Below are 56540 nucleotides of genomic sequence, written 5' to 3'. Positions count from 1 at the left end.
CACATGAACGACGCATGACGGAACATCGGGCGGTACGGGAACATCCGCGCACAGCGAAAGGGCCGCGACGGGTGATCCGTCGCGGCCCTCCTACGGGTATGCGGTTGTCGGCTCTCAGCTGCCGACTGTCAGCGGTGGCGCGTTGTCGGCTGTGGTGCCGTTGTCGCCGGGCTCGTGGCGCCGCTCAGGCCAGGGCGAGGAACAGCTGCCAACCGCTTCCCCCGCCGGTTTCCCCCGCGCGAGGTCAGCGGCGGGCCAGCCGGCGCTCGCCACCGGCGCCGGTCGCGTACGGAAGCTCGTAGTGGGCGAACACGGCGGGCTCGTCCTCGGCGGGCAGGACGTCGTCGGTGCCGATCGCCGGAGCATCCTTGACCTGGTTCTTCGCATACGCCACCCGGACGTAGTCCGGCCCGACCACGGCGCCCTCCAGCGGCACGAAGACCAGCCGGCGCCGACCGGCGAAGCCCACCGTGACGGTGGCGAAGAACGGCTCGTCACTGGCCGTCTCGACGTAGACCGACTCCAGCGTGCCGATGCGGTGGCTCTTCTCGTCGACCACGGCATGGCCACGCCACTCGCGGATGTCTGCCATTGCGATCACCACGGCCCGGACCTCCCGCCGCCGGTTGTACCACTGCCCCGGGACTTCCATCCTGCGCCGGGAGGGACCGCGGCGCGCGGCGAGCCTCCGCGCACGCCCGCCGAGACGAAAGGGACAAACGGGGGTGACCCGATCAACCGGCACCAGGGCCGTGCCCTGGGCTGCAGGCTGTGCGCCGGCAAGGCCGCGAGTAGATCATCAGACCCTTGCGGGCAGCGGTTCCGGGCGAGGCTTCCGGGGGCCACCCGCCGAGCTGCAGGCGGCTGCCGCCGGGTGGCGGCCGGAGAGGTGGACGATGCCGTCACGGGCGGGGGCGAGGCACCCGAGGAAATGGCGGGTCTTTCGCCTGCCGGTCGGTGCTCCCGTAGGGTGCGCGGGTCGTGGTCGCGGGGAGGGCGGTTCGGAACGCGGTGGCACCGGGGGCGGTCGGGCGGCAGCGGTTGGCGGGGGCGGCGCGGGCCGCACTGGGTGGCGGGCGGCGGCTGGAGACCGTCGAGCGGCTTGCGGGTGGCAGCAAGAAGGGCGCGTACCGCCTGGTGATGGACGATGCGGCGACGGTGGTCGCCTACCTGTGGGATGACGCCGAGAACTACTGGCCGGCGGCCGAGGGCGACAGCGACCTCACCAACCCGTTCTCCCCCGGCCTCGGGCTCGACCTGTTCGAGGCCGCGCACGCGCGGCTGGACGCGCTCGGCGTCCGGGTCCCGGCGATCCGGCTCCTGGACCGCGACGGCGTCCACGGCCCGTCGGACCTCGCGATCGTCGAGGACCTCCCGGGCGGGAACCTGGAGGACCTGCTCGCGCGCGACCCACGCTCGGCCGCCCCGGTGGTCGCCCGGCTCGGGGAAGCGCTGGAGGCGATGCGAGGTCATCGGGCGTCCGGGTACGGCAAGGTGGCCGTGGTCGACGGAGGGGGAACCTCGCGCGGTACGTCCTGCGAGGCGGTCGTCCTGGACCGTGCGCTGCGCGACCTCGCCGAGGCTGCATCGCGCGACCGGCGGATCGCGCACACCCAAGGTCGGCTGGAGGAACGGCTGCTGGGCCTGACGGCGGCGGTGCGGCCGCGCGCGGAGTACGCGGTCGTGCACGGCGAACTCGGGCCCGACCACGTCCTGGTGGACGCGGACGGGCACCCGGTGCTGATCGACATCGAAGGCACGATGTACTTCGACGTCGAGTGGGAGCACGTCTTCCTGCGGATCCGCTTCCACGACGCCTACCGGCCGCCGGCGGTGGACGGGCTGGACGAGGCCCGGCTCGCCCTCTACACGCTGGCGCAGCGGCTGTCGCTGACGGCGGGCCCGCTGCGGCTGCTCGACGGCGACTTCCCCGACCGGTCGGCCATGGCCGGCATCGCCGAGTACAACCTCCGGCAGGCGCTGGCCCTGCTGTGACGTGGGCTCGGATCGGCTGGACGAGCAGCTCCGAAACCGGTCAGTGGTCGTAGGTGATCAGTGAGGTGATCAGTGAGCGGTCCGGCCCCCTGGTGATCATGTCGCCAGGTTCATCAGGTACGTCACGACCCCAACAGGGCCATCCGGCCCGGGGTGAGGACGGCGTTGTCACCGGGTCCGCCGGGTCCGCCGCGTTCGTCGGGTCCTCCGCGCTCGTCGGCTTCATCGGCTTCATCTGCTCCGTCGAGCAGGAGCGCGGCGACTGCCTGCGGCGCCTCGCGCATCGGGTTGTGGCCGGTCGGCACGTCGTGGACGGTCCATCCCGGGTCGGCGAGCAGCCGGGTGCGCTGGTCGGCAAACGGTGTGCGGTCCTCCCATCCCGAGCAGTAGACGAACTCGCGGCGGGTGACCTCGGCGAGGGCGCCCGTGAGGTGGACCGTCTGCAGGAAGGCGGCGAGCGGGTGCGGGCGGCGGCGCGGGTCGCCGTCCGGCCGCCACGGGGGTTGGACGGCGTAGCCGGTGGTGGCGGCGCCGGCGACGAACGACTGCCGGTAGCCCTCGTTCATGATGGACCAGCACGACTCGCCGTCGCGCGGCACGCAGGCGTCCAGGTACACCAGGCGGGAGACCCGGCCGCCGGCGCGGTCGGCGGCGGCGGTGATCACCATCCCGCCGTAGCTGTGACCGACGAGCGTCACGTCGCCGAGGTGGGCGCGCTCCAGCAGGCGCAGCACGTCCTCGGCGTGGGTGTCGAGGTTGGCGGCGGCGATCGTGGCGGGGTCGTCGTGGGGGCGCAGGCCGGTCAGGGTCAGGGTGTGGACGGTGTGGCCGGCCCGCTCCAGCAGCGGGACCACCGCCTCGAACGCCCAGGAGCCGTGCCAACCGCCGGGTACGAGAACGAACGTCGCCATGGGACTTCCCCTTTTCGTGCTCGGCCGTGGCACCGGGGGCCACGGCTCATGACGGAAAGTCTCGTCGGCGCGCACCGTGGCGTGCCACCGATAGGTTGCCAACCGATGCCCGTTCGCCGCCAAGCCCGCCCCGGACACCGGCACCTCACCGCGACGCTAGAGGCGTTCGTTCAGGAAGTCGTCGACGAGGGCGATGAAGCGCTCGGGCTCCTCGGCCCAGGGCCGGTGGCCGGAGCGATTCGCCGGATCGTGGGCGAATGGAACGACCGGACGGGAAATGCCGCTCCGGGTACACCCGTCGAGTGCGCACGTCGGCGCGTGCACCCGGAGCGGGGTCACCCGAGAGTCAGAGACCGACCTGGATCTCCGCGCGGTGCCGAATGTACTCGTCGGGGTGCGAGCGGGCGATCGCGACCGCCGCCTCGACCAGGCCGTGCAGTTCCGCCGGGTAGGCGCGCGGCACGAGCGGGAGGCCGGGGAGGATGCAGCGGCGGACGTCCAGGTCCTCGTTGGCGACGAACTCCCGCAGCGCGGTCTCGTACCAGGCGTCCCGGACGCTCGCACCCTCGTCGGCGGCGGCGCCGTTGCGCCCGTCCCCGATCGACAGGGCCGTCCAGTACCAGGCCCGCGCGGCGCCCGCCCGCTCCGGGCCGGTGCCGGTGCGCAGGTAGCCGAGCAGGGCGAGGCGGACCCGGCGCTGCCCGAAGGCGAGCAGGGCCGGCTCGACGAAGCGCCGGTTGAAGCTCGGGTTGGGGTCGTGGACCGCCGCCTCCAGCAGCGCCTCGAAGTACTCCTCGGGCAGCTCGGACCTTCCGGCGACCACCTTGTGGACCTCCCACCGGGCCGAACTCTGGTAGTCGGGACCGGGTGCGGCCTCGACCCCGAGCAGGCGGAGCAGTCGCGCGAGCCGAAGGTCGAACGCCTGAGATGCGTCCGCCGTACGCCCGGGCAACGGCTGGAGAATCCGCACCTCGCCGGCCGTGTCCTTGGTTTCCACGAACATCCTCCTCATTCTGAGTCACCGGCAGACTACTCGCTGATACACCAGTTCGGGGGTCGTTTTCGGCCAGGCCGGGAACCTGATCCGCTTCTGCTGCGGAAATTTGACGGAGACTCAGCCCTCAGGCTGCTCGAATGACGCGAGTCGGCCGTGATCAGGACGGCCGGCCGGGCGGGACCAGGCCGGACTGGTAGGCGATCGCGACGAGTTGGGCGCGGTCGCGGGCGTCGAGCTTGGCCATCGCCCGGTGCACGTGGGTGCGGACGGTGAACGGGCTGACGAACATCCGCTCGGCGATCTCCTCGTTGGTGAGGCCGGTGGCGGCCATCGACATCACCTCGCGCTCGCGGGCGGTGAGGACGGCGAGCCGCTCGCTCGCCGGGCCGGCGGCGCCCGGGTCGGGCTGGGCCAGGAACTGGTCGATCACGGCCCGGGTGGCGGCGGGCGAGAGCAGGGCGTCGCCGGCTGCGACGGTACGGACGGCGGCGAGCAGTTCCTTCGGGTCAGCGCCCTTGCCGAGGAAGCCGCCGGCGCCCGCGCGCAGCGCCTGGGCCACGTACTCGTCGATCTCGAAGGTGGTGAGGATGAGCACCCGGGTGCCCGACAGTTCCTCGTCGCCGCAGATCGCGGCGGTGGCGCCGAGGCCGTCGGCGCCGGGCATCCGGATGTCCATCAGGACGATGTCGGGCCTGGTGGCCCGGGCGAGCTCGACGGCCTCGCGCCCGTCGGCGGCCTCGCCGACCACCTCCATGTCCTCCTCCGCGTCGATCAGCATGCGGAAGGCGCCGCGCAGCAGGGCCTGGTCGTCGGCGAGGAGCACCCTGATGGTCATGCGTGGTCCCTGTCCTCTCGGACCGCGCGTGCCGGTCGGGCGGCGCGGTCCTGTCCTTCGGCGTCGTGCGTACGGGCGGCGCGGGCGGTTCGGGGGCTGCAGAGGGGCGCGGCGCCGCCTCCCCGAACGGCGTGATCCTGTCCACCGGCCCCCGGCGAGCCGACCCCGCGGGCACCGGCCCCTGGTGAGCCGGCCCCGTGTGCACCGGCCGGGTGCGGACCGGCCGCACCGGCATGGGCCGGGCCGTCGTCGAGGGCGCCGGTGCGCAGGGGCAGTTCGGCGGTGACCAGGAAGCCCCCGTCGGGCCGTCGGTCGGCGCTGAGCCGACCGCCCACCGCGCCGGCCCGCTCGCGCATGCCGATCAGGCCGAAGCCGCTCTCGCCCGGGGCGGGCTGGGGCAGCAGTGCGGCGCGGGGGCTCCCGGTCGCGGCCGGACGGCCGTTGGCGACGCTGACCGTCACCCGGCTCTCGCTGTAGGCGAGGGTGACCTCGGCGTCGGCGCCGTGGGCGTGCTTGGCGACGTTGGTCAGCGACTCCTGGACGATCCGGAAGGCGGTGAGGTCGACGCCGGGCGACAGCGGCCGGGCGTCACCGCGGACGGTGAGGCGGACCGGCAGCCCGGCCCGCTCGAAGGAGCCGAGCAGCTCGGGCAGCCGGTCCAGGCCCGGGGTGGGTTCGAGCGGGGCGGGCTCCTCGGCGCGGCGCAGCAGGCCGACGGTGGCGCGCAGCTCCTGCAGGGCCGAGCCGGTGGCGTCGGTGATGTGGCTGAGCACCTCGCGGGCCTGCACCGGGTGGTTGTCCATGAGGTGGACGGCGATGCCGGCCTGGGCGTTGGCCAAGGCGATGTGGTGGGCGACCACGTCGTGCAGGTCGCGGGCGATCCGGATCCGCTCGTCGGCGACCCGGCGGCGGGCCTCCTCCTCGCGGGTGCGTTCGGCGCGTTCGGCGCGTTCCTCGATGGCCGCGAGGTGGGCGCGGCGGTTGCGGATGGAGTCGCCGAGGGCGCCGGGCAGCAGGGCCCAGGCCAGGACGCTGATCCGCTCGCCGATCGGGCCGCCGGGGCCGAGCAGCAGGGAGATCCCGGTGAGCAGGACGGCGGTGGCGATCGAGGCGCGCAGGGCGGTGGCGCGGTCGGTGCGGACGGCGAGGAAGTAGAGCGCGAGCAGGAGGGGGGTGGCCAGCATGGGGGTGAGCCGGGGGCTCGTCCCGGCGAGCACCATCGTGCAGAGCAGTGTGACGGCGACGACCGCGCGCGGGAAGCGGCGGTGGGCGAACACGGCGACGGCGGAGACCAGGGCGATCACGCCGGTGGCCGGGTCGGGCATGGTGACGGGCCCGTTGGTCTGGTCGACGGTGGCGCCGAGCGCGGTGACCGTGATCAGGGCGGCTCCGCCGACGGCGTCGAGCAGCCGCGGGTGGTCGCGACGCAGGCGCTGCCAGGTGTCGGTCATGGTCGTGCTCTCCGGGTCGGGGGCCCTGGCCGCAGCCTCGCCGGGCTCGCCAGTTCGTGCCGCGCCGCGTCCGGGTGAGGGCGGCGGGCCGGACCGGGGACCTCCGCGCGGGCGGCGGCCCCCGACAGCAACGGTAACGGTAGGGGCTCGAACCAGTGTCGAGCCGGACGGGGCAAGCAGTGCCGAGCGAGGCGAGCTGTGCCGGCCGGCGCCAGCGGTGCCGACCGGGTCCGGACGGGTCCGGGCGTGTTCCGCCCGGCCCCGTCCTGCCTGCCTGCCTGCCTGCTTGCCTGCTTGCCTGCTTGCCTGCTTGCCTAGACGGTGACCGACTCCGGGGCCGGGGCCGGTTCGGCGGCGGGCGGCTGCAGCTTGCTGCCCTCGACGTCCACGTCCGGTATCAGCCGGTCGAGCCGACGCGGCAGCCACCAGGCACGGCGGCCGAGCAGGGCGAGGACGGCCGGGACGATGGCCATCCGGACCACGAAGGCGTCGAAGGCGACGGCCGCGGCGAGCCCCAGGCCCATCATCTTGATCATCGGCTCGCTCATCCCGATGAAGCCCGAGAAGACGGCGATCATGATGAAGGCGGCGGCGGTGACCACCCGGGCGTTGTGCCGGAAGCCGGTGACGATCGCCTCGCCGGGCTCCTCGCCGTGGACGTAGCCCTCCCGGATCCGGGTGACCAGGAACACCTCGTAGTCCATGGCGAGGCCGAAGACCACGCCGATCATGAAGATCGGCATCATGCTCATCACCGGGCCGGTCTGCTCCACGCCGATCAGGTCGGCCAGCCAGCCCCACTGGAAGACCGCGACCACGGCGCCGAGGGCGGCGGCCACCGAGAGCAGGAAGCCGAGCGCCGCCTTCAGCGGGACGAGCACGGAGCGGAAGACCACCAGCAGCAGGAGGACGGCGAGGCCGACCACCACGGCGAGGTAGGGCACCAGTGCGTCCGTGAGCTTCTGCGAGACGTCGATGTTCATCGCCGTCGTACCGCTGACCAGGACCGTCGCGCCGGTGGCCGACTTCAGGGCGGCCGCGTCGCCGCGGATGGCGTGCACGATGGCCTTGGTCTCGGCCTCGCTCGGGCCGGTCGCCGGTATCGCGTTGAGCAGGGCCGTGTCGCCGGCCTGGTTGAACATCGGCGGTGTCACGGTGACGACGCCCGGCAGGCCGGAGACCTTCTGGGAGACCTCGTTCGCCGCGGCCTTCGGGTCGGCGACGCCCTTGGCGTCCACCAGGACGGTCAGCGGGCCGTTGAAGCCCGGGCCGAAGCCCTCGGAGAGCAGGTCGTAGGCGCGGCGCTGGGTGGTGGAGGTGGGCTTGGCCTCGTCGCCCGGCAGGCCGAGCCGTAGGTCGAGCGCGGGGGCCGCGAGCACGCCGAGTCCGATCACGCCGCCGAGCAGCACCGCGAGCGGGCGGCGCAGCACGAACCGGGCCCAGCGGGCGCCGCCGTTCTCCTTGGTCGCCTCCCGGGCGGCGTCGCCGCGGGCCTTGCGGACCTTGCGCGGCAGCACCTTGCGGCCGAGGAAGCCGAGCAGCGCCGGGACCAGGGTGAGCGCGACCAGCACGGCGATGACGACCGTCCCGGCGGCGGCCATGCCCATCTTGGCGAGGATCGGGATGCCGACCACGGACAGCCCGGCGAGGGCGATCACCACGGTGAGGCCGGCGAACACCACGGCGGACCCGGCGGTGCCGACGGCCCGGCCGGCCGCCTCCTGGGGGGTCCGGCCCTCGGTGAGTTCGGCCCGGTAGCGGGAGACGATGAACACCGCGTAGTCGATGCCGACCGCGAGGCCGAGCATCATGGCGAGCGTGCCGGTGGTGCTGGACAGGCCGAGGGTGCTGCCGAGCGCGGTGATCAGCGCCATGCCGAGGCCGACGCCGACGACCGCCGTGAGCAGCGGCAGGCCGGCCGCGACCAGCGAGCCGAAGGTGATCACCAGCACGACGGCGGACAGTGCCATGCCGATCGTCTCGCTGCTGCCGCCCGCGCCGGGTTTGGCCGTCAGCGCGTTGCCGCCGATCTCGACCTTGAGCCCGGCGTCCCGGCCGTGCTGGGCGGCCTGCTCCAGGGCGTGGGTGGCGCCCTGGGACAGCTCGCCCGCCTTGACGGAGTAGTTCACGGTCGCGTACGCGGTGCTGCCGTCCTTGGAGACGGCGCCCGCCTTGAAGGGGCTGACCGCCCCGGTGACCTGCTCGGCGTGGGCGAGCTCGTCGACCGTCCGCTCCACCGCCTGCTGGTGGGGCGCGGCGGTGATCTTCTGCCCGGAGGGCGCGACGAACACCAACCTGGCCGAGGCGCCGTCGGCGTGACCGCCGGGGAAGCGCTCGTTCATCAGGTCGAAGGCCTTCTGCGCTTCCGTGCCGGGCATCGCGAAGCCGTCGTCGGGTGCGGCGGGCGCCTTGGCCGCCAGGACTCCGCCGACCGCCAGCACGGCGACCCAGAGCAAGGTCACCAGCCGGCGCCGGACGAAGGCCCATCGGCCCAGGCGGTAGAGGAACGTGGCCACGGGAGAGCGGACTCCTTCGGATGCGGCGTCTCGGTACAGGGCGCGCCGCGGGCGGGCCGTACGCCCCTGAGGACGCGGTCCGCCGCAGCGTGACCAATCCTTGATCGCCGACCCCTGCTCCGTCGTCGTCCCTGCGCAGGCCGTTTGCGTACTGCGGACGCAGTACGGCCGTCCCCCGGACGGAGGAGCGCACGCCCTGCGTCGGGAGTAGCCCTCCTACCTGCGGAGGAAGCAGCCGGGTCACCCGTGCGGGGGGCGACGACAGGCCGTGACCCGGCCGGGCGAAGTAGCGTGATGTGCCTGACCCGACCGCTTTTGTGCGGTTCGGGAGGATCCGACCCGATCGGTGCTGCGTCGGCAGCCCGCCGCCGGAGGTGCCCCATGGGCGTGCCAGCCGCCCGCATCGTGTTCGACGAGAGCGACCGCGCGGCCGTCGCCGAGGCGGTGACCGAGATGCTCACCACCGGTGCCCTGACCCTCGGTCCCTGGACCGAGCGCTTCGAGCAGGGCTTCGCCGCCGAGCACGGCGCCTCCCACGCCGTCGCGGTGAGCAGTGGCACGGCGGCGCTGGAGATGATCCTGCGCACCGTCGATGTCCGGGGCCGCGACGTGGTCGTCCCCGCCGTCACCTTCTACGCGACCGCCGGCGCGGTGCTCCACGCGGGCGGGCGCCCGGTGTTCGCCGACGTCGACCCGGCCACCCTCGCGCTCTCCCCCGAAACCCTCGAGGAGGCCCTCACCCCGGACACCGCCGCCGTCGTGCTGGTGCACATCGGCGGGCTGGTCACCCCGCAGGTCGACGCCCTGCGGGCACTCTGCGACCAACGCGGCATCCCGCTGGTCGAGGACGCCGCGCACGCCCACGGCAGCAGCGTCAACGGGCGCGCCGCCGGGACCTTCGGGCTGGCCGGAGCCTTCTCCTTCTACCCGACCAAGGTCACCACCAGCGGTGAGGGCGGCATGATCCTCACCGAGTCGCCGGAGCTGCGCGACGAGGCCCGGATCTACCGTGACCAGGGCAAGGGCTCCTTCACCACCAACCACCACGTGCTGCTCGGCTACTCCTGGCGGATGAGCGAGCTCCACGCGGCGGTCGGCGCCGTGCACCTGCGCCGGCTCAAGGAGTTCATCGAGGCCCGCCGGGCCGTCGCCCGTCGCTACGACGCGGCGCTGGCCGGGCCGGACGGCCTGCAGCCGGTGCTCGAACCGCCCGGCTGCCGTGGCAACTACTACAAGTACGTGGCGCTGCTGCCGCCCGGCACGGACCGTGCGGCGTTCAAGCGGGCGGTCGCCGAGGAGCACGGCGTGCGGCTGTCCGGCGAGGTCTACGACCTGCCGCTGCACCTGCAGCCCGTGCTCGCCCCGTACCGGCGCGGGCCCCTGCCCGTGGCCGAGGACCTCTGCGCACGGCAGGTCTGCCTGCCGGTGCACTCCGACATGACGGAGGACGAGACGGAGCAGGTCATCGAAGCCGTCTCGGCGGTGTACCGGCGGTCGGCCGGTTAGCCGGCCGGCCGGAGCGAAGGGAGCAAGAACGTGCGGATAGCCGTCACCGGGGGCTGCGGATTCATCGGCTCACACGTCGTGGACCACCTGATCGCGGCCGGCCACGACGTCCTCGCGGTGGACACCACCGACCAGTACCTCAACCCCGACGCCGAACACGCGCGGATCGACGTCCTCGACCTGAAGGCCCTCACCTCCGCACTGGCGGGCAGCGAAGTGGTCTACCACCTCGCCGCGATGGCCGACGTCGAACAGGTCTCCGCCGACCCGGTCCGCGCCGTGCGGACCAACATCGACGGCACCGAGGCCGTCCTGGAAGCCGCGCGGCGCAGCGGCCTCAGCCGCACCGTGCTCGCGAGTACCGTCTGGGTCTACGGCGCCGCCCTCGGCGGCGAGCAACTCGGCGGCGAAGAAGAGGAATTGGACGAGCACGTCCCGATCGAGCTGGAGCACAGCGGCCACCTCTACGTGGCCACCAAGCTCGCCGCCGAAATGCTGGTGCACAGCTACCGCGAGCTGTACGGGCAGCACTTCACCATCCTGCGCTACGGCATCCCGTACGGACCCCGGATGCGCGACGAACTGGTCGTCGCACGGTTCGTCCAGGCCGCGCTGGCCGGGCGGCCGATCACCATCGCCGGCGACGGACGCCAGAGCCGCAACTTCGTCTACGTCGAGGACCTCGCCGACGCCCACGTCCGGGCCCTGTCCCCCGCCGCCGAGGACCAGACCTTCGCCCTCGAAGGCTCCACCGCCGTCTCCGTACGCGACATCGCCGACACCGTCGACGAACTGCTCGGACCCGTCAGCATCGAACACATCGGGGGCCGGAAAGCCGACTACACGGGCCGTCGGATCTCGTCCGCTCAAGCGAAGCGACTGCTCGGCTGGTCTCCGCGGACCAACTTCGCGGACGGCGTGCGACGGTACGCCGACTGGTACCGGGCCGCCACCGCCGCGTCCACCACCACCTGACCGGGACCACCCGATGCCGCACGCCCTGCTGATCTCCGGCTCGCTCGGCCAGGGCCACGACGTGATGGCCCAGGCCTGCGCCGACACCCTGCGGGACCGCGGCTGGACCACCGACACCGTCGACGCCATGGCCCTGCTCGGCGAACGCTCGGGCGCCGCCGGGGAGGCGGTCTTCCGCCACCTGCTCGGCCTCCCCGGGGTGTACGACGCCTTCCACTTCTCGGCGCTGCGGCCGGGCACCCGGATCGCCCGGCTCACCGACGCGGCGGCCCGCACCCGGCTCGTCCCGGCACTGCGGAAACTGGTCGAGACCCAGCGGCCGCAGCTCGTGGTCTCGGTGTTCGCCACCGCGACCTCGGCGGTCAACCGGCTGCAGGGGTGGGGACAGGGACGGGAGTTCCGGCACTTCGTGTTCTGCACCGACGTGACGCCGCACCGGCTCTGGGTACAGGAGGGGACGGACCTGTTCCTGGTCACCTCCGAGGTCGCCGCCTGCGCGGTGCGGCGGTACCGCCCGGACGCCGACATCGCCGTCGTGCCCGCGCCGCTGCGGCAGCCGTTCTACCACCCGCCGGGACGCGCCGAAGCACGGAACGAGCTGGGCGTACCGGCGGACGCCCCCTGCGTCCTGCTGATGTCCGGCTCCTGGGGGCTCGGCCCGCTCGCCCGCACCGCCGCCTCACTCGCCGCCACCGGGCCGCACGTGCTCGCGGTCGCCGGACGCAACCGCGCACTCCAGCACCGCCTCCGAGCCGCCGCCCACCGGCAGCCCCGGCTGCACCCGTTCGGCTACACCGACCGGATCCCCGCGCTGATGACCGCCGCCGACCTCGTCGTCACCAGCTCCGGCGACACCTGCAGCGAAGCCCGCGCACTCGGCCGACGGCTGCTGCTCCTCGACGTCGTCCAGGGCCACGGGCGCGACAACCTCCAGCACGAACTCGAACTCGGCCACGCCGACGTCACCTCCGCCCGCCCGGCCGACGTCGTCCGCAACGCCCTCGCGGCCCTGAAACGGCCCTCCCCCGCGCCCTCGCCCGGCGCCACCCCGACGGGATGGCAGGCAGGGTTCGCGGAGGCACTGCGGCGGGTGGGGCTGGGGTAGGTCACGCGCACCGTGCCGACACGGGCGCGAGCCCGGCTAGCGGGGCGGCACCGCGTGGTCGCGGAGCGGGCCGAGGGTGAGGTGGCGGGTGCGGCAGTGGCCGGCGATCAGGGGTAGGGCGGCGAGGGTGGCGCGCCAGGAGTCGGGGGCGGAGGTGCAGTCGGAGTCGTGGAGGAGGAGGGTCGCGCCGCCGGTCAGGCCGGGGCGGGCGGTCGCGTAGACGGAGGCGCCGGTGGCCTCCGCCGTCCAGTCGCGGCCCCAGGCGGTCCACAGCACGCTGCGCAGGCCCAGGCGGCGGGCGGCCAGGGCCGGGCCGGCGGTCAGGACGCCGTACGGCGGGCGGTACCAGAGCGGGCGGGCGCCGCAGAGGTCGGTCACCGCCTCGCTGGCGCGGCGCAGTTCGCGCAGGTCGCGGGCGGGGGCCGGGTACCACTGCTGCCGGTGGTGCCAGCCGTGGACGGCGACCTCGTGGCCGCGCCGCACCAGCTCGCGGCCGAGCGCGGGGGCCCGTTCCAGCATCGCGCCCAGCAGGAAGAAGGTGGCACGGACGCCGAGTTCGTCCAGCGCGTCGAGGATGTACGGAGTGCTACGCGGGTCGGGGCCGTCGTCGAAGGTCAGGGCGATGTGGCCGGGGGCGGTGCCGTGGCCGGCCGTGCGGCGGGCCAGGGTGCGGCGCAGCGGCGGGAGGCGGACGGCGGCCGGGGCGAGGTGCAGCAACTCCACCCCGGCCACGGCGGCCCCGGTGAAGACGGCCTTCGTGATGACCGCCTCGGTGCTGACGGCCCCGGTGCTGACGGCCTCGGTGGCGACGCCCATCCGGCGCTCACCCGAAGCGGGAGGCCATCCGGCGGAACACGCCCGGCGCGACGCCGTGGATGCGGGCCGGGAAGCCGAGCCAGTGCGGCACGTACAGACGGTCGCGTTCGGTGCTGATGGTCGCGACCACGGTGTCCGCGACCCGCTCCGCCGAGACGGGGCGCGGCCGCTCCCGCTGGTACGGCGTGCCGCGCCGGTCGAAGAACGGGGTGTCCACCGCCCCCGGGAGTACCAGGCGCACCCCCACGCCCGTACCGCGCAGCTCGTACCAGAGGCTCTCCGCGAACATGGTCAGGCCGCCCTTGGTGGCCGAGTAGCCCGATTCGTCGCGCACGCCGACCTGGCCGGCCATCGAGCCGAGCAGCACGATCCGGCCGTGGCGGCGCTCCAGCATGCCGGGCAGGAGCAGGCGGACCAGGCGCAGCGGGGCGGCGAAGTTGACCTCGAACATCCGGTCCAGGGTGTCGAGGGGGGTGTCCGCGAACGGGCCGCGCCAGCCGAGGCCGGCGCTCGCGACCAGGGCGTCCACCCGGCCGGCCTCGGTCAGGGCGGCGTCGGCGAGGCGGCGCGGGCCGTCCGGCTTGCTCAGGTCCTCGGGCAGGGCCAGGCCGCCGGTGCGGTCGGCGACCTCGTCGAGGCGGGCCCGGTCGGTGCCGGAGAGCAGGGTGTGCCAGCCGGCCTCGGCCAACCGGATGGCGGTGGCGAGGCCGATCCCGGAGGAGGCGCCGGTGATCAGCGCGACGGGACGCTCGGTCGGTACCGACCGCCGAGATCCGGGGTGGGGTTCCGATCGGGGTTCCTCCGCCATCGCGCACCTGCCGCTCTGAGGCCGTGTCGCCGTCCGATTTGTCCGGCAAGTCACCTTCGCACGGCGGAGTCGTCCGGGCTACCGGGGCGGGACGGCCGGCTCCGCCTCGGCGCCCGGGTACGGCATCGACAGCTCGGCCGACCCGCCCTCGAGTTCACCGAAACGGGACAGCAGGAAAGTGCCGCCCACCGCCACCGCGAAGCCCGTCAGCGCGCACCACTCGAACCCGGGGCGCGCGGCGTCGCCGAGCGCCGCCACGCCGACCAGGGCCGGGCCGAAGGTCTCGGCCACCGTCCCGGCGGCGGTCGCGGCCGTCACCGTGCCGCGCTGCAGGGCCAGTGCGTACGCGAGATAGCCGCCGAGGCCGCCGACGGCCAAGGCGTAGGCGGCCGGGTCGGAGAGGACCGCGAGCGGGCCGGAGGCATCCAGGACGCGCACCGCGAGGCTGGTCACCCCGAAACCGACCCCGGCCAGCAGGCCCAACCCGGCGGCCGCCACGGTGCCGTCCCGGCGCACCAGCACGAGGGTGGCCAGCAGCATGACGGCGGTGGTGGCGAGCAGCGACCAGTGGAACGCCGCCGGGGCGTCGTTCCGGCCCTCCTTGCCCGAGCCGAGCGCCAGCAGGGTGAGGCCGACGACGACGACAACGATGCCCGCGACGTCCCCCCGGCGCAGGCGCGCTCCCAGCAGCCAGACGGCGGCCAGGGCGGTGACGGCCAGGCTGGCGTTGGTGACGGCCTGCACCAGGAAGAGCGGAAGGCTGCGCAGGGCCACGATGCTCAGCACGAAGCCGGCGATGTCCAGCACCGTCCCGACCAGGAACTGCCACGACCGCACCAGCGCGGCCAGCAGCCCCGCCCGCACCCGGTCGGCACGCGGGGCCGACCGCGCCCCGCGCGCCTGGAAGACCGCCCCGAAGCCGAAGCAGACGGTCGCGACCAGCGCGGTGGTGAGTCCCAGCAGCATGCGTCTCCCAGCCTCGCGGGACAGCATCGGTCCACCACCAGTCTGTCCCCGGGGCGGCGCGGGCGCACAGGTGAGTAAGGGGCGTCAGCGAGTGGCAGCGGGTGGACCGCGCACGGGCGGGACGGGCGGTGCTGCGGGTCGGGGCACGGGAGAGCAGCCGCGGCCGCCGAGGGCGAGGCCGGGCGGCGACGGCGCGCAGCGCGTGGTGCGGGCCGTCGCCCGGCCGGTGCGGGGGTGGCACGTCGGGTGCGGGGTTACCCGAGGACGGGGGCGAGCAGGGCGGCGGTCTTCGCGACGAGGGGTTCGTCCTTGGGGGCGGCGGCGTCCGCGGGCTTGGTGGTGAGGACGGCGAGGAGGACGGGGGCTCCGGTCGGGGTCCAGGCGATGCCGACGTCGTTGGTGGTGCCGTAGCTGCCGGTGCCGGTCTTGTCGGCGAGGGTCCAGTCCTGCGGCAGGCCCTCGCGGAAGCGGTGGGTGCTGGTGGTGTTGGCCCGCAGCCAGGCGGTGAGCCGGTCGCGCTTGGCCGGTGGGAGCGTGCGGCCGAGGGCGAGGCGGCCGTAGGTGCGGCCGATGGCGTGCGGGCTGGTGGTGTCGGTGATGCGATCGGGCTCGGCCGTGTTGAGTTCGGGCTCCCAGCGGTCCAGCCGGGTGACGCGGTCACCGATCGAGCGGCAGAAGCGGGTGACGGCCGTCGGTCCGCCGAGTTCGCGGAGCAGCAGGTTGCCGGCGGTGTTGTCGCTGTGGTCGAGGGCGGCCGCGCAGAGTTCGGCGACGGTCATGCCGTTCGCCAGGTTGCCGGGCTCGCCGGTGATCGGTGCGCCGCCGGCCCGGTCGACGTCGGCCTGGGTGTACCGGATCCGCCGGGCGAGGAACTCGCCGTCGCGGTCGAGGTCGCGCAGGACGGCGGCGACGGCGACGGTCTTGAAGACCGAGCAGATCGGGAACAGTTCGTCGGCGCGGTAGTGGACGGTCCGGCCGGTGGTCAGGTTCCGGGCGTAGACGCCGAGCCGGGCGGAGTGCTCCTGTTCGAGGGCGGCGAGCCGGCGGTGGAGATCGGAGCCGTCGGGCGTACCCGGGGCGGATGCGGCGTAGGCCGGTCCGCCGCTGGTGGACGCGGCGCGGGCCGGTCCGCCGGTCGCGGCCGTGACGGCGACGGCCGCCCCGAGGCCGAGGACCGCGCGGCGGCTGTGACGGCGGTGGCGGGCTTCCGAAGGCTGCGAGTACATGGTGCCCCTCTGGTCGAGTGTCGCGGCGCGAACCGCCTTCTCGATCACAGGACGCTACGGGGGCCCGGGTGGTTCGTCGACCATGGGTCAGGGCCGGAGGGCCACCGCCGCGTACGCCGAGGCCTCCGGGGCGGAGACCGGGGGTTCGTCCGCCGAGGGCCGCCACTGGGGGGTGGGGACGACGCCCGGGGCGAGGAGGGTCCAGCCGTCGAAGAAGCGGGCGACCTCGGCGCGGGTGCGGGCCTGGACGGCGGTGCCGCCGGACCCGTAGATGCGGACCAGGTTGGCGATGTCCTCGGGGGCGAAGTCGGGGGTGGTGTGGGTCACCACCAGGGCGCTGCCGGGGGCCAGGACGGATTTGAGGTGCTCGATGATCTCGTACGCACCGCGGGCGTCGGGGACGAAGTGGAGCAGGGCGTTGAGGGAGAGCGCGACGGGGCGGTCCAGGTCGATGGTGTCGCGCAGCCCGGGGGCGGCGAGCAGCCGGGTGACGTCGGTGACGTCGGCCTCGACGTAGGCGGTGCGGCCCTCGGGGGTGCCGGTGAGCAGGGCCTGGGCGTGCGAGAGGACGATCGGGTCGTTGTCGGCGTAGACGACGCGGGCGTCCGGCCGGACGCGTTGGGCGACCTCGTGGAGGTTGGGCGAGGTGGGGATTCCGGTGCCGATGTCGAGGAACTGGTCGAGGCCGGCCTCGGCGAGGGCGCGGGTCGAGCGGTGCATGAAGGAGCGGTTGGCGCGGGCGCCGGTGCGCAGCCAGGGCGCGACGGCGAGGGCGTGTCCGGCGGCCTCGCGGTCGGCGGCGAAGTTGGTGAAACCGCCCAGGAAGTAGTCGTACATCCGGGCCGAGTGCGGCACGTTCAGCCGCAGGTCCACCCCGTCGTAGAGACCCATCGTTTCCCCCTCGGTACCTCGATCGCAACCGACCGATTGCTGCCCACGGTATCCGGGGACCAATCCCTGCGGGGCCAATCCCGGCGGGACCGATTCAACCAGTCGCCAGATCCCATGAGATGACAATCTGTATTCACTTTGCAGCCTGGAGTAACAGGCCTGATGGAATGAGGATGGGCACGGACAGCCCGACCCTCGGGTGGCCGGGTGAGCAGCCGACGGCCACGGAAAGCAGGATCGATGACGATCGACAGGGGTGCCCCGGTGCGCGGGTACCGGGGCGGGGCGGCAGTGGACTGCGCCGGCGGGAACGGGCCGGAGCGAGGGGTCGGCGGGGACCTCGGCCTCAGCCTGGACCTCACCTACGCCGCGTTCTGCGAGACGCATGAACCCGCTTGGCACGCCCTCGCGTTGACCAGGATAGGCAGCCAGGCCGACGCCGCGCTGGTGGTCAAGGTGGTGAAGGCCGACCTGGCCCGCTGCTGGCCACAGGTGCTGCGGTTCGAGGAACCGGCCGCGTACGCCTGGCGGTTGGCCAACCGGCAGGTCTCGGACTGGGTCGCCGCCGAGGAGCCGGTGGAGGTGGAGGCGGTCACCTTCGCGGCGGTGATCAATGCGTTCAAACAGGTGGCCAACGGGCTGCTGCACAGCGAGGCGGACGAGGTGCGGCTGTACGCGGCGATCCTCGAACTGCCGGACCGACAAAGGGATGTGGTGATCCTGCGCTACCTGCTGGGTCTGCACGTGAAGGTGATCGCGGCGTACCTGGGAGGGCCCGTGGCGACGGTGCACTCCAACCTGCGGCATGCCCGAGAACGGCTGGCGCGCCGGCTCGGGGTGGGCGAACTCCCGGACCGTGGCGACGAACTGTGACGGGCCGACGGACGACCGCGTCGCCGGGCGGGGCGTGCACCACGGGCGGGGGGCGTGCGGTCCTCCGCGTGCCACGGCCCCAACGCGCCCACGCCGAGCGGATCGCCGAGGTCCGCCAGGCCCGGCTGACGGCCGCGCCGACCCACCTGCCGTCAGAGCACGAGCAGGCCGCCTTCGAGCTGGGCCTGGTGGTGGCCCTGCTCCTGGGCGCGCCGGACGCCTCGCGCGGACTCGACCTGCTGGTGAACGCGCGCCGGATCCAGCCGGAGGGGGCGGAGGTGTTCGGCGCACTGCTGTACGCCACCGGCAAGGAGGAGGGCGCCGAGTTCTGGTGGCGCTTCGCGGCGGGCTCGGGCAGCGGGACGGCCGCGTACTGCCTGCACCTGCACCACCTGATGCTCGGCGAGACCGACGACGCGGACTACTGGCGGGCCTGGTCGGACCAGCTGTCCACGGCCGAACGCCCACCCGGGCCAAGGCCGTTGCGGATGAGCCGACCGCTACTGCCGGAGGACGTACGGCGCGACATCCTGTCCCGGGTGCACCGGGGGCTGGCGCCGCAGCTGCCGCCCGCCCTGGTCGCGGTGATCGACCGGCTGCCACTGCAGGGCGACGACGACGCGGAGGAGGTCCCGAGCCCGTGGGGGCTCACCTCGGGGGCGACCTCCGCATGTTCGTGGGACCTCCCGCGGGGGCTCGGCGACGACGGCGAGGGTTCGCCGAGGCACTCGCCGGAGTGAACGACGCGGCACTCGCGAGAGTGAGCGCCGACGATTCGCGAGAGTGAGCGGCGAAGACTCGTGAGGATGAGCGGCCCGTGGCTGCCCGCGATCATCCCTTCAGGTGAGTGCGGACAACCGGGCGACGATCTCCGGGTCGCGTCCGCTTCCGGCGTGGACCTCCTCGCCGTCCGGCGTCACCCGCCGGATGACGTAGTGGTGCGGCGCCATCGCGGTGTCGCGGCCGGGCAGGGCGGCGACGACGGCCGCGAGCACCGCGAGCAGCGCCCGGGCGAAGCCCTCCGCCTCCTCCGCGTCGAGCACCTGGGGGCAGGCGACGAGGACGAAGTCCAGGCTGCCGGTGACCCGCAGGACGGCGAGCATCAGCCGGACCGGCAGCGGCGGGCTGGGCAGCGCGGTCAGCTCGGGGTCGCCGGACGGGGGCGGCTGGGCGTCGGCAACGGCAGCCGGGACGGCGAGGCTCAGGTCGTTGACGACCACTTGGCGGGCGAACCGGGAGCCGCGCCGGTGGGCGACGTCCTCGACCAGCTGCCAGACCTGCCCGGCGTCCAGGATGCTGTTCCAATAGGCTTTCAGCGAAGCCGACTTGGCTCGGCCGATCAGCTGGTCGAGGTCGGCCGCGTCGGTGTCCAGCAGGATCAGCGCGTCCTGCGCGAGGGTGCCGACGTGGTCGATCAGCTCGGCCTGGTGGCGGTTGGCGGAGAGCGCCGACAGCACCAGTTCCCCCCGCCGGCCGGCGCGGTGGGCGACCAGCGCGGCGAAGGCGGCGAGCAGGACGACGGACGGGGCCGGCGCCGACGCGGCGGCAGACGGCGGCGAGCTGGTCGGCCGCCGAGCACGAGCGCACCATCAGCGCGGTGTGGTCGCGGGGCGGGCCGGTGACCCGCGCGTCGGCGAAGACGGTCTGCGGGCCGCTGCCCAGGACCCGGGCCCAGTGCCGCAGGCCGGCGGCCGCCTTGCGACGACCGCGGGCGCTCTGCTCCGCGACCGCGAGTTGCAGCGGCGTCGGGGCGGTGACCGGGGGCAGCTCCTTCCCGGCGGCGAGGGCGTGCCAGTCCTGGATCAGTACGGCGGTGGCGGCGCCGTCGGCGCCCGCATGGCAGACCACGGCGACCAGACGGAGCAGCCGCTCGCCGCGGGCGACCAGGGTGAACCGGATCCGCGACGGCAGCGCGAGATCCAGCGGGACGGCGAGATCTCTCCGCCCCAACTCGGCTGCCAGGGCGTCCAGTCGACTGTCCTCACGACCGTCCGCCTCGACCACCGTCACAGCGAAGCGCCCGCTCGGGTGCACCACCTGGCGGTCCGGGAAGCCGTCCGGTCCGGGGCCGGCCGGGAAGGAGGTCCGCAGCGACTCGTGCCGCTCGACCAGCAGTCGCAGGGCCACCAGGCCGGCCGGGACCGAGGTGCCGGCGGGCACCGGCCAGACGGAGTCCTTGTTGATCTGCTCGGGGCTTCGCTCCGGATGCAGCGGATCATGTTGTCCTGGCCGCGGGTGAGCGGACCGGAGCCGCTGCCGGCGGCGGCGAACCGGACGGTGACCAGCCTGGCGGCCGGTCGCGTGTCGTGCGGGGGCAGCTCGGGCGTTGTCGCATCGTGCGGAGCCGCCTCGCGCGGCGTCGTCTCGTGCGGCGTCGTCTCGTGCGGCGTCGTCTCGTGCGCGGTCGCCTTGGATGGAGCCGCCTCGCGGGAAATCAGGTCGTGCGGAGTCACGTCGTACGCGCCTTTCGGCTCGCCGGGAGGGGCTCAGCGGGGGGTGTGATCGGGACGCTACCAGCGGGGCCGCCGACTGGTCCAGACCAAAGTAGGCCGGATCCGACGAGGCATCAATCAGGCCGCCATACAAGCAAGTTGGCATGTAACGGCGGTTCGCCGAGCGCGGCCACGGCAGCCCGATGCCCCCGTTGACCGGACACGTAAACCCGGCCGCGGGCATCGCCGCCGAACTGACCGCGCGCGGCCACGAGGTCGCCTGGACCGGTACGGAGTCGGTGCTGCGGCCGCTGCTCGGCGGCGACGCCCGCGTGCTCGGCACCGGCACCCGGGCGTTCCGGGCACAGGGCGGGCACGGGCTGGCCGCGCTGCGCTCGCTCTGGGAGGGCTTCATCGTCCCGTACGCGCGGTTCACCGCGAAGCCGCTGGACGCGATCGTGCGGGAGTACCGGCCGGCCGTGCTGCTGGTCGACCAGCACACCCCGGCGGGCGCGCTGGTCGCGCACCGGCACGGCCTGCCGTGGGCGAGCTTCGCGCCCGGGGCGATGGAGCTGGGCCGGCCGTACCGCGCGTTGCCGCAGGTCGAGGCGTGGATGACGGGGCTGCTGCGCGGGTTGTGGGAGCGCGCCCGGCTGCCCGAGGCGGAGTACGTCGACCCGCGCTTCTCCCCCGCCCTGATGCCGGCCACCACCGGTCCGGCGCTGACCGGCTGCACTGCGCCGCCGCACTGCGCGACGGTCGGTCCGGTGCTCGCGGCGCGGCCGCACGCTCCGGGGTTCCCGTGGGAGCGGCTGCTGCCGGGCCGGCGGCGGGTACTCGTGACCATGGGGACGCTGGCCGGCGAGCTGGGCACGGACTTCCTCGCCCGGGCTGTGCGGGCGCTGGAGCTGTGCGGCGAGGACGTGCAGCCGGTGTTCGCGGCGCCGCGCGAGCTGCTGCCCGAACTCCCGGTGCGAGCGGTCGCGGTGGACCGCGCGCCGGTGCTGGAGCTGATGGCGCGCGGCGAGCTGGACGCGGTGCTGTGCCACGGCGGGATGAACACCGTCGGCGAGGCGCTCGCGCCCGGCCCGCCGCCCCGCGGACCCGGGCGGCGAGCCTGGCCGGCAGCACCACCGTGCTCAGGTACCCCTCGCCGCGGAACCCCTCGACCGTCCAGCACACCCACGGCAGCGGATAGTTGGCGGCCGGGCTGAAGAACACCGGGCGGCGCCCCTGGAAGCTCACCCGGTAGGCGCCGAAGCGGCTCCAGTTGGAGAAGCTGAACCGGCGCGCCCGCGGATCGAAGCCCAGCGGTACGCACTCGCGCAGCCGCGAACGGCCGAGCGCGGCCAGGACGCCCAGGTTGGACCGGAGGTTGAGGTGCGCGGTCGGGAACTCCTCTGCCGCCGTCCGCAGCGCCCGCGAGCGCCGCCGGGCCGTCCTCGGGCCGGTGCGGTACGTGGACCTCGCTCAGCAGGTTGCCGACCAGGGCGGGTGAGAGGCCGAGCGGGCGGCGCACGTTGACCGGGACGGTCAGCATCCGCTCGGCGTCGTCGCCGTCCAACTCCCGCAGGGTGCCGAGGAGATGGGCGCAGAGCACGTCGCCACAGGAGAGCCGGCGTCCGGTCGTCGCACCGAACTCCTCGCACATCCGCGCCACTTCGGCATCGGTGAAGGCGATCTGGACCGTCCGGTTGGCGCGCGGCCCGGCCGCCACCTCGCAGGCCAGCAGCTCCGCCTCCTCCGCCGAGGGCACCCGGAAGCCGGGGCGCCCGCAGTCCTCGGCGGGGAGCGTATCGTCCAGCAACTCGTCATGGTCGCCGATGAGTTCGGCCTCCGGGAGCGGCTCTCCCTCGACCGCCGCCGACCAGATCCGCAGCAGCAGCATGAAGCTGTGCAGGTCGCCGATCGCGTGGTGCCAGGAGCAGCCGAGCACCGTCCCGCCGTCGGCGGTGCGGGTGATCCGGACGGTGACCAGCGGGGCGCCGCCGGCGCGTGCGGCCGGGGCGTCCACCCGGTCGACCAGTTCGGAGCCGGCCGCCGTCACCCGGCCCATCGCCTCGGCGAGCGTGCCGTCCACGGTGTAGACGTCGAGCGGTACGCCGGAGTCGTCGCAGACCGCCTCCAGGACGCCGTCGACGGTGCGCGGCCGTCCGGCGAAAACCGGTACCCGTTCCAGGGCGCGGGCCAGCCCGGCGGCGAGCCGGTCGTCGTCCAGCGGCCGCTCGAAGCAGAGCACGAGCGAGACGGCGAGGTCGGCGAGCATGGTGTCCATCAGGCCGCAGCGCAGCACCCGCCCAGTGGCGGTCCCGGCTCGGACCGTCCGGGACCGGCGCAACTGGGGCCAGAGGCTCATGGGTTCCGTTCCGAAGCACTCGATGACGCTCGGCGACGCCCGACGCTCGGCGGCGCCCGACGCTCGGCGGCGCCCGACGCTCGGCGGCGCGCGCGGGCACGCCGAACGATAGTGCCGCCTCGGCACAGTGGTCCAGTCCAATCCCGCAATCCGGAAAGGCCCTTCGCGGCCTCCGGCGATAGAATTCGCAGCATGGGAGAGCGCCCCGGCGCAACCATCGCGCCACCCCTCGTCCTGGTCACCGACACCGACTCCCAGCTGATCGACCCGGCCCGGGCCTACCACGTCGGCCGCGACCCGACCAGCGAGATCGTGCTGGACGACCCCCGGGTCTCCTGGCACCACGCGATCCTGCGCGCCACCGACGGCCACTGGCTGCTGGAGGACGTCGGCAGCACCAACGGCACCTACGACCAGGGCCACCGGGTCAGCCGCGAGGACGTCGGCCCGGGCACCCGGCTGCGCTTCGGCGATCCGGCCGACGGCCCGTCCGCGACCTTCGCCGGCGTGCCCGCCCCCGGGCCGCACGAGCGCCCGTCCCTGGTCGCCCCGCAGAGCTCCGGCACCTTCCGCAGCCCGAGCGCCGTCCTCCAGCTGCCCGGGCACACGGTGCGGATCGGCCGCTCGGACGACAACGACCTGGTACTGGACGACCTGGTGGTCTCCCGGCACCACGCCGAGCTGCGCGAACTGCCCGACGGCGGCCACGAGATCGTCGACCTGGGCAGCCACAACGGCACCTACCTCAACGGCCGCCCGGTCCAGCGGGCCCCGGTCGGCCCGGCCGACATCGTCGGCATCGGCCACTCCGCGCTCTGTCTCTCCGACGGCCACCTGGTCGAGTACACCGACACCGGCGAGATCTCCCTGGACGTCCAGCAACTGGTGGTCCGGGTCGGCCGCGACCGGCGGGTGCTGCTGGACGGCGTCGGCTTCCCGCTCGCCCAGAAGGCCCTGCTCGCGGTGGCCGGCCCGAGCGGCGCGGGCAAGTCCACCCTGCTCAACGCGCTCACCGGGCTGCGCCCCGCCGACGAGGGCACGGTGCTGTACGACGGACGCGACCTGTACCGCGACTACGCCGAGCTGCGCAGCCGGATCGGCCTGGTGCCGCAGGACGACATCCTGCACACCCAGCTCACCGTCCGCCGCGCGCTGTCCTACGCGGCCGAGCTGCGCTTCCCCGGTGACACGGCCCCGCACGAGCGGGAGGCCCGGGTCCTGGAGGTGATCCACGAACTGGGCCTGGACAACCGGGCCGACCAGATGATCGCCAGCCTCTCCGGCGGCCAGCGCAAGCGGGTCAGCGTCGCCCTGGAGCTGCTCACCAAGCCGTCCCTGCTCTTCCTCGACGAGCCGACGTCCGGTCTGGACCCGGGCATGGAGCGCTCGGTGATGCACATGCTGCGCGGGCTGGCCGACGACGGCCGCACGGTGGTCGTGGTGACGCACAGTGTGCTCAGCCTGAACGTCTGCGACCGTCTGCTGGTGCTGGCCCCGGGCGGTCGGACGGCGTACTACGGGCCGCCCGGCGAGGCGCTCGGCTACTTCGGCTACGAGGAGTGGCCGGAGGCCTTCGAGGCCTTCGAGAACGAGGACCACGCCGCCTGGCAGACCCGCTTCCGCGCCTCCCCGGAGTACCGGCGGTACGTGGCGGCCGAGGCCGTCCCGTCGGTGCCCCTGCCCGCACTGACACCCGCACCGGAGCGGGCACCGGCGATCGGCCGGGAGAAGCCACAGGGCTGGTTCTCCCAGCTGGGCACCCTGGTGCGCCGGTACGCCGCCGTGCTGGCCGCCGACCGGCTGTTCCTCACCATCATGGTGGTGCTGCCGTTCGTCATCGGCCTGATGTGCCGGGCGATGGCCGGCTCCCGCCTCACCCCCGTCAACGCCGTCAACTGCCTGCTCACCCTCTGCATCGGCGGCCTGCTGACCGGCTCCGCCAACTCGGTGCGCGAACTGGTCAAGGAACGCGCGATCTACCAGCGGGAACGGGTGGTCGGGCTGTCCAGATCGGCCTACCTGGTCTCCAAGGTGGTGATCCTCGGTATCGTCACGGTCGGTCAGGCCGCGGTGCTCACCGTGGTCGGCCTGGCCGGAGTGGACCTCTCCTCGGCGGTGCCGACCGGCATCGTGATGCCCCAGCTCCCCGAACTGATCATCGCCGTCGCGCTGCTCGCGTTCTCCGCGATGATGCTCGGCCTGGTGGTCTCCGCGCTCGTGGACAAGGAGGAGGCCACCATGCCGCTGCTGGTGCTCCTCTCCGTCGTCCAGATCGTCTTCAGCGGCCTGATGCTCAAGCTCTACGGCGTCCCCGGGCTGGAGCAGTTCGCCTGGCTGATCCCGTCCCGCTGGGGCATGTCCGCGATGGCCCGCACGGTGGAACTGCACACGCTCTTCCCGAACGAGATCACCAAGGACCCGATGTTCCGCCACGAACGGCCCGGATGGGAGCTGAGCATGATCATGCTGCCGCTGCTCTCGGCCGCATACGGGCTGGTGGTGCTGGGCCTGCTGCGGCGCCACGAGCCCGCGATCATGCGCAAGTAGCACCCGGATCGCGCACGGCGCACGGCGATCGCCTAGGTAGCATCCGATCGCATGCGTAGCACCCCGAGCCCGCACGTCGCACACCCCGCTCAGGCAGGGAGCACCGTGATGGCGCGAGGGTCCCGGTGATCATGCGCCGGTCGCGACGCCGGGTCGGTCCGGGCCGTCGCCGGTAGAGTGGGAACAGCCCTGTGGTGCGAGTCGTGCCGCGCGCGGCGGGGGTCGCGCGGCGGAGGAAATGTAGCCGCCCATGGACGAGTTCGCGTTCCACCCCACCCACGTCGCCCCGCCGGGCGGGATGGCCTCCTGGACGGCCCCGGACCCGGCACGGCCCACCGCCCGGCTCGACCCGCTGCTCCCCGTGCAGCTGCTCGGCCACCAGGGCGACTGGGCCCAGGTCCTCTGCTCCAACGGCTGGACCACCTGGGTCGACGGCCGTCTGCTGGTCGCCCTCCCGCAGCCGCCGCCCGCCGCCGGGGGACCGCCCGCCCGGACCGCCGACCCGCGCCCGGCGCTCGCCGAGGCCGAGACCGCGCTGGCCCGCTACCGCGCCCTGCTCGAGGACCTCGCGGCGGGCACGCTCGACCTGGAGGCCTTCCGGGAGCACACGCGCGGCCTGCGGGTGGGTCTGGTGGTGGACGGCGAGGCGCTCTGGGTGTTCGATCCGGTGCACGACCGCTGGTGCTACTGCGACGGGCTGCAGCTCCAGACGTACGCGGCCACCGACCGGCCCCCGCCGCACTCGACGCCGAAGCCCGCCTCGACACCGACGCCGACACCGAAGCCGACGCCCACACCCGGGGCCTCGCCGTCGCCCGCGCACAGCCCGTACGCCCCGACCCAGGCCGGCGAGCCGTGACCTCGGCCGGACAGCCGTCCGCCCCCAGCCTGCCCGCCGGCCTGGTCGGGCGGAAGGTCGCGGGCTACCGGCTGGAGAGCGAGATCGGGCGCGGCGGCATGGCCGTGGTCTACCGGGCCAAGGACCTGCGGCTCGGCCGGACCGTCGCGGTCAAGCTGCTGGCCCCCGAACTGGCCCGCAACGAGGTGTTCCGGCAGCGCTTCATGCACGAGTCCGAGGCCGCCGCCGCGATCGACCACCCGCACATCATCCCGGTGTTCGAGGCGGGCGAGCAGGACGGCATCCTGTTCATCGCGATGCGCTACGTCGAGGGCGGCGACCTGCGGGCCCTGCTCAACCGCAGCGGCCCCTTCGCGGTCGAGCGGACCACCCGGCTGGCCCTGCAGATCGCCTCCGCGCTGGACGCCGCGCACGACCGCGACCTGGTGCACCGGGACGTCAAGCCGGGCAACGTGCTGGTCGCCGCCGGAACGGACAGCGAGCACCCCGAGCACCTGTACCTGGCGGACTTCGGGCTCACCAAGAAGTCCCTCTCGCTCAGCGGGCTGACCAGCGTCGGCCAGATCGTCGGCACGCTCGACTACGCGGCGCCCGAACAGATCTCCGGAAGGCCGCTGGACGGGCGCTGCGACCAGTACAGCCTCGGCTGCGTGGTCTTCGAGATGCTCGCGGGCGCCCCGCCGTTCCGCCGGGAGAGCGACCTCGCGCTGCTCTGGGCCCACCTCAACGACCCGCCGCCCGCGCTGGACGAGCACCGGCCCGACCTGCCCGCCGCCCTGGCGGCGGTGGTCGCCCGGTCGCTCGCCAAGACGCCCGAGGAGCGGTACGCGAGCTGCCTGCAGTTCGTCGCCGAGCTGCGCGCGGCGACCACCGCCGCCGGCGCTCCCGCCCCGGGCCGGTGGGGCGGGGCGGGGCCGCCCACCCAGGTCGTCCCGGCGGTCTCCGCGGGCGGGCCCCACGCGGTGCCGGAGCCGCCCGTCTGGGCCGCGCCGGTCGTCCACCCGCCGTCCGCACCCCTGTCACCGTCCGCGCCGCTGTCACCGTCCGCGCCAGGAGGGAGCCGCCCGCCATGAACGCCGTGAGCCAGGTCTTCGCCATGATCGCCGCCGCGATCCACCTCGTCGTGTGGCCACTGGAGAGCTTCCTGTACGGACACCCCCGGGTGCGCTACCTGCTCACCGGCAACACGGCGGACGCCCCGGAGGTCCGGCTCTGGCGCTTCAACGTGGGCTTCTACAACCTGTTCCTGGCACTCGGCCTGGTCACGGGCCTGGTCCTGCTGCACACCGGGCACAGCAGCTCGGGCCGGCCGGTGATCCTCTACATCGCCGCGTTCATGGTCGCGGGCGGCATCACCCTCGCCGTCTCGGAGCCCAGGCTGTGGCGCGGCGCGCTCGGCCAGGCGGTCCCGGCGGCGGTGATTCTTCTCGCCGAAGCCTTTTGACCGACAGTCATCTGTTCGACCGCCCCCGACGGGAATACAATCCGCCTACCCCGCGACGGTCGCGGCGGCGTCCAGGGGGTGGCAGGGTGGCGCGGTCCTCGATCGGTGACCGGTACGTCGTGAGCATCGGCTGCAGAGCGGGCGTGGAACACGGGCTCACCACGACGACGGTCAAGTGGAGCATCTCCCACCTGCCGCCCGGCGGCTCGCCCCGGCCGGCGAGCGGCGACCAGGAGATCGCCCTCATCTGCCCGCGCTGCACCCTGGCGTTCGCGGTCCGGGTGGAGAGCGCCACCCGGGCGCGGGCCAAGCAGCTGCTGCACCGGAGCCTGGGCTGGCTGCTGCTGCTCTCGCTCCTGGTCACCGTCCCGATGCTGATCCACCTGGGCGGCCAGACCGTCGAGGAGGGCGACCAGCAAAGCACCGACAACATCGGCATGCTCGTCGCCCTGGCCGCCGTGGGCGTGATCGTCGGCCCGTCGCTGCTGGTCAGCGCGAAGATGCACAGCGGCGTCAAGAAGCTCCGGCTCGTCCGGGACGACGGCACCAAGACCGCCCTGGTCCAGGGCCACCGGCTGTTCTGAGCTTCCGAGCCCCCGGCCGCGCCGCCCGTCACCCCGCACCGCCTGTCACCCCTCTTCGCCCGCGTCTGCCGACACCTCGCCCCGGTGCCGCACCCGGGTGGCGAGCAGTGCGCCGAGCGTGCCGGTGAGCAGGCCCCAGCCCGCCGCGAGCGGAACGGCCATCCAGAGCACCGGACGCAGCGTGAGGCTGCCCCCGGCGAGGCCGGCCAACGGGTTCGAGCCGCCGAGGACGGAGCCGAGCAGGTCACCGAGGCCGCCCTGACCGAGACCGACACCGAGGACGGACAGCCCGTAGGCGGCGTCCATCCGGGTCCACAGGCCCACCAGCAGCACGGTGACGGCGGTGGCCAGCGCGAACCGTACGGCGTGCTGCCAGAGCCGGACGGTACGGGGCGAGCGGCGGGCCGCCAGGAAGGCGGCCGCGAGCAGCAGGACGGCGGCCAGCGGCAGCAGCAGCCAGGCGCGCGCGTCCTGGTCGGCCAGGGTGCCGAGGTCGACCGTCGCCGACTGCCCGTGCGGCGCGCGCAGCACGTCGGCGAGCGGCTTGGGCACGGGCAGGCCGAGCCCGCCGACCAACCGGCCCTGCCACTCGGCGCCGAGGCCGACACCGAAGGCCAGCCAGACCAGGTCGGGCAGCGCGAGCAGCACCACGGCCAGGGTCTGCCGGGCGTTGCCGTGCACGATCGCGGTCAGCACCCCGGCCACCGCGCCGAGCGCCAGGTACGCCAGCAGCACCAGCCAGAGCGCGAACGCGGCAGGTCGGACCGCGAGTTGGTAGCGCACCAGGGCGGGCGGCAGCGGCGCCCGCCGGGACACCGCGAAAGTCGCCGCGAGCACCAGCAGCAGCCAGGCCAGGCCGATGCCGACGGTGCTCGGGCCGTCCGCGTGGAAGCCCACCTCCGGGGTCAGCCCGAGTGCGCCACCGATCGACTGCACGAGGTCGCCGCCGAGCGGGACGCCGAAGCTGTGCCGGGCGCCGAGGGTCAGCAGGACGAGCGCGAGCAGCCAGACCACGACCGTCCGGGCGATCCGGCCGAGCAGTTCGCCCCCGCCGGCCACCGCGCGGAAGCGCAGCTGACGCAGGAACACCTCGGCCATCGCGACCGCGCCGACCAGCGAGACGGTCAGCGGCATCGCGCTGATCCCGGCGTCCAGGGCGGCGAAGTTGCCCGCACCGCCGTCGAGTTGGACGGATCCGCCGACGGCGAGCGCCAGCGTCGCGGCGAGCACCGAGGGGAAGCCGCCGTCCGGGAGGTCGTCGGCACCGGCCAGCCAGAGGCCCAACGCGGCCACCGCCGCCATCGCGGCCACTCCGGCCAGCACGACGGCGAGCGCGTCCAGCCAGCCGCGGACGGCGCCGGGCGGGCCCACGGCCCGGGTCGTGGGCTGCTGCATGCCGCCTCCTGGTCGCTCGATGGGGCCCGCCCGCTCTCCGGGCCCGGCCGGTTTCCAGGGTGGCCGACGGGCGCTGCGCACGCTCGGCGACGGCCGGGGCACCTGCTGTTGCGGAGGACGGGGCACCGGGGGAGAAAGGAACCAATGGCAGGAGCTTCCTGTGCCGGCCGTGATCGCCGGCCGCCTGCGAAACGGAGCCTCGATGACCCCCCAACCGCCTCCGTCCGGCCCGCCGAGCGAGCCGCCGTACGGCCCTCCCTCCGGTCCCCCGTCCGGCCCGTTGGCCGGTCGGCCGTCCGGTGGGGGAACGGCCGGACCGCCGTCCGTCCCCCCACCGCCCTCGGGCCCGCCCGGGGCCTCCGGGCCGCCCTCCGACGGTCGCGGCGGATCCAGTGGATCCAGCGGCAGGCCGCGCACGCCGTGGTGGCGCTCCGGCAAGGGGCTGGCCCTGGCGGCGGGCACCCTGGTGGTGGCCGTCGTGGCCACCGTGCTGATCGTCAACAACCAGGGCAGTCACACCGAGGCCGTCCCGGCCGCGAACGAGGTCGCGCTGCAGGCGCCGGCCGACCCCGGGCCGGACCCGTTCACCCCATCGGTGGAAACCCAGGGCATGACCGCCTCCGCTCCCGCCACCTCGGCGGCGGCGCAGCAGCCGGGCGGCGCGACCTCCCACCCCGGCGGCGCAACGTCCAAGAGCAGCTCACCGGCCGCCCTCCACAGCGTCGAGGGCAGCTCCACCGGGCTGTACGCCGGGACGATGGGCAAGTCCAGCTGCGACACCGAGCGCCTGATCGGCATGGTGTCGGCCGGGGACACCGGCCGCGCCTGGGCCTCCGCCGTGGGCATCGCGCAGGCCGACATCCCCGGCTACCTGCGCTCGCTGACCCCGACGTACCTGCGGGTGGACGCCCGGGTGACCAACCACAACTACAAGAGCGGCGCCGTGGTCGAGTACCAGTCCGCGCTGCAGGCGGGCACCGCCGTCCTGGTGGACTCCCAGGGCGTGCCCCGGGTGCGCTGCGCCTGCGGCAACCCGCTGAAGCCGCCGAAACTGGTGAGCAACGCCAAGTACACCGGGAAGGCCTGGGCCGGCTTCCAGCCGACCACGCTGATCGTGGTGGTGCCGGCGCCGCAGCCGGTGACCGAGATCATCCTGGTGAACGTCGAGACCGGCGGTTGGTTCTCCCGGCTGACCGGGCGGATCGAGATCGTGGACAAGCCCGTCGAGCCGCCGAAGGGCCCACTGGTGCCGGGCGTCCCGCCGCCGGGGCCGTGGACGCCGTCCACGCCGTCGGGCACGGCGACCACGTCGACCAAGGGGGCCACGACGTCCGGTCCGACGACCTCGGGCTCGACCACCTCCGGTTCGACGACGTCAGGCTCCACGACGTCCGGTTCGACCACGTCGGGTTCCACGACCTCGGGCTCGACCACGTCGTCGGGCGGGCCGTCGTCCTCCTCGGCGACCTCCTCCACCTCCTCCGGCACTCCGTCCGAGACGAAGGCGACGTCGAGCACCTCGGCCTCGACCGCCACCGGCACGACGACGAGCGCCGGCAGCACCACGAGCACCAGTAAGCCGACCGTCACCAGCACCTCGGCCGCGAGCACCACCACCGTCCCGAAGACGCCGGCCGCGACCTGCGCGACCACGCCGCCGTCGACCCTGCCACCCTGCCCGACCACGCTGACCGCCACGCCGAGCTGACCCGGCGTCCGGCCTCGTCCCGCTGCCACCGCCCGCACCCCCGGCCGGTGGCAGCGGCACGCCCCAGGGGCGCAGCACCGTCGGCGCTCTGGCCGATGCCTTACGTACCCATGCCGATCCCCTCGTGTTCCCCGACGCCTTTCGTGTTCGTGTACGACGGATACTTGCACACGCCACTGACAATCACGCCACTGACAGTCACGCCACCGGCAGTCCACCGAGCGGACGGATATTCGCTGGTCAGCGGGGTACCGGTGGGGCAGAGTGCCCCCATGACCACCACTCAGGGACTGGACGCCGACGGGTTCATCGCACGGGAGGGCTCGCTCGCCCGCGTGCCGGCGGAGTTCGCGCCGGTAGTGGACGCCGCCCGTGAGCGGATCGCCGGTGCCTTCGGCCCCGCCCGGCTGCACAGTGCCTACCTCTACGGCAGCATCCCGCGCGGCACCGCGGTCCCCGGGGTCTCCGACCTGGACCTGCTCGTGGCCCTGCGCCACGAGCCCACGGCGGCGGACCGGGCGGAAGCGGACGCCCTCGAGGCCGCGCTCGACGCCGAGTTCGCGCAGGTCGACGGGGTCGGTGTGCTGCTCTTCAGCACCGGCACGCTGCTCAGCGAGCTCGAACTCCACGACCTGGGCTGGTTCGTGGCCTGCCTCTGCACCCCGCTGCTCGGCGAGGACCTCGCCGCCCGGCTCCCCCGCTACCGCCCCACCTCCCTGCTCGCCCGGGAGACCAACGGCGACCTGGCCCTGGCCCTCCCGGGCTGGCGCGCACGCGCGGCCGCCGCCACCAGTGACGCCGACCTGCGCGCCCTCAGCCGCGCGGTCACCCGCCGCATCGTCCGCACCGGCTTCACCCTGGTCATGCCCCGCTGGGGCGGCTGGACCAGCGACCTCACCGCCTCCGCCAAGGCCTTCGCCGACCACTACCCCGAGCGTGCCGCCCAGATGCACCTGGCCGCCGCCACCGCCCGCACGCCCGCCACGGATCGGACCGTCCTCGCCCTGCTCATCGACGACCTGGGCCCGTGGCTCGCCGCGGAGTACGCCGCCGTCCACGGCGAGAAGGCCCCGCGCCCCTGAGCAGCCGAGGTCCTCGACCGGCGCCCCTTCGGGACGCGCGCCTCAGTCCACGCAGGGGATCCCGCCCGCCTTCACCGCGGGTCCCTGCATGGGCAGGCCCGCCGCCGGGTCGGCGGACGGGTCGCCCGATGCGGCGGTGCCGGAGGGCGCGGCGGTGGGGGTCGGGGTGCGGGTGGCGGCGAGGGTGAGCAGGACGTGGCCCGGTGGAACGGCACCGGAGGGCGCGGCGGTGACGCCGTAGCGGCCGGCGAGCTGCTGGGCGTCGGCCTTGGCCCCGGTGCCGTAGGCCACGGTGGTCATCCGGGTCCTGGCGGGGGCGTCGCCGATCTTCCCCGCCTGGTAACCGAGTTCGGCCAGCGCCTTGGACTCGGTGGAGGCGGCACCGGCGCCGGCCGCCGCGTTGATGTCGACCACCGCCTTGGCCGACCCGCTCGGCGAGGCCGGGGCGGAGCCGGCGGAGGCCAGGGGTGAAGCGGCCGTATCGCCCGCCGTGTCGCCGGGGGCCGGGGCCGGAGCGGCCGGCGCCGTCTCGTGGTTGAACAGCTGTCGGACGATCTTCTTGATCAGGTCCGGGTTGACGGTGTTGACCTCCTGTCCGCCGACCGTCTTGAACCCCGAGATCGGCAGGGTGTTGAACTCGACGTTGCCGCCCGTCAGGTTGGGCGCCTGCTGGGCGAAGTCGAGGATGTTCCACTCGTTGTCGATGACGACGTCCTTCTTCACCACCCCGAACAGCTTCTGCATCTGCCCGAAGTCGTTCAGGATCCCCTGCTGTTTGAGCTTGTACTCGACGGAGGAGATGAACGCCTGCTGCCGGTGGGTGCGGTCGAGGTCGCCGTTGGTGAGGTGGTGGCGCTGGCGGACGAAGGAGAGCGCCTGGGCGGCGTCGAGGGAGCTGATCCCGGCCGGGAGCTTGAGGCCGGTGCCGCCGCCCTCGTGGGTGGCGGTCCGGGCGGTGATCGGATCGTCCACGGGGTGGTTGAGGCAGACCTGGATCGGCTCGACCGCCTTGGCGATGTCGTAGAAACCGATCAGGTTCACCTCCGCGAAGTGGTCGATCGGAACGTCCAGGAAGCTCTGCACGGTCTGGATGGTGGCCGAGCGGCCGGCCTCCCGGCTCTGCCGCTCCAGCTCCGCTTTGGAGAGCCCCTTGCCGCCCAGCTTCAGCTCGGCGGCGTCCTTGGCGATGCCGTACGCCTCCTTGATCTTGTGCATCTTGCCGTCGGCGCCGACGGTCTGCACGTAGTCGTCGCGCGGGACGGACAGCGCGGTGACCTTGCCGCCGTTGGCCGGGATGTGCAGCACGATCAGCGCGTTGGTGTTGTAGCCGCCGATCTCGCTGGAGCCGGCGTGCAGTTCGTCCTCGACGAACTGCTTGGGCAGGTCGTTGCCGTCCATGTCCTTGCGACTGTCCAGGCCGATCAGCAGCAGGTTGACGGACTTGTCGAGGTGCGGCGGGGCGTTCTTCTTGGCCTCGCTCAGCGCGGTGGACTTGATCATGCCGTCGTCCAGGCTTCGGTACTCGTACCAGGTGAAGCCGCTGGCCCCGAGCACGACGACGGAGACGGTGCAGGCCAGCGTGCGCCCGGCGACGGTCAGCGGGGCGGCGCCGCGCCGCGGGGCGCGGCCGCGCGGACTGCCGGTACGGCCGGTACGACCAGCGGCGCCGCCGCCGTCGGTACGGCTCCGGCTCCGGCTCCGGTTGCGCTCAGCCACGGCGGCTCCCTCCGGTCGGGACGCCCGAACTGTCGGGTCGTCGGCCGTCGGCCACCGCCCGGCGGCGGTCGGCCACTGCCCGGCGGCGGTCGGCCACTGCCCGGCCGACGACCACCGCCAGCGCCACGCCCACCGCGGCGGCCATCACCGGGAACGCCCCGACCACCCAGCGCAGCGCGCCGGTGCCGAGGTTCTTGCCCTGGTACCTGTCGGGATGCGCCACGTACTCCACGCCCGACGCGGCGAGCAGCACCACGATCGGAGCCGCCGTCACCACCCACCACCGGCCCGGCCGGCTGCACAGCGCCGCCGCGATGCCCGGTCCGAGCACCGAGCCCACCGCGAACAGGAGTCCGACGCCGGGCCCGCCCAACTCGTCCGCCACACCGCCCAGCACGGGCAGTCCGACCGCCGAGAGCGCGGCCACCAGCCCGCCGCGCCACCGCGCCTGCTGCCGACGGCGCGCCACTCCCGCCCGCTGCGCCCGCGCCGACCGCTCCGCGCCGGCGCCCCCTGCGTCCGCCGCGCCCCCCTCACCGGCCGCGCCCCCGGCCGGGTGGGAGCGCTGGGCGGGGAAAGCACGGTCCTCGGTGCGCGGTCCCGCGTCCTGGTACGGCGTTCTCGCCCGCTGGCCGGCCATGCGCACTTCCCTCGATCGTTGCGGCTGCGGCGGCGCGGTCGCACCGGCGCGGATGCCGGGACGCCTTCGGTCCTGGCGGCGGCCCCGCCCTCTACATCTCTGTAGAAGTCGGGCTGGAGCATACAAACCCGTGTCACCGAAAGTCACCCGCTGCCGACCGACAGCAGGCGAACCGTTCGGTGGGCCGTCGTTAGGATGGCCATGATCCCCGCCACGTCGGCACACCATCAGGAACGCATCGGAGGAGCAGAGCGTCACCATGTCTGAGAGTCTGAAGGACCTCGCGGACAAGGCCACCGACCTCGCCCGCGAGCACGGCGACGTGATCGGACAGGGCCTGGACAAGGTCGGCGACGCGATCGACGATCGCACGGACGGCAAGTACAGCGGGCAGATCGACACCGGCGTCGAGAAGGCGAAGGACCTCTTCCGCAACCTCGACGGCGACCGGAAGCCCGCCGAGTAACCTGCCGCCGGACACGATCGACCGTACGGCGGTCGAACGAGCGCACGGACGAACGGGGAGGGCCGGCAGCGGTGAGCGAGGAACAGAAGGGGCCGAGTTGGGGACGCCGGCTGGTGATCGGCGTCGTGGTCGTGGCCGTACTGGGCCTCATCCGCGGCAACGGCCACGACGGCGCGACCTCCGCCGACCCCGCCCCGTCCGCCACCGCGTCGGCCCACTCGTCCGGGGCCCCGTCGTCCGGCGCCACACCGTCGGCCGGCCCCTCGGCCGCGCCGTCGAAGCCCTCCGCCGGGTACGACCCCGCCGACTACGCGGCGCCGGTCCGCCAGTACGCCGCCGAGGCCGGGGTCAACCCGCAGCTGCTGATGGCGATCCTCTACAACGAGTCGTACAAGCCGCACGACCCCGAGCTGGAACGGGCCTGGCAGCGCAGCAAACCGGACGCCTCCTTCGGCATCGCCAACATGCACCGCGCCGCGTTCGACGACACCAAGCCGGGCCGCCCGTTCGCCTCCCGCCAGTGGGAGGAGCTCCCGGACGACCGCAACCTCGCCGTCCAGGCGGCCGCGTGGCACCTGCACGACCTCGCCGCGCAGCTCCCGGCCCACCCGAGCGTGTCGCTGAGCCGCGACGAACTCGTCGCCCTCGGCTACAACGCGGGCGCGGGCAACATGCTGGCCTTCGCCCGGGGCGTCAAGATCGGTTCCCAGGCGCAGTCCTACCTGGACCGGCTGCGCGACAACTGGACGAAGTCCGGCGAGGCCGTGAAGTGAGACCGTGACATGAGGCCGTGCCGCGAGGCCGAGACGTGGCCGTGAGGAAGGGCCTGCCCGCGAACCGCCGCCGCCGGGCGCCGGCCGGGCGGACTGACGGGCCGCCGGAGGACTGACGGGCGGCCGGAGGGACTGACCAGCAGTCGGAGGCAGGCCCCGGACTCCCGAAGGATCAGACGCCCAGGCGGGCAGCCCACTTGGCGCGCCAGGCGAGCGCGTCGGTGACCCCCTCCGCGATGCCGCGCCGGGGCTGCCAGTCCAGCAGCTCGCGGGCGGTGTCGACGGCGGCGTAGCAGCCGATCACGTCGCCGGGGCGCGGGTCCGCCTCCCGGACGTCGAGCCGGGCGCCGACGGCCTGGTCGAAGGCGGCGATCAACTCGCGGACGGTGGTGCCGTCGCCCGTCCCGACGTTGATCACGCGGTAGCGGTCCGCCGCGCCCGGGGCGATCACCTCGTCGAAGCGGAGCAGCGCCGCGACGTGTGCCTCGGCGAGGTCCTGGACGTGGACGTAGTCGCGGATGCCGGAGCCGTCGCGGGTCCCCCACTCGACGCCGGTCACGGTGAACGGCGCGCCGGTGGTGTGCGCCTCGATCAGCTTGCCGAGGGCGTGGGTCGGGTTGAGGTCCTGCAGTCCGGTGCGCAGCTGCGGGTCGGCGCCGATCGGGTTGAAGTAGCGCAGGGTGATGACGCGCTGCCGCTCGGCCCCCTCGCCCCGGGTCCAGTCCTGGAGTACCTGCTCCATCATCTGCTTGGTGCGCGCGTACGGGCTGTTGGCGTCGACCGGGCTGCTCTCGTCGACCCGGGCGTCGGGGGTGGGCGCGTAGATGGAGGCGGAGCTGCTGAAGACGATGCGGGTGCAGCCGTGTCGCTGGAGGGAGTCCAGGAGTTCGACCGTCTTGGCGACGTTCTCCCGGTAGTAGTACAGCGGTTTGGCTACCGACTCCGGTACGACGATCTTCGCGGCGCAGTGCACGGTGGCGTCGATGTCAGGGTGGTCGGCGAAGATCCGGTCGAGCACGGCGGCGTCGGCGATGTCGCCCTGGTAGAAGATCCGGTCCTCGACGAACTCGGCCCGGCCCTTCGACAGGTCGTCCAGCACGACCGGGGTGATCCCCCGGTCGAGCAGGGCGGACGCCACCGTGCTGCCGATGAACCCCGCTCCGCCGGTGATCAGGACCTTCTTCATCCGCGAATGCTCCCTTGCGATCGGCCGGGCACCCGGCGGCACCCGATGATCGGAGAGGACGCCGGTTCGTGCCCTGCCGGTTCCCGGGTCGGCAGTACCGGCAGCTCAGGGGCGGTGAGGCGGGCTCGGCGGCTCGGGTACTGCGGCTCAGGGGGTGGTGGCCACCGGACCCGGCCGCTCAGGCCCGGCGACGACGGAGCCAGAGGCCGGCGACGGTCAGCAGGACGGCTGCGGCGGCGGTGCCGATGGCGGCCCAGGTGGTGCTGTCGGTGGTGGTCTCGTCGGCGGGTGCGGCGGTGGTCTCGCGGACGGGCCCGGCGGTGGCCGCCTGCGCGGGGGCGGGGGCGGGTGCGGACGCCGTCCCTGCGGTGGCCTCGGCCGACGGCGGTGAGGCCGCCGTGCCCGCGGGCACCGGGTCGTTGATGACGGCGGCCTCGACGTCGAGCTCGCGCTGGGCGTGGCCCAGCGAGGGGAAGGCGCAGTCGACGGTCACCTGCCAGTGCCCGGCGGGGAGGATCTCCCGGGTGGTGTACGTCCCCGGGTGGCCGGGGACGGTGATCAGGCGCCAGGGGCCGACCGCGCGGCCGTCCGCGGCGGTGGCGGAGAGCGTGCCGGCGAACTCCTCGGTGACCGGATCGTGGTCGTTCTCCCAGGTGGCGACGGCGCTGACGTGGCCGTTCTGCTGGCCGGTGACGTCGAGGTGGACGCTGTCGCCGTGGGCGGCCGCGGGCGCGGCGGCGGGCAGGACGGCCGCCGCGACGAGGGCGGCGACGGCGAGGATCGGGCGGGCAGCGAGGATCGGGCGGGTTCGCATGACGGGCATTCCTCGTGGCGGTGTGGGGGACGGGCGCGGGAAGCGGGTGCGCCGGGCGCGGCCGCCTCAGGGGGCGGCCACGCCCGGCGAACGGGGCGAAACGACTGACGTGCTTCGCGACTTACGGGCTTCGCGACGTGCGGGCTTGTGGAGGGACCGACCTACGAGGTCTTCAGCAGCGACCAGTTCTGGTACGGCCGGCCGTTCGCCTGCTGCAGTTCCAGCAGCCAACCACCGTAGTACCAACGGTCGCTGAGCCCCAGCACCAGCGAACCACCGTCCGCCGTGATGGTGAACCCGCCGTCGGCGGCGGCGAGTTGCCACTTCTGCGCGGGTGCGTCGGAGCACGGCTGCTGGGCGACGTACTGACCGGCGACCGGGGTGCCGCCGAGCTGCAGGCACTTGCCGGAGCGCGCGGACTTGATCCGCACCGCGCCGTTCCCGGCGTCATCGAACTGCCACTTCTGGTTGGCGTAGCCGGTGCGCTGGTAGGCGATGGCCACGGTGCCGTCGTTCATCGAGCTGCCCCACAGGTCGGCCGCCTGGCCGGTGAGGCCGTTGACCATGGTGTAGTTCGCGCTCGGCTGCGGGCGTCCGCTGTCGGAGACCGTACGGAAGGTGGCGGCCCGGCCGGGCTTGCCGACCGCACCGGCGGCGTCGCGGACGGCGACGGCCACGGTGTAGGAGGTGCCGGGGGCGAGGCGGACCACGCCGACCACGGTCGAACGGACGGTACCGATCGTCTGGCCGTTCAGCAGGACGTCGTAGCCGGCCGCCGCGGGGGCCGCCTTCCAGCTCAGCATCACGGAATTCTGGGTGATCTGGCTGGTGCTCACATCAGGTCCGGCGTTGCCCGGAGTCGGGGTCGCGGTCGGCGACGGGGAGCCGGTCGGCGTGGCGGTGGGGCTGCCGGTGGGCGTCGGGGACGGCGAGGGCGTGCGGGTCGGGGAAGCCGTCGCAGTCGGGGTCGGGGTCGGTGTGGGCGTCGGGGTCGGCGTGGGCGTGGGGTTCGGGCCGCTGCCGCCGCCGGCGATGAGGAACCGGTTGTTGGCGACGTTCCAGTGCGTGGTGAGGTAACTTCCGGGCGCGGGCGCGGTGTTGTAGTAGTCGTCGTGGTTGCAGTCGAGCCGGTCGTCATGGGCGCGGTCCGGGCAGACGGTCCGCATCTGCGGGTAGTTGGGGGCGTCCGAGTAGCACATGATGTCCCACTCGTCGACGCAGTGCCCGGCCTTGCTGGAGTTCGGCGCGCTGTTGTTCACCGCGCCCAGGTTGTGGCCGAGCTCGTGCGCGGCGGTGCTGCCGCTCCAGCAGCCGGAGTCGGTCCGGCCGTACGAGGGACCGAAGTTGCTGAGGTTGTCCTGGCTGGGGCGCTCGTCCCCGGCGAAGGTGCCGATCCCGCAGTACACCTTGGCGTCGGTGAACATCATGTACTTGCGGTCCTTGCGGTTGAACCCCTGCGCGGCGAGGGCCCGGTTGGTCGCGTTGAAGTCCTGGATCTCGGCGTCGGAGATCTGCACGTTCAGCACCGAGGCGGTGCAGTCGGCTTCGGTGACGAAGCGGACGTGCCGCTCGCCGCCGGTCTCGCCGGCGCTGGCGTTGTAGATGACGTCGACGTCCGCGGCCCACTTCTTGAACGAGGGCAGGTACTGGGCGAAGCGGTCGTTGCCCGGGCTGTGCACGTACACCACCTGGACGCGGTTGCCGCTGCTGCCGTCGCCCTCGCAGACCAGCTTCGATCCGGCGGGCGCGGCCGCCGCCGCGCCCGGGGCGGGCTCCGCGGCGGCGCTGCCGGAGCCGCCGAGCAGCGCCTTCTGCGTGGCGTCCAGGACGGGCGCGGCGCCCTTCAGCAGGTCGGCGGCGGCGGGCGGCTGAGCCCCGGCCGCGGGGGTGAGCGCGGGCGCCTGGGCGGCCGGTGCCGCGACCGGCGCGACGTCCTGGTGGATGTCCACGCCCTTGGGCGGCACGTCCGGACCGTGGCTGCACTGGGTGCTACCGGTGACCTCCAGCGTGCCGCCGCAGCGGTCGCTGCCCGGCAGGCTCAATCCCGCGTAGACCAGGCCGCGGTCGGGCTGGTCCTTGGGTATCGCCTTGAGCGGCACGGCCTTCTCGTCCCGCTTCGGGGCGGGTGCCTGGGTGGCCCCCTCGGCGGTGCCGGTCTCGCCCGGTCCGCCGTCGTCGCCGACCAGTCCGGCCTGCGACCCCGAATTGTCGACCACGTCCGCCGCGGCCGTGACGGCGCTGTGCATGGCCGCCGGCTCCAGCGCGGTGCGGATGCCGAGCGTCCCCGCCACCAACCCTGCCGCCACCGCTGCGGCGACCAGGGCGCTCCTGCGGGTGAGCCTGCGGCGCTTGCGCCGACGAAGCTCGCTGCTCCGGTGTCCCATCGCGTTCCTTTCCTCGTGCGACGACCCGTGCCCTGTGGTGAAAGGGGGCTCGGGCCTTCCGACACTCCGGAGAGCGGACGGGACGGCCGGGAATAACAGAAACCTTTTACGAATTTCTTCGACCCGTTCGATCGGGCGGTCACGGTCGCCGACTCGCTCGGCCGGATCGAGCTCTCGCGGTGTCCGACTCGCTCGGCCGGATCGGGCGGTCGCGGCGGGCGAAGCCGCGGAACGGTTCGGGACAGGAAGAACGGTCCGGAACAGGAAGAGCCGGGGAGCGCACTCGGGGGGTGCGCGCTCCCCGGCATGGGGTGGTGGCGGCCACCCGGCCGGAGTCGCGGGGCCTTGCGACTCCGTCGGCCGTGACGGAATGCTAGACCCGTCGAGGGGTGCTGACCAGAGCCCTGGGAAGGTCGCTTTCCATCCCAAACAGGCCATCTCCGCCAGGCATATGACGGCTCATCAGCAAAGTGCGGCGGTCAGGCCGCCGAGCAGCGGCAGCAGGTCCGCGACCGCGGCGGGCAGCCACCGGGCGAAGGGGGTGGGCCGGGCCAGGACGCGCAGCAGCGCCCGCTCGGCCGCGGTGATCCGTGCGGTCAGCATGACCTCGTCGCAGTCCGTGGTCCATGCTCCCGGTCGGCACAAACGGGTCATCAGGCTCCTCCTTCTCCGCCACCATTGCCGGCCCTCGCACGGCTCTGCGGCGAGGGTCCGAAGACCCTCCGGCCCGGCCCTGCCGCGGACCTTTCAGCCCGGGACATCCGCGCAGGTCACCCCGGCTCTCGGGGCGGGCACGGGAGGGCCGGGGAGATCCGCCGTTGGAGTGATCCCCGCGTGTTCGGCGCAACGCCCGTGGGAACGGCGCGTTTGCCATGGCATGCGCCCTCCGGTGGGGGTGCGCGCGGGTCCGCGCTGGCCCGTCCCCCGACTCGCGGCCGGTGTGCCGGTGCCCGCCCGGCACCGCCCGCACCGGCCCTCCCGTGAGAGGTAATGTCATGAACCTGCAGACCGAGACCCGGAAACGGATCGTCGCCCCGAGATCCGCGGCGCACCCGTCCCCCCTGACCCGTGCGGCCGTGCCCCCGCTCGCCCCCGGCGCGCTCCCCGGCCTCGGGCACGCCGCCGCCCTGCTGCGCGACCCGCTCGGCTTCCTCGGCTCCCTCTCCCGCCACGGCGGCGTGGTGCGCATCCGCCTCGGGCCGCGCACCGTCTGCGTCGTCACCGATGCCCGGCTGGTCCACACCCTGCTCGTCGCGCTCGCCTACGACTGCCCGCGCGGCGCCGTCCAGGACACCCTCAAGACGGCGTTCGGCGACGGCCTACTGATGTCCGAGGGGCAGGCCCACCGCGACCGGCGCCGGATCATCCAGCCCGCGTTCGGCCCGGACCGGATGGGCGAATACCTGGCCGTGATGCACCAGGTCACCGAGGAGCGCGCCGGGCGCTGGCGCCCCGGTCAGGTCCTCGACGTCGCCAAGGAGATGAACCACCTGGCACTGGAGATCGTCACCCGCTCACTGTTCGACGCCCGGCTCAGCGAGGACGCCACCCTCGCCTTCCAGCAGGCGCTGCCGGACATGGTGAAGGGCCAGATCGTCCAGTCCCTCTACCCGCACCCGGCGCTCGCCCGGCTGCCGCTGCCCGTCAACCGGCGCTTCGACGCCGCCGTGCGGGTGCTCAACCGGGTCGTCGACCAGGCCGTCAACGGCCGTACCGCGAACACCCGTTCCGACCAGAGTCAGGGTCGGGGCCGGGGCCGGGGCCGGGGCCGGGGCACCCTGCCCGGCCTGCTGCGCGCCGCGACCGACCCGGGCACCGGCCGCCCGCTCACCGAAGCCGACGTCCGGTCCGAGGCCATCACCATGTTCGGCGCGGGCACCGAGACCGTCTCCACCACACTGACCTGGCTGCTCGACGAACTGCTGCGCCACCCCGAGGTGGAGGCCCGCGTCCTGGCCGAACTGGACGAGCACCTGCCCGCCGGCACCATCCCCACCCCCGAGGCACTGGCCCGGCTCACGTACACCCGCAACGTCGCCCAGGAGGTGGTGCGCCTGCACGCGCCCAACGCCTTCCTGATGCGCACCGCCCAGGTCCCGGTCGACCTCGGCCCGTACCGGATCCCGGCCGGCACCGAACTGCTGTACAGCCTCACCGCGCTGCACCGCGACCCGGTCCGCTACCCCGAGCCGCTCGGCTTCCGCCCCGAGCGCTGGCAGGACGGCGGCGGCACCGGGCGGCCGTCCTTCCTGCCCTTCGGAGCGGGCAAGCACAAGTGCATCGGGGAGGCCTTCGCCTGGGCCGAGCTGACGGTCGCGGCAGCCGCGATCCTGCGCCGCTGGCGCCCTGAGGCCGTGCCCGGAGCGCGGGCCCGGGAGGTGGTCTGGACGACGGTCCAGGCGCAGGGGCTGCGCGTCCGGCTGGCGCCGCGCGAGCAGCGGTCGACCGACGCGGGGCCGGCGGGCGGCGCGGGCCGGGCCGCGCGCAGCGAACGGACCGCGCGGGCGAGCGGTGCGGCGCCCTCGCGCGACGAACCGGCGGTACCAGGCGGCTGCCCGTTCACCGGCACCCCCACGGCCGCCCTGCCGGCACGCCCGCCCGGCGAGCTGCGCGCCGCCGCGGACCGGCACACCGACTGGGCGGTCCACCACGGCCTGCTCACCCCCGCGGAGCTGCCCGGCTACCGGGCCTACGCCCTGCACGAGCTGATCGGCCACGCCTTCCCCACCGCCCGCGGCACCGAACTCGACCTGCTGGTGGACATGCTGGGCTGGTTCACCATCCTGGACGACCGCTTCGACGGCACGCCCGGACGCCGCCCGGCCGAGGCACACGCCCTGGTCGACCCGCTGATCGCCGTCCTCGACGGCAGAAGCACCCCTCCGGACTGCCAACTCCTGGGCTCCTGGCGGGAACTGTGGAAACGTCAGACGGCGTCGATGTCCCCCGCCTGGCGCGCCCGCGCCGCCCGCGAATGGCAGGCCTGCCTGGCCACCTTCCCCGCCGAAGCCGACCACCGCGCCCGCGGCACCGTGCCCGCCCTCGGCCTGGCGGACACCATGCGGCTGCGCCGACACGGCAGCTGCCTCTACCCGTTCATGAACATACTGGAACGGGTCCACGGCGCCGACGCCCCCGCCGCCCTCCACGCGGAGCCCGCGCTGCACCGCCTGCGCGCCAACACCGCCGACACCGCCACGCTGATCAACGACCTCTACTCGCTGGAGCGGGAGGAACGGCAGACCGCGGCCGCCTTCAACACCGTGCTCACCCTGCAACGGGCCCGCCGCTGCACCCGGAGCCGCGCCGTCCGCGCCGTCCGCGACCGGGTGGCGCGACTGCGGCAGGAGAGCGAGGACCTGCGCCGCGACCTGCAGCGCCGCCACCCGGCGGGGCGCTGGTACCTGGACGGCACCCGGGAGCTCGTCGCCGGCGTACAGGCCTGGACCAGCACCAGCGACCGCTACCTGGTGCCGGACGGCGGGCGGCAGCGCTGAACGGAGAACAACCTTGAACGGAGGGCAGCGCTGAACGGAGAGCAGCCTTGAACGGAGGGCAGCGCTGAGCCGGCGCACCGATGAGCGGGGGCACCGGACAGCCGCCCGCTCGCGCCCCGCTACTTCCGGCCGCCGAGCGCGAACAGCAGCAGCACGAAGCCGGCGAACAGGTGCGTGGCGAAGATGTAGATGCCCGCGCGGATCAGCATCGCCTTGCGGCGCCTCTTCTCCTCGCTCGTGCCGTCGTTCATGGTGGGTGGTGCTCCTCGGGTCGGGCGGACGGGCCGGGCGCGGCTCAGCGGGACCGCCGGCCGCCGGACACACGCAGCTCGGTGAGCAGCGCGCCCTGGTCGGTGATCAGCTCGGTCAGGATCCGGCGCGCCGCGCGCAGCAGCTCGGCCACGTCCGGGGTGCTGAGCGCGTACACCACCGTGTTGCCCTCACGGGTGGCCGTGACCAGCTGGGTGCGGCGTAGCACCGCGAGCTGCTGGGAGAGGTTGGACGGTTCGACCTCGATCTCCGCCAGCAGCTCGCGCACCGGCCTGGGTCCGTCCTGGAGCAGCTCCAGGACCCGGATCCGCACGGGGTGGCCGAGGGTGCGGAAGAACTCCGCCTTGGCCTGGTACAGCGGGACCGGCATCGTCCGCGCGCCTCCCTCGAATCCGGCTCGGTGGTCGTCCCGGCCGGGCGGGTGCGCGCCACGGCCGGTAGGCATCATCGCGGACAGATGAAGATTTCTTCAAGTCGTCACAGCTCGACGACTCCCGGGCGACGCGCGCAGGTGACCCACCTCACACCGGCGCGCCGCGCCCGGACATGCGAACGCCGAGCCCGGGACGCTGCCAACTCCCGGGCTCGGCGGTCACGGTGATGAGCCGTCAGCAGGCTACAGGCACATCGACCGTCACCGGGGACGGCCCCCACCACATCGTCTCGACCGAGAAGGATGCGTGCACGGTCGAACCGCACGGCGCGGTCGCCGTGATCCCGTCGACCCGCACGGTGCTGACCGTGAACACGGTGCGACCGTTCACCGCGCCGAGCGAGTTACCGCCGGTCACGTCGGCCGACACCCGGGTGAGCAGCTCCTGCGGCGCCGGCGGCCACGGGGTGCCCGGCGACGGCGGGCCGGCCAGCCCGATCTGCCCGTACAGCACGACGCTGTTGCCGGTGACGTCGGCGCAGACCTTGGTGGACAGCCCGGCCTGCAGGCCGGACCACCCGCAGGTGGTGACGGTGGTGGCAGCGGCAGCCGTCGGGGCCGAGGCGAACGCCGGTACGGGCACCGCGAACAGGGCGACGGCGCCGGCGGCGCCGGCCGCGATCTTGGCGATGCGGTTCATGAGTTCCTCCTGGGAGGGTACGAGGACGGTCAGAGACAGGTGGCGTGGCACATATGACATTTCATAGGCCCACAGACAGATACTTTGTCATGCGATTCCTATGCGACGAGCCAGTTTTACCCTTGGAACTACCGGCTCGACCGAAACCAGACCTTCGATGGCGCAATCACCCTTGAGTGACCCAACCCGCGCAAGCCCCCAGGCAACGCCCACGTTGCCCCCAGGTGAACCGCCTCCGCACCGCCTCCGCGACCGGTCAGCCGAGGGAGGCGCGCAGGGCGTCGACCCGGGCGACGGCGGCGGCGAAGGCGTCGCGATCGAGCCGACCGGAGTCGAGGGCATCGGCCAGGGCCTCGGTGGCGTCCTCGGCCTGCTGCGGGTCGCGGACGGAGCAGAGCAGCAGGTCCATGCCGGCCTCGGCGGCGGCCACCGCGCGGTCGCCGGTGTCGCCGTACGGAGCGAGCGCGCCGGCCTCCATCGCGTCGGTGACGGTCACGCCGTCGAAGCCCAGCCGGCCGCGGAGCTCGCCCTGGATGACAGTGGGCGACAGTCCGGCCGGGCGCTCCGGGTCCAGTGCCGGGTAGACCGCCCAGGAGGCCATCACCAGCCGGACACCCGCCGCGATCGCGGACCGGTAGGGCGCCTCGCCGCGGGTCCGCAGCTGCTCCAGCGGGACGGTGAGGGTGACCGGGCGGTCGTCGGTGTTCTCCTCGCGGGCGGCGGCGCCGAGGCCCGGGAAGTGCTTGGCGGTCGCGGCCACGCCGAGGCTCTGCTGGGCGGCGAGGAAGGCGCTGCCCAACCTCCCGACCGTGGCGGGGTCCTGGCTGTAGGAACGCTCGAAGTGGTCGATGAAGTTGTCCGGGGTGTCGTAGACGTCGAGCACCGGGGCGAGGTTGACGTTCAGCCCGGCGTCCGTGAGGGTCCGGGCGGCGCCGGTGCCGGAGTCCACCGCGGCGGCCGCCGGGTTCGGAGCCGACCCGGTGCGGCGGGCGGAGAGTTCGGGCGCACCGGGCAGCCGGCGGATCCTGCCGCCCTCCTGGTCGGTCATCAGCAGCAGCGCGCGCGGGTTCGGCGCCTCGGCGGCCGCCTGCTTCAACTCGGCGACGGCCTCGGCGAGCTGCTCCGGGCCGGTGACGTTCTCGCCGAACAGGATCACCCCGGCCGCCCGGCCCTCCCGGATCGTCCGCAGCACCCCGGGCGGCGGCGTCGGGCCCGCGTACGAGAGGACGATCCGCCGTCCGGCGAGCAAGCGCGACTCCTCCTGGTCCTGGGCGGCCATCGCTACGGTCCTCTCCGGGTGGGTGCTGCGGGGCGCGGACGCCGACCCGATCGGGGCGGGCCCGAACGCGGCCCCCAGGACCGTCAGCACCGCCCCGAACCGGGCGACTCGCCGGAGCGGGGCCATCACGCCTCCTGGGTCAGCAGCGGTCTACGGCCCGTCAGCGTACCCAGGACCCCGATCCGCCATTCCACCCCACACCGGGTCCAGCCGATATTCCGACAGACGATGCCCCGCAGGGCCCTAGGCTGGCCGGATGTTCGATCGACTGGAGATCAGGATCCTGCCGCCCGGCCCGCGCCTCCCCGCCGAGGTGCGGGTCTGGGTCAACGGCGAGGACCTGGTGGCCCAGGCGGCCGGGGCCGCCGGCCAGGGCCGGTGGGCCGGCCTGCTGCTCCCTCGCGACCGCCCGAGCCCGCTGCAGGCGACCGCCGAGCCGCACCGCGTGGAGCTGGGCGAGCCCGACTGCACCGGCGGCTGCTGCGGCTACCTCTCCGCCGACGTGCAGCGCTTCGGGAACGTCATCCGCTGGTCGGACTGGGAGGTGCCATATCTGGAGGCCCGCCCGCCGGAGTTCGACTTCGAAGCCGAGCAGTACGACGCCGAACTCGCCCGCGCCGCGGCCGACCCCTGGTGGCACGGCGCTCTGTAACGGAAGCCGACTCCGGCGCTCGGGCCCGGCACACAGGCTCGGCGCTCGGGCCCGGCGCTCGCGCCCGGCCTGGCTTCGGCGGCGCCCGCCCTCACCCCGCGTGGCGGACCAACTGCCCGAGGACGGCGATGCCTTCGGTGATCTCGGGCGGTGAGCCCGCCGCGTAGCCGAGGACCAGGCCGGGTGGGTACGGGAGGCGGGCGTGCCAGGAGAGGGGCTGGACCTTCACGCCCCGGGCCAGTGCGGCGGTGGCCAACTCGGTGTCGGTGCAGCCGAGTTCCGGCGGCAGGGTGAGCATCAGGTGGAGGCCTGCCGCCGCGCCGTGGACGGTGGCGCCGGGGAGGTGGGTGCGGATGGCGGTGATCATGGCATCCCGGCGGCGGCGGTGGCGGCGGCGCAGCAGCCGTAGGTGGCGGTCGAGTTCGCCGGACTCCATCAGGTGGGCGAGGACGAGCTGGGGCAGGACCGGGTTGCCGAGGTCGGCGAAGCGTTTGGCGTCGAGGACGGCGCCGCGGAGGCGGGCGGGTACCAGCAGCCAGCCGGTTCGCAGGGCCGGGGCGAGCAGCTTGGAGATGCTGCCCGCGTAGCAGACCCGGTCCGGCAGGGTGGCGCGCAGCGCCGCGACGGGCGGGCGGTCGTAGCGGTGCTCGGCGTCGTAGTCGTCCTCGATGACCAGGCCGCCCTCCGCCGCCCAGCGCAGCACGTCGCGTCGGCGGTCGCCGCCGAGGACGACGCCGGTCGGGTACTGGTGGGCGGGGGTGAGCAGCACGGCCTGCGCGCCGGTGGCACGCAGGGCGTCGACCCGGATGCCGTCGGCATCGACCGGGACGGGCGGGGTGGCGGCGAGCCAGTGGGCGAGGTGCTGGCGGGCGCCGAGGGAGCCGGGGTCCTCGACCGCGACCTCGGTGATGCCCGTCCGTTCGAGGGCGCGGCCGAGCAGGGCGAGGGCCTGAGCCGTCCCGGCGACGATCAGCACCTCGTCGGGGTCGGCGCGGATGCCCCGGTTGCGGGCGAGCCAGTGGGCGACGGCCCGGCGCAGGGCCGGGGTGCCGCGGACGTCGCCGTAGCCGAGGTCGTGTGCGGCGAGGCCGTCGAGGACGGCGCGTTCGGCGCGCAGCCAGGCGGTGCGGGGGAAGGCGGCGAGGTCGGGTACGCCGGGGGTGAGGTCGATCCGGGCGGGGGTGCCGCGCAGCAGGTCGAACACCTCGGAGTCGGGGTCGTCCCGGAAGAGGGCGGGCGCCGCCGACCGGGGGCGGGGAGGTTCGGGGTCGGGCGCGGCGGGAGGGGCCGGGGCCTCGACCACGACGGTGCCGCCCCGGCCGCGCCCGGCGACCCGCCCCTCCTCGGCGAGGCGACGGTAGGCGTCGGTCACCACCCCACGGGAGACGCCGAGTTCGGCCGCCAGCACCCGACTGGCGGGCAGCCGACTGCCGGCCGGGAGCCGCCCGTCGGCGACGGCCTCGCGCAGCCGGCGGGCGAGCCAGTCGGCGAGGCCGCCGGGCGGGGCGTCGGCGGTGTCGAGCTGGAGGAAGTCGGCGCCGAGCTCTTTGGGCCTGTCGGATGCGGCAGCTTTGGACCTGTCCGACGTGGTGGCTTTGGACCTGTTCACCGGACCATAGTGGCGCGAGGGTGGGGGCCATGACCACGGAAACGGCACCGCCAGAGAACACGACCGACGTCCACGGCCATTCGGACTACGTCCACGGCTATTCGGACGCCGAGGCGCAGCGCCTCGGTGACCAGGCGGACACACTCGCCGAGTTGCTGCACGCGGGCACGGCCTACCCGGCGGGCAGCCGGGTGCTGGAGGCAGGCTGCGGGGTGGGGGCTCAGACGGTGCACCTGCTGGCCGCCGGCCCGGGGGCGCTGCTCACCGCGATGGACCTCTCGGCGGAGTCGCTCGCGCAGGCCCGCGCCCGGGTGGCGGCGCAGATGCCCGACGCGAAGGTCACCTGGCACCACGGCGACCTGCACCGGATGCCGTTCCCGGACGGCGCGTTCGACCACGTCTTCCTCTGCTTCGTGCTGGAGCACCTGCCCGATCCGGCGGCCGGGCTCGCGGCGCTGCGGCGGGTGCTGCGGCCAGGCGGGACGATCACGGTGATCGAGGGCGACCACGGCTCGGCCTTCTTCCACCCGCAGAGCCCGGCGGCCGGCCGGACGATCGACCACCTGGTCCGGCTCCAGGCCGAGGCGGGCGGCGACGGGCTGATCGGCCGCCGCCTCTACCCGCTGCTGACGGCGGCCGGGTTCACCGAGGTGACGGTCCGGCCGCGGACGGTCTACGCCGACGGCGGCCGCCCGGCGCTGGTGGAGGGCTTCACCCTGCGGACCTTCGTCGCGATGGTCGAGGCCGTGCGGGCGGAGGCGCTGGCCGCCGGGCCGGCCACAGCGGAGGACTTCGACCGGGGCATCGCGGAGCTGCGCCGCGCGGCCGAGCCGGGCGGGACCTTCCACTACACCTTCTTCAAGGCGGTCGCCGTCAATCCCTGAGGCAGAAGGGCCGGGGCCAGGACCAGGGCCAGGACCGGGGCCGGGGCCGGGGCCGGAGGCGTTACTCGGGGGTGTCTCCGAGGGCCGCCAGCATGGTGCGCATCGCGTCGACCAGCGCGGCGGTCCGGGCGTCGTCCAGTCCCTCGAGGAGGCCGAACTCGGTGGCGAGGTGGTCGGGCAGCGCGCGCTCGATCAGGGCGTGGCCCTCGGGGGTGAGGGCGACCTCGCGGCTGCGGCCGTCCTGGTCGCTGCGGGTCCGGGTGACCAGGCCGCGGGCCTCCAGCCGGTCGAGGCGCTGGGTGATGGCGCCGGAGGTGACCATGGCGGACTGCATCAGGCCGGTGGGGGTGAGGCGGTAGGGCGGGCCGCTGCGTTTCAGGGTGGCGAGGACGTCGAAGGAGGCGGCGTCCAGGCCGTGCTCGGCGAAGGTGCGGTTGAGCGCCGCGTCCACCAGGCGGTAGAGGCGCTTGAGCCGGCCGAACACCTCCATCGGGGAAACGTCCAGGTCGGGGCGCTCGGCGGCCCACTGCGCGACTACGCGGTCCACATGATCTGCCACGGCTCCAGGGTAGGCGATCGGGCTCGGGTTCCTTAGCGGTGAGGTACAGGATTCCTTAGCGGTGAGATAACTGTGAGCCACGTCACCGGTCGGCTCCGATGGAAAATACCTTAGCGCTGAGATACATTGGCTTAGTGCTAAGACATCGCCTCGCCGTCGTACTGGTGACGGCCCTCGCCCCCGCCATCTGGGGGACGACCTACCTCGTCACCACCGAGCTGCTCCCGCCCCACCGTCCCCTCCTCGCCGCCGTCATCCGCTGCCTGCCCGCCGGGCTCCTCCTGATCGCCCTCACCCGCCGACTGCCGCAGGGCAGCTGGTGGTGGCGATCGCTGGTCCTCGGCGCGCTCAACATCGGGGCGTTCCAGGCCCTGCTCTTCATCGCCGCCTACCGCCTGCCCGGCGGCATCGCAGCCACCGTCGGCGCCGTCCAGCCGCTGATCACCGCCGGACTCTCCGCCGCCGTCCTCGGCGACCGGCTCACCCTGCGGACCGTGCTGTCCGGCATCGCCGGCGTGGCGGGCGTGAGCCTGCTGGTCCTGCGGGCCAACGCGCAGCTGGACGCCCTCGGGGTGGCCGCCGCGCTCGGCGGCGCGGTGGTCATGGCCGCCGGCGTCGTCCTCTCCAAGCTCTGGGTGTCCCCCGCCCCGCTGCTCGCCACCACCGGCTGGCAACTCACCACCGGCGGAATGCTGTTGGTTCCGCTCACGCTGCTCACCGAGGGAGCGCCGCCGTCCCACTACACGGCCGCCAACGTGCTCGGCTACACCTACCTGTGCCTGATCGGCGCGGCCTTCACCTACGTGCTGTGGTTCCGCGGGATCCAGGCGCTGACGCCGACCTCGGTCTCCTTCCTCGCCCTGCTCAGCCCGGTGGTCGCCACCGCGATCGGCTGGCTGGCGCTCGGACAGGACCTCAGTCCGCTGCAGGCGCTGGGCGCCCTGGTCGTGCTCGGCTCGCTCGTCGTCGCCCAGACCCGGCGGCCCGGCGCCGCCACCGGGTCGACGCCGGTGGCCCGATCGGCCTCCACGCCACCGGTGCGCGAGAACGCCTGACCCGCCTCATCCGCACCCCGCGCCCACATCCCACATCCCGAAAATCCGCATCCCGCATCCCGCATCCAGTCCAGCCCGGTTCAAGGAGAACTCCCCATGCGTATCACCGTGTTCGGCGCCACCGGCAACGTCGGCAGCCGGGTCGTGACCGAGGCGCTCGCCCGCGGCCACGAGGTCACCGCCGTCGTACGGGACCCGGCCAAGCCGCACGGCCTGCCGTCCGCCGCCGCCATCGCCGTCGGTGACGCCCGCAACCCCGAGGACGTCGCCCGGATAGCTCCCGGGCAGGACGCGGTCATCACCGCCACCCGCCCGGTGCCCGGCAGCGAGCACGAACTGGCCGTCGCCACCAAGGGCCTGCTGGCGGGCATCGCCGGCACCGGCGTCCGGCTGCTGGCCGTCGGCGGCGCGGGCAGCCTCACCGTCCCGGGCACCGACGGGATGACCCTCGTGGAGGACCCCGGGTTCCCCGCCGCGATCCGGCCGATCGCGCTGGCCTGCAACGAGCAACTCGCGCACTACCGCGCGGCCGACGCCGATGTCGACTGGACCTACCTGAGCCCGGCCGCGCTGCTCGAGCCCGGTGTGCGCACCGGCCGGTTCCGGCTCGGACGGGACGAACTGCTGGTCGACACCGACGGCAACTCGGCGATCTCCATGGAGGACCTCGCCATCGCCCTCCTCGACGAGGTCGAGAGGCCCGCCCACCGCCGCGCGCGGTTCACCGCCGGCTACTGACCGGCCGCGGCGGCCTCGACGGGGGTGAGGCCGCCGCGGTCCACCACAGACCGGATGCTGGGGCTCCCACCCGGACGGGGGTGTAGCCAGCACCACCCCGAAGACGGGGGTACGGGTGATCGATCGTCAGGGCGGGTTTCGGACAGGATCGTTTCCGTGACCAACACCGCATCGACCGACACCGCGCCGACGAGCACCGCAGCGACGAGCACCGCAGCGACCGACACCGTCCCGGCCACGGCCAAGCCCCGCCTCCGGCGCGCCGCACTGGCCGTGGCCGCCGCCGTCCTCGCCGGCCTCGCCGCACCCGCCACCGCCGGCGCCGACACCGCCCGCGACCCGGGCGACGCCGACCCGGCACCCGCCCGCTACACCCACCAGACCCTGAACTGGCAGCCCTGCGCCGGGCAGCCCACCCTGGACTGCGCCACCATGGCCGCCCCGCGCGACTGGCACCACCCCGGCGTCGGGGCCGACCTGAGCATCGCCGTCTCCCGGCACCGCGCCACCGACCCGGCCAAGCGCAGGGGCACCCTGCTGATGGCGGCCGGCGGCCCCGGCGCCTCGGGCCTGCCGCGCCCGGCCGGGCTGGCCGAGACGGCCCCGGCCGTCGCCGCCGCCTACGACATCGTGGGCTTCGACCAGCGCGGGGTCGGCGCGAGCACCAAGGCAGTGTGCCAGACGCCGGAGGGGTACCAGGAGTTCCTGGCCGGCGACTACCGCGACCAGTCCCCCGCCGCGATCGACGGCGTCATCGCCAACGCCAGGAAGCTGGCCGCCAGTTGCCAGGAGCGCAGCGGCGGCCTGATCCCCTACCTGAACACCGAGCAGACCGCCCACGACATCGACCTGTTCCGCGCCCTGCTCGGCGAGCGCAAGCTCAGCTACTTCGGCCCGTCCTACGCCACGATGATCGGCGCCTACTACGGCACGCTCTTCCCGCACCGGGTCGAGCGGATGGTGCTGGACAGCAACATCGGCTTCGAGGGCACCTGGGAGAAGTTCGAACTGGGCCAGCCGATGAGCTTCCAGCGCCGCTTCGACGAGGACTTCGTCCCCTGGCTCGCGGCCCGGGACGCCACCTACCACTGGGGCTCGACGCCGGAGCAGGTACAGGCGCACTGGGAGCAGCGGCGCGCCGCACTGCACGACTCGCCCATCGTCGAGGGCTCGGTGACGATCGGCCCGAACCAGTTGGACAACGTGGCGATCGGGGCGATCTACGAGGCCGCCAACTTCCCGATCCTCGCCCGGATCCTGACCACCGTCGACAACTGGCAGACCGCCGACCCGGCGGCCAAGGCCATGGCCGCGAAAGCCTTCAGCCACTACCTCAGCCCGGACTTCCTCGCCGAGTACTTCTCGGTGACCTGCTCCGACACCCCGTGGACCAGGGATATGGACACCTGGATCGCGCGCGGCGCCGAGAACACCGCCCGTTGGCCGCTGGCCGGCTCCCGGACACTCGCCTTCAGCGCGGTCTGCGCCTCCTGGCCGGTCGCCCCGGCGCCCAAGGTCAAGGTCACCGGCGCCCACCTGCCGACCACGCTGATGCTCAACTCGGTGCACGACCCGGCGACTTACTACGAGGCGGCGCTCGGCGCCCACCGCGCGCTGCGCGGCTCGAGGCTGGTCACCGTCACCGGGAACGGCGACCACGGCCAGTACCCCGGCCCCAACGCCTGCGTCACCGACGTGGTCGAGCGCTACCTGCTGGACGACCAGGCACCCGCGCACGACCTCACCTGCGCTTCACCGCAGGCGGGTTGACGGCTGCCAGGTCAGCGCCGGGGCCGGGTCCGCAGCCCGGACCCCAGCCTGGAGCGGAGCCAGGTGAGGCCGACGGCCAGCCCGGCGAAGCCGCCGACGGCGAGCTTGATCCCGGCCTTGGCGACGATCCAGCCGATCCCCGGGACGGTCCACCCCAGCCAGTGGAAGACGGCCAGCAGCATCGCCGAACCGCACAGCGCGGCCAGGACGGTGACCGTGACGGCGGCGGCCCGCGAGAGCTCCTGCGGGCCGTCGGCGTCGGCGGTGCTTGCGGTGTCGTTCATCATGTCGTTCGTACCCCCCTCATCCATGGAGTCGATGATACGACCTCAGTGCCGGGAGTGGTGGGTGTCCCCGAGGTGCTCGCCGGTCTCGTCGTCGGGGAAGCTGACGGCCATGGTGACGCGGTACTCGTGGACGTCCTCCCGGTGCCCCGGCACCCGGGCCCAGGCGAGCGAGTGCACCTCGGCCTCGGGGGCCTGCCGGCACCAGGCGGCCGCCTCCTCCAGGGCGCGGGCGGCCGACAGTCCGGTGCACACCACCGCGGTGTAGGCGGCGACCGCGACGTCCCCACCGGAGCGACAGTTCCGCGACACCGCCCGGACGGCGGCGGCGGCCTGGGTCAGGTCACGGGCCAGGTCGTCCACGACCCGAGGGGGCGTCGGCAGGACGACCGCTCCCTCGGCGACGGTATCCGGCAGGTTCGCGCTCACGGTCTGGACCTCCATCCGCATCATCACGCGGCACAGCATGCCGGGCGGCGATACCTGGCATGCCCACTTTCACCAGAACGTCACCCGTCCAGGGCCGAGTTGGGGACGCACCCTGGCGCCCGCAGGCTCGTCCTGCTAGGGGAGGCCGCCCCGAGCGGCGGACGTTCCGGCAGGTCAGAGGGGTCGGTCGCGGGCGCCGCCGGGGAGCCCGAACCGCCGCACACGTACCACCCCCGTGCTCCGAACCGCCGGTCCGGCGCCCGGGGCGTCCGTCCCACCGCCGTTGGGGCCTTGGTCAACTCCCCGTACCGGAACCGGAGATGCCGCCGGAAGCGGGCCGGACGACCGCAGGCCACCGGCCTCGCGCGACGCCCCGGGAAGCGGCCGCACCCCCGCTGAAGTGCCGAGTCAACCCCTCGGTGGGCGTCGGGCCGCCTCCCGGTCACCCTGTCCCTGTCAGATCGTCGTGATACTAATCGTCCCGGCGACGGCTCCCGTTATCAGATGGACGGGCACGATGACGGGCACGATGCCGACAACTCAACCGTTCCGGGATGGTCCGGACGGCGACGGGGAGGGGAAACGGATGACGGCGAGGTTCGGCAGCACCCAGGGCGGGCGCAAGGTCCGGGTCGGCAAGCGGGTCACGGGGACGGCGGCCGCCTTCGCCGCACTGGCCGCACTGACCGGCTCTCAGGTGACGGGTCTCGGGCTCGCGCCGGTCGCGGCCGCCGACACCGGTCCGACGAGCGGCACCACCGCCCGGGGCGACGACCGCTACGGGACCGGCACCCTGGACGGCACCCCCTCACCCGGCACCCCCGGCACCGCAGTCCCGGCCGACGGCGGCAGCACCCTCCTGTTCCCGCAGCCGCCCGGCACGCTGCCCGGCGCACCCGACGCCGGCCCGTTCGCGGCCACCGGGCCCGCACTGCCCAGCACGGTGCTCACCGCCTATCACCAGGCCGAGGCCTCGGTGGCACAGCGCTCCCCCGGCTGCCACCTGCCCTGGCAGCTGCTGGCCGCGATCGGCCAGGTCGAGTCCGGGCAGGCCAACGGCGGCCAGGTGGACGCCTTCGGCACGACCCTGACCCCGATCCTCGGCCCGGCACTGGACGGCAACGGCTTCGCCGCGATAGCCGACACCGACGGCGGCCGTTACGACGGCGACGCCCGCTGGGACCGCGCCGTCGGACCGATGCAGTTCATCCCGTCCACCTGGGCCTCCTGGGGCGTGGACGCCAACGGCGACGGCAAGGCCGACCCGAACAACGTCTTCGACGCCGCCGAGGCCGCCGGGCGCTACCTGTGCGCGGGCGGCCGCGACCTCGCCGACCCGGCGCAGCTCGACCGCGCGGTGCTCAGCTACAACAACTCGGGCGAGTACCTGCGGACCGTCCGCAACTGGATGGCCCACTACGGCAGCGGCACGGTGACCACCGTCCCGGACCGCGCGGGGTCCTCGGTCCCGACGTCCTCGCTGCCCTCGCCGTACCTCCCGGTCGTCGGCGACCCGACGGTCGGCGGCGGGACGGGCAGCGGCACGACCGGTGCCGGCACGACGCCGACCGCTCCCCCGGCTCCGACACCGACACCGACTCCGACGCAGGAGCCGACGACGCCGGTGACGCCCACCCCGAACCCGTCGCCGACCGCGCAGCCGACGCCGACCACGACGCCCACGCCCACCGGTTCGCCGTCGCCGACCGGCACGCCGACGACCACCCCGAGCGGCACCCCGACCACGACGCCCACGGGCACCCCGACCGGCACGCCCACGGCCTGCCCGGACCCGACGGCCACGGCCACCCCGACCGGCACGCCCACCGGCACGCCCACCGGCACGCCCACGGGTACGCCCACCCCGACGGGCTCCCCGTCCCCGACCGCGACGCCCACCGGCACCCCGACGGCGACGCCCACCGGCACCCCCGGCTGCCCGACCCCCGCCCCGACCGGCTCCCCGAGCGCCGCGCCCAGCACCACCCCCAGCGCCTCGTTCTCGCCGTCGGCCGCCCCGAAGAAGTGACCAGGAAGAAGTGACAGGACGGGGGCGGGGGGGGGGCGCCCGGGAAAGGGCCCACGCCGGGCGTATACCCCCCCCGCTTTGGATCCACTGGGGTGGGTCCACTCACGCAGCCCGCGCGCAGGGAGGGACCCCTCTTTCGGTTTGTATCGCGACGT

At 74.1% G+C, this 56540-nt stretch carries 50 protein-coding genes and 2 pseudogenes; 23 read left to right on the top strand and 29 right to left on the bottom strand.

Annotation, left to right across the window (positions count from 1 at the left end; genetic code table 11):
- Window positions 1–244: 244 nt before the first annotated feature.
- A complete protein-coding gene (locus ACZ52J_RS13020) occupies window positions 245–592 on the bottom strand; it encodes a PRC-barrel domain-containing protein (protein ID WP_465618217.1) in 348 nt (115 codons plus the stop codon).
- A gap of 449 nt (window positions 593–1041) precedes the next feature.
- Between ACZ52J_RS13020 and ACZ52J_RS13015 the strand changes: the two genes are divergently transcribed.
- Window positions 1042–1995 carry a phosphotransferase family protein gene (locus ACZ52J_RS13015; protein WP_465618277.1) on the top strand — a complete coding sequence of 318 codons (954 nt, stop codon included), beginning with the start codon at window positions 1042–1044 and terminating at the stop codon, window positions 1993–1995.
- Window positions 1996–2117: 122 nt separating this feature from the next.
- On the opposite strand, the gene ACZ52J_RS13010 is transcribed toward ACZ52J_RS13015, so the two are convergent.
- The 5 genes from ACZ52J_RS13010 to ACZ52J_RS12990 all read right to left on the bottom strand — a co-directional run bounded on the left by ACZ52J_RS13010 (window position 2118) and on the right by ACZ52J_RS12990 (window position 8705).
- Window positions 2118–2906 (bottom strand): alpha/beta fold hydrolase, encoded by a 789-nt coding sequence (locus tag ACZ52J_RS13010; protein ID WP_465618215.1) that lies wholly within the window; start codon window positions 2904–2906, stop codon window positions 2118–2120.
- Window positions 2907–3252: 346 nt separating this feature from the next.
- Window positions 3253–3909: a hypothetical protein gene (locus tag ACZ52J_RS13005; RefSeq protein WP_465618213.1), complete on the bottom strand. Its 657-nt coding sequence runs from the start codon at window positions 3907–3909 to the stop codon at window positions 3253–3255.
- A 151-nt stretch (window positions 3910–4060) separates the two neighbouring features.
- Complete coding sequence (locus tag ACZ52J_RS13000) at window positions 4061–4738, bottom strand: response regulator transcription factor (protein WP_465618211.1); 678 nt, start codon at window positions 4736–4738, stop codon at window positions 4061–4063.
- Window positions 4735–6189: a sensor histidine kinase gene (locus ACZ52J_RS12995; RefSeq protein ID WP_465618209.1), complete on the bottom strand. Its 1455-nt coding sequence runs from the start codon at window positions 6187–6189 to the stop codon at window positions 4735–4737. Before ACZ52J_RS12995 ends, ACZ52J_RS13000 begins: the two co-directional genes overlap by 4 nt.
- Window positions 6190–6503: 314 nt before the next feature.
- A complete protein-coding gene (locus ACZ52J_RS12990; protein WP_465618207.1) occupies window positions 6504–8705 on the bottom strand; it encodes an MMPL family transporter in 2202 nt (733 codons plus the stop codon).
- A gap of 381 nt (window positions 8706–9086) precedes the next feature.
- Between ACZ52J_RS12990 and ACZ52J_RS12985 the strand changes: the two genes are divergently transcribed.
- Genes ACZ52J_RS12985 through ACZ52J_RS12975 form a run of 3 tightly spaced genes read left to right on the top strand, consistent with a single transcriptional unit; the run spans window position 9087 to window position 12291 of the window.
- Window positions 9087–10211, top strand: a complete 1125-nt coding sequence (locus ACZ52J_RS12985) for a DegT/DnrJ/EryC1/StrS family aminotransferase (protein ID WP_465618205.1) — start codon at window positions 9087–9089, stop codon at window positions 10209–10211.
- Between the two features lie 30 nt (window positions 10212–10241).
- On the top strand, window positions 10242–11186 hold the full coding sequence (locus tag ACZ52J_RS12980; RefSeq protein WP_465618203.1) for an NAD-dependent epimerase/dehydratase family protein: 945 nt from the start codon (window positions 10242–10244) through the stop codon (window positions 11184–11186).
- A 13-nt stretch (window positions 11187–11199) separates the two neighbouring features.
- Window positions 11200–12291 carry a glycosyltransferase family protein gene (locus ACZ52J_RS12975; RefSeq protein ID WP_465618201.1) on the top strand — a complete coding sequence of 364 codons (1092 nt, stop codon included), beginning with the start codon at window positions 11200–11202 and terminating at the stop codon, window positions 12289–12291.
- A 36-nt stretch (window positions 12292–12327) separates the two neighbouring features.
- Here ACZ52J_RS12975 and ACZ52J_RS12970 read toward each other — a convergent pair whose 3' ends face one another.
- From ACZ52J_RS12970 to ACZ52J_RS12950, 5 genes are all read right to left on the bottom strand, one after another.
- The gene (locus ACZ52J_RS12970) at window positions 12328–13107 is read right to left on the bottom strand and encodes a polysaccharide deacetylase family protein (protein WP_465618199.1); all 780 of its coding nucleotides are present in this window, start codon (window positions 13105–13107) and stop codon (window positions 12328–12330) included.
- Window positions 13108–13114: 7 nt separating this feature from the next.
- On the bottom strand, window positions 13115–13915 hold the full coding sequence (locus ACZ52J_RS12965) for an SDR family NAD(P)-dependent oxidoreductase (protein WP_360504543.1): 801 nt from the start codon (window positions 13913–13915) through the stop codon (window positions 13115–13117).
- Between the two features lie 78 nt (window positions 13916–13993).
- Window positions 13994–14881 carry a DMT family transporter gene (locus tag ACZ52J_RS12960; protein WP_465618197.1) on the bottom strand — a complete coding sequence of 296 codons (888 nt, stop codon included), beginning with the start codon at window positions 14879–14881 and terminating at the stop codon, window positions 13994–13996.
- A 254-nt stretch (window positions 14882–15135) separates the two neighbouring features.
- A complete protein-coding gene (gene bla, locus ACZ52J_RS12955) occupies window positions 15136–16107 on the bottom strand; it encodes a class A beta-lactamase (protein ID WP_465618195.1) in 972 nt (323 codons plus the stop codon).
- Between the two features lie 87 nt (window positions 16108–16194).
- Window positions 16195–16998 carry an SAM-dependent methyltransferase gene (locus tag ACZ52J_RS12950; protein ID WP_360504549.1) on the bottom strand — a complete coding sequence of 268 codons (804 nt, stop codon included), beginning with the start codon at window positions 16996–16998 and terminating at the stop codon, window positions 16195–16197.
- A 240-nt stretch (window positions 16999–17238) separates the two neighbouring features.
- Between ACZ52J_RS12950 and ACZ52J_RS12945 the strand changes: the two genes are divergently transcribed.
- Both ACZ52J_RS12945 and ACZ52J_RS12940 read left to right on the top strand, forming a co-directional pair.
- On the top strand, window positions 17239–17871 hold the full coding sequence (locus ACZ52J_RS12945) for an RNA polymerase sigma factor (RefSeq protein ID WP_360504551.1): 633 nt from the start codon (window positions 17239–17241) through the stop codon (window positions 17869–17871).
- 68 nt (window positions 17872–17939) lie between these two features.
- Window positions 17940–18611 carry a hypothetical protein gene (locus ACZ52J_RS12940; RefSeq protein WP_465618192.1) on the top strand — a complete coding sequence of 224 codons (672 nt, stop codon included), beginning with the start codon at window positions 17940–17942 and terminating at the stop codon, window positions 18609–18611.
- A 99-nt stretch (window positions 18612–18710) separates the two neighbouring features.
- Here the strand turns inward: ACZ52J_RS12940 and ACZ52J_RS12935 are convergent, their stop codons facing one another.
- Both ACZ52J_RS12935 and ACZ52J_RS12930 read right to left on the bottom strand, forming a co-directional pair.
- On the bottom strand, window positions 18711–19328 hold the full coding sequence (locus tag ACZ52J_RS12935; RefSeq protein WP_465618190.1) for a hypothetical protein: 618 nt from the start codon (window positions 19326–19328) through the stop codon (window positions 18711–18713).
- 193 nt (window positions 19329–19521) lie between these two features.
- A pseudogene (locus ACZ52J_RS12930) lies at window positions 19522–19983 on the bottom strand (condensation domain-containing protein); the annotation flags it as partial.
- 523 nt (window positions 19984–20506) lie between these two features.
- On the opposite strand from ACZ52J_RS12930, the gene ACZ52J_RS12925 reads away from it, so the two are divergent.
- Window positions 20507–21517 carry a glycosyltransferase gene (locus tag ACZ52J_RS12925; protein ID WP_465618188.1) on the top strand — a complete coding sequence of 337 codons (1011 nt, stop codon included), beginning with the start codon at window positions 20507–20509 and terminating at the stop codon, window positions 21515–21517.
- Window positions 21518–22185: 668 nt separating this feature from the next.
- Here the strand turns inward: ACZ52J_RS12925 and ACZ52J_RS12920 are convergent.
- A pseudogene (locus ACZ52J_RS12920) lies at window positions 22186–22569 on the bottom strand (acyltransferase); the annotation flags it as partial.
- Window positions 22570–22851: 282 nt separating this feature from the next.
- Between ACZ52J_RS12920 and ACZ52J_RS12915 the strand changes: the two are divergent.
- The 5 genes from ACZ52J_RS12915 (at window position 22852) to ACZ52J_RS12895 (ending at window position 28093) form a co-directional block, all read left to right on the top strand.
- Entirely contained in the window at window positions 22852–25206 is a 2355-nt protein-coding gene (locus tag ACZ52J_RS12915; RefSeq protein ID WP_465618186.1) for an FHA domain-containing protein, read from the top strand.
- Between the two features lie 250 nt (window positions 25207–25456).
- Window positions 25457–26065 carry a hypothetical protein gene (locus ACZ52J_RS12910; RefSeq protein WP_465618184.1) on the top strand — a complete coding sequence of 203 codons (609 nt, stop codon included), beginning with the start codon at window positions 25457–25459 and terminating at the stop codon, window positions 26063–26065.
- Window positions 26062–27138, top strand: coding sequence for a protein kinase domain-containing protein (locus ACZ52J_RS12905; RefSeq protein ID WP_465618182.1), 1077 nt, complete (start codon window positions 26062–26064; stop codon window positions 27136–27138). The genes ACZ52J_RS12910 and ACZ52J_RS12905 overlap by 4 nt, the downstream gene beginning before the upstream one ends.
- Window positions 27135–27509: a DUF1304 domain-containing protein gene (locus ACZ52J_RS12900; RefSeq protein ID WP_360504574.1), complete on the top strand. Its 375-nt coding sequence runs from the start codon at window positions 27135–27137 to the stop codon at window positions 27507–27509. Before ACZ52J_RS12905 ends, ACZ52J_RS12900 begins: the two co-directional genes overlap by 4 nt.
- Before the next feature lie 143 nt (window positions 27510–27652).
- A complete protein-coding gene (locus tag ACZ52J_RS12895) occupies window positions 27653–28093 on the top strand; it encodes a hypothetical protein (RefSeq protein ID WP_465618180.1) in 441 nt (146 codons plus the stop codon).
- Between the two features lie 45 nt (window positions 28094–28138).
- On the opposite strand, the gene ACZ52J_RS12890 is transcribed toward ACZ52J_RS12895, so the two are convergent.
- Window positions 28139–29488, bottom strand: a complete 1350-nt coding sequence (locus ACZ52J_RS12890; protein WP_465618178.1) for a streptophobe family protein — start codon at window positions 29486–29488, stop codon at window positions 28139–28141.
- Between the two features lie 478 nt (window positions 29489–29966).
- On the opposite strand from ACZ52J_RS12890, the gene ACZ52J_RS12885 reads away from it, so the two are divergent.
- Window positions 29967–31196: a DUF6777 domain-containing protein gene (locus ACZ52J_RS12885; protein WP_465618176.1), complete on the top strand. Its 1230-nt coding sequence runs from the start codon at window positions 29967–29969 to the stop codon at window positions 31194–31196.
- Between the two features lie 272 nt (window positions 31197–31468).
- The gene (locus tag ACZ52J_RS12880) at window positions 31469–32278 is read left to right on the top strand and encodes a nucleotidyltransferase domain-containing protein (RefSeq protein WP_465618174.1); all 810 of its coding nucleotides are present in this window, start codon (window positions 31469–31471) and stop codon (window positions 32276–32278) included.
- Window positions 32279–32320: 42 nt separating this feature from the next.
- Here the strand turns inward: ACZ52J_RS12880 and ACZ52J_RS12875 are convergent, their stop codons facing one another.
- Window positions 32321–33994: an LCP family protein gene (locus ACZ52J_RS12875; RefSeq protein WP_465618172.1), complete on the bottom strand. Its 1674-nt coding sequence runs from the start codon at window positions 33992–33994 to the stop codon at window positions 32321–32323.
- Complete coding sequence (locus ACZ52J_RS12870; protein WP_465618170.1) at window positions 33987–34634, bottom strand: DUF6542 domain-containing protein; 648 nt, start codon at window positions 34632–34634, stop codon at window positions 33987–33989. The genes ACZ52J_RS12875 and ACZ52J_RS12870 overlap by 8 nt, the downstream gene beginning before the upstream one ends.
- Before the next feature lie 259 nt (window positions 34635–34893).
- Between ACZ52J_RS12870 and ACZ52J_RS12865 the strand changes: the two genes are divergently transcribed.
- The gene (locus tag ACZ52J_RS12865; protein WP_465618168.1) at window positions 34894–35100 is read left to right on the top strand and encodes an antitoxin; all 207 of its coding nucleotides are present in this window, start codon (window positions 34894–34896) and stop codon (window positions 35098–35100) included.
- 71 nt (window positions 35101–35171) lie between these two features.
- Window positions 35172–35873, top strand: coding sequence for a transglycosylase SLT domain-containing protein (locus ACZ52J_RS12860; RefSeq protein WP_465618166.1), 702 nt, complete (start codon window positions 35172–35174; stop codon window positions 35871–35873).
- Window positions 35874–36045: 172 nt separating this feature from the next.
- Here ACZ52J_RS12860 and galE read toward each other — a convergent pair whose 3' ends face one another.
- From galE to ACZ52J_RS12840, 4 genes are all read right to left on the bottom strand, one after another.
- Window positions 36046–37059 carry a UDP-glucose 4-epimerase GalE gene (galE, locus tag ACZ52J_RS12855; protein WP_465618164.1) on the bottom strand — a complete coding sequence of 338 codons (1014 nt, stop codon included), beginning with the start codon at window positions 37057–37059 and terminating at the stop codon, window positions 36046–36048.
- A 178-nt stretch (window positions 37060–37237) separates the two neighbouring features.
- Window positions 37238–37873 (bottom strand): hypothetical protein, encoded by a 636-nt coding sequence (locus ACZ52J_RS12850; RefSeq protein ID WP_465618162.1) that lies wholly within the window; start codon window positions 37871–37873, stop codon window positions 37238–37240.
- A 161-nt stretch (window positions 37874–38034) separates the two neighbouring features.
- The gene (locus tag ACZ52J_RS12845) at window positions 38035–40257 is read right to left on the bottom strand and encodes an RICIN domain-containing protein (protein ID WP_465618160.1); all 2223 of its coding nucleotides are present in this window, start codon (window positions 40255–40257) and stop codon (window positions 38035–38037) included.
- 462 nt (window positions 40258–40719) lie between these two features.
- Window positions 40720–40911: a hypothetical protein gene (locus tag ACZ52J_RS12840; protein ID WP_465618158.1), complete on the bottom strand. Its 192-nt coding sequence runs from the start codon at window positions 40909–40911 to the stop codon at window positions 40720–40722.
- A 341-nt stretch (window positions 40912–41252) separates the two neighbouring features.
- Between ACZ52J_RS12840 and ACZ52J_RS12835 the strand changes: the two genes are divergently transcribed.
- Window positions 41253–43754 carry a cytochrome P450 gene (locus ACZ52J_RS12835; RefSeq protein ID WP_465618156.1) on the top strand — a complete coding sequence of 834 codons (2502 nt, stop codon included), beginning with the start codon at window positions 41253–41255 and terminating at the stop codon, window positions 43752–43754.
- A gap of 119 nt (window positions 43755–43873) precedes the next feature.
- Here the strand turns inward: ACZ52J_RS12835 and ACZ52J_RS12830 are convergent, their stop codons facing one another.
- The 4 genes from ACZ52J_RS12830 to ACZ52J_RS12815 form a co-directional block, all read right to left on the bottom strand.
- On the bottom strand, window positions 43874–44005 hold the full coding sequence (locus tag ACZ52J_RS12830) for a DUF6126 family protein (RefSeq protein ID WP_360494147.1): 132 nt from the start codon (window positions 44003–44005) through the stop codon (window positions 43874–43876).
- A 44-nt stretch (window positions 44006–44049) separates the two neighbouring features.
- Window positions 44050–44394, bottom strand: a complete 345-nt coding sequence (locus ACZ52J_RS12825; protein WP_465618154.1) for an ArsR/SmtB family transcription factor — start codon at window positions 44392–44394, stop codon at window positions 44050–44052.
- A gap of 238 nt (window positions 44395–44632) precedes the next feature.
- Window positions 44633–45097 (bottom strand): hypothetical protein, encoded by a 465-nt coding sequence (locus ACZ52J_RS12820; protein WP_465618152.1) that lies wholly within the window; start codon window positions 45095–45097, stop codon window positions 44633–44635.
- A gap of 256 nt (window positions 45098–45353) precedes the next feature.
- A complete protein-coding gene (locus ACZ52J_RS12815) occupies window positions 45354–46502 on the bottom strand; it encodes a glycoside hydrolase family 3 N-terminal domain-containing protein (protein WP_465618150.1) in 1149 nt (382 codons plus the stop codon).
- A gap of 130 nt (window positions 46503–46632) precedes the next feature.
- Between ACZ52J_RS12815 and ACZ52J_RS12810 the strand changes: the two genes are divergently transcribed.
- Window positions 46633–47028: a hypothetical protein gene (locus ACZ52J_RS12810; RefSeq protein WP_465618148.1), complete on the top strand. Its 396-nt coding sequence runs from the start codon at window positions 46633–46635 to the stop codon at window positions 47026–47028.
- Window positions 47029–47119: 91 nt separating this feature from the next.
- Here the strand turns inward: ACZ52J_RS12810 and pdxR are convergent, their stop codons facing one another.
- Window positions 47120–48637 (bottom strand): MocR-like pyridoxine biosynthesis transcription factor PdxR, encoded by a 1518-nt coding sequence (gene pdxR / locus ACZ52J_RS12805; RefSeq protein ID WP_465618146.1) that lies wholly within the window; start codon window positions 48635–48637, stop codon window positions 47120–47122.
- A gap of 29 nt (window positions 48638–48666) precedes the next feature.
- On the opposite strand from pdxR, the gene ACZ52J_RS12800 reads away from it, so the two are divergent.
- Window positions 48667–49521 carry a methyltransferase domain-containing protein gene (locus ACZ52J_RS12800; protein ID WP_465618144.1) on the top strand — a complete coding sequence of 285 codons (855 nt, stop codon included), beginning with the start codon at window positions 48667–48669 and terminating at the stop codon, window positions 49519–49521.
- A gap of 61 nt (window positions 49522–49582) precedes the next feature.
- Here the strand turns inward: ACZ52J_RS12800 and ACZ52J_RS12795 are convergent, their stop codons facing one another.
- Entirely contained in the window at window positions 49583–50080 is a 498-nt protein-coding gene (locus ACZ52J_RS12795) for a MarR family winged helix-turn-helix transcriptional regulator (RefSeq protein ID WP_360494126.1), read from the bottom strand.
- A 134-nt stretch (window positions 50081–50214) separates the two neighbouring features.
- On the opposite strand from ACZ52J_RS12795, the gene ACZ52J_RS12790 reads away from it, so the two are divergent.
- The 3 genes from ACZ52J_RS12790 (at window position 50215) to ACZ52J_RS12780 (ending at window position 53643) form a co-directional block, all read left to right on the top strand.
- Window positions 50215–51135, top strand: a complete 921-nt coding sequence (locus ACZ52J_RS12790) for an EamA family transporter (RefSeq protein ID WP_465618142.1) — start codon at window positions 50215–50217, stop codon at window positions 51133–51135.
- A gap of 96 nt (window positions 51136–51231) precedes the next feature.
- A complete protein-coding gene (locus tag ACZ52J_RS12785; RefSeq protein ID WP_465618140.1) occupies window positions 51232–51873 on the top strand; it encodes an NAD(P)-dependent oxidoreductase in 642 nt (213 codons plus the stop codon).
- A 156-nt stretch (window positions 51874–52029) separates the two neighbouring features.
- Entirely contained in the window at window positions 52030–53643 is a 1614-nt protein-coding gene (locus ACZ52J_RS12780) for an alpha/beta hydrolase (RefSeq protein WP_465618138.1), read from the top strand.
- A gap of 11 nt (window positions 53644–53654) precedes the next feature.
- On the opposite strand, the gene ACZ52J_RS12775 is transcribed toward ACZ52J_RS12780, so the two are convergent.
- Together ACZ52J_RS12775 and ACZ52J_RS12770 are read right to left on the bottom strand one after the other, a co-directional pair.
- Entirely contained in the window at window positions 53655–53954 is a 300-nt protein-coding gene (locus ACZ52J_RS12775) for a hypothetical protein (protein ID WP_360494114.1), read from the bottom strand.
- 18 nt (window positions 53955–53972) lie between these two features.
- The gene (locus ACZ52J_RS12770) at window positions 53973–54356 is read right to left on the bottom strand and encodes a hypothetical protein (RefSeq protein ID WP_465618135.1); all 384 of its coding nucleotides are present in this window, start codon (window positions 54354–54356) and stop codon (window positions 53973–53975) included.
- Window positions 54357–54942: 586 nt separating this feature from the next.
- On the opposite strand from ACZ52J_RS12770, the gene ACZ52J_RS12765 reads away from it, so the two are divergent.
- The gene (locus tag ACZ52J_RS12765; protein ID WP_465618133.1) at window positions 54943–56385 is read left to right on the top strand and encodes a lytic transglycosylase domain-containing protein; all 1443 of its coding nucleotides are present in this window, start codon (window positions 54943–54945) and stop codon (window positions 56383–56385) included.
- Window positions 56386–56540 lie beyond the last annotated feature (155 nt).

This window comes from Kitasatospora sp. NPDC034035 (assembly GCF_055575755.1).
This window is presented reverse-complemented; position numbering and strand designations above follow the sequence as displayed.

Bases quoted from the DNA above. Each gene is read 5' to 3' on its own strand.
- ACZ52J_RS13020 (WP_465618217.1), bottom strand. From the start codon at position 592: ATGGCAGACATCCGCGAGTGGCGTGGCCATGCCGTGGTCGACGAGAAG.
- ACZ52J_RS13010 (WP_465618215.1), bottom strand. From the start codon at position 2,906: ATGGCGACGTTCGTTCTCGTACCCGGCGGTTGGCACGGCTCCTGGGCG.
- ACZ52J_RS13005 (WP_465618213.1), bottom strand. From the start codon at position 3,909: ATGTTCGTGGAAACCAAGGACACGGCCGGCGAGGTGCGGATTCTCCAG.
- ACZ52J_RS13000 (WP_465618211.1), bottom strand. From the start codon at position 4,738: ATGACCATCAGGGTGCTCCTCGCCGACGACCAGGCCCTGCTGCGCGGC.
- ACZ52J_RS12995 (WP_465618209.1), bottom strand. From the start codon at position 6,189: ATGACCGACACCTGGCAGCGCCTGCGTCGCGACCACCCGCGGCTGCTC.
- ACZ52J_RS12985 (WP_465618205.1), top strand. From the start codon at position 9,087: ATGGGCGTGCCAGCCGCCCGCATCGTGTTCGACGAGAGCGACCGCGCG.
- ACZ52J_RS12975 (WP_465618201.1), top strand. From the start codon at position 11,200: ATGCCGCACGCCCTGCTGATCTCCGGCTCGCTCGGCCAGGGCCACGAC.
- ACZ52J_RS12970 (WP_465618199.1), bottom strand. From the start codon at position 13,107: ATGGGCGTCGCCACCGAGGCCGTCAGCACCGGGGCCGTCAGCACCGAG.
- ACZ52J_RS12965 (WP_360504543.1), bottom strand. From the start codon at position 13,915: ATGGCGGAGGAACCCCGATCGGAACCCCACCCCGGATCTCGGCGGTCG.
- ACZ52J_RS12960 (WP_465618197.1), bottom strand. From the start codon at position 14,881: ATGCTGCTGGGACTCACCACCGCGCTGGTCGCGACCGTCTGCTTCGGC.
- bla (WP_465618195.1), bottom strand. From the start codon at position 16,107: ATGTACTCGCAGCCTTCGGAAGCCCGCCACCGCCGTCACAGCCGCCGC.
- ACZ52J_RS12950 (WP_360504549.1), bottom strand. From the start codon at position 16,998: ATGGGTCTCTACGACGGGGTGGACCTGCGGCTGAACGTGCCGCACTCG.
- ACZ52J_RS12945 (WP_360504551.1), top strand. From the start codon at position 17,239: ATGACGATCGACAGGGGTGCCCCGGTGCGCGGGTACCGGGGCGGGGCG.
- ACZ52J_RS12925 (WP_465618188.1), top strand. From the start codon at position 20,507: ATGCCCCCGTTGACCGGACACGTAAACCCGGCCGCGGGCATCGCCGCC.
- ACZ52J_RS12915 (WP_465618186.1), top strand. From the start codon at position 22,852: ATGGGAGAGCGCCCCGGCGCAACCATCGCGCCACCCCTCGTCCTGGTC.
- ACZ52J_RS12910 (WP_465618184.1), top strand. From the start codon at position 25,457: ATGGACGAGTTCGCGTTCCACCCCACCCACGTCGCCCCGCCGGGCGGG.
- ACZ52J_RS12900 (WP_360504574.1), top strand. From the start codon at position 27,135: ATGAACGCCGTGAGCCAGGTCTTCGCCATGATCGCCGCCGCGATCCAC.
- ACZ52J_RS12890 (WP_465618178.1), bottom strand. From the start codon at position 29,488: ATGCAGCAGCCCACGACCCGGGCCGTGGGCCCGCCCGGCGCCGTCCGC.
- ACZ52J_RS12880 (WP_465618174.1), top strand. From the start codon at position 31,469: ATGACCACCACTCAGGGACTGGACGCCGACGGGTTCATCGCACGGGAG.
- ACZ52J_RS12870 (WP_465618170.1), bottom strand. From the start codon at position 34,634: ATGGCCGGCCAGCGGGCGAGAACGCCGTACCAGGACGCGGGACCGCGC.
- ACZ52J_RS12865 (WP_465618168.1), top strand. From the start codon at position 34,894: ATGTCTGAGAGTCTGAAGGACCTCGCGGACAAGGCCACCGACCTCGCC.
- galE (WP_465618164.1), bottom strand. From the start codon at position 37,059: ATGAAGAAGGTCCTGATCACCGGCGGAGCGGGGTTCATCGGCAGCACG.
- ACZ52J_RS12850 (WP_465618162.1), bottom strand. From the start codon at position 37,873: ATGCGAACCCGCCCGATCCTCGCTGCCCGCCCGATCCTCGCCGTCGCC.
- ACZ52J_RS12845 (WP_465618160.1), bottom strand. From the start codon at position 40,257: ATGGGACACCGGAGCAGCGAGCTTCGTCGGCGCAAGCGCCGCAGGCTC.
- ACZ52J_RS12840 (WP_465618158.1), bottom strand. From the start codon at position 40,911: ATGACCCGTTTGTGCCGACCGGGAGCATGGACCACGGACTGCGACGAG.
- ACZ52J_RS12835 (WP_465618156.1), top strand. From the start codon at position 41,253: ATGAACCTGCAGACCGAGACCCGGAAACGGATCGTCGCCCCGAGATCC.
- ACZ52J_RS12830 (WP_360494147.1), bottom strand. From the start codon at position 44,005: ATGAACGACGGCACGAGCGAGGAGAAGAGGCGCCGCAAGGCGATGCTG.
- ACZ52J_RS12825 (WP_465618154.1), bottom strand. From the start codon at position 44,394: ATGCCGGTCCCGCTGTACCAGGCCAAGGCGGAGTTCTTCCGCACCCTC.
- ACZ52J_RS12820 (WP_465618152.1), bottom strand. From the start codon at position 45,097: ATGAACCGCATCGCCAAGATCGCGGCCGGCGCCGCCGGCGCCGTCGCC.
- ACZ52J_RS12815 (WP_465618150.1), bottom strand. From the start codon at position 46,502: ATGGCCCCGCTCCGGCGAGTCGCCCGGTTCGGGGCGGTGCTGACGGTC.
- ACZ52J_RS12810 (WP_465618148.1), top strand. From the start codon at position 46,633: ATGTTCGATCGACTGGAGATCAGGATCCTGCCGCCCGGCCCGCGCCTC.
- ACZ52J_RS12800 (WP_465618144.1), top strand. From the start codon at position 48,667: ATGACCACGGAAACGGCACCGCCAGAGAACACGACCGACGTCCACGGC.
- ACZ52J_RS12785 (WP_465618140.1), top strand. From the start codon at position 51,232: ATGCGTATCACCGTGTTCGGCGCCACCGGCAACGTCGGCAGCCGGGTC.
- ACZ52J_RS12775 (WP_360494114.1), bottom strand. From the start codon at position 53,954: ATGGATGAGGGGGGTACGAACGACATGATGAACGACACCGCAAGCACC.
- ACZ52J_RS12765 (WP_465618133.1), top strand. From the start codon at position 54,943: ATGACGGCGAGGTTCGGCAGCACCCAGGGCGGGCGCAAGGTCCGGGTC.